We start from the raw sequence: 55672 nt of genomic DNA, 5'->3' as shown, positions 1-55672 counted from the left end.
CTCCGTCCTCGACGGCACCGTCTCCGCCGTCCTCACCAAGCAGGACGCCGACATCGACCAGCTCCTCAAGGACGCCAACGACAAGATCAACGGCATCCTGGCCCGGGGCTGACCGCGATGACCAAGACGGCCGCACTGCGCCCGGCCCCGGCGGCGGTCGGCGCCCGACAGGCCCCGGCGCCGCCCCCGGCAGGGGACCGGAGGCGGCGCCGGCTGCTCGACCAGGCCAGCGCCTACGGCTTCCTGCTCGGCGGACTGATCTGCTTCGCCCTGTTCTCCTGGTACCCGGCGATCCGCGCGGTCGTGATCTCCTTCCAGAAGTACACGCCCGGCTCGTCCGCCGAGTGGGTCGGCACCGCCAACTTCACCCGGGTCCTGCACGACCCGGAGTTCTCGGCGGCCTGGCGCAACACCCTCACCTTCACCCTGCTGGCCCTGCTGATCGGCTTCGCGATCCCCTTCGTCCTCGCCGTGGTCCTCAACGAACTGCGGCACGCCAGGGCGTTCTTCCGGGTCGTGGTCTACCTCCCGGTGATGATCCCGCCGGTGGTCAGCGCCCTGCTGTGGAAGTGGTTCTACGACCCCGGGGCCGGCCTCGCCAACGAGACCCTGCGCTTCCTGCACCTGCCCACCTCGAACTGGACCAACGGCACCGGCACCGCGCTCGTCTCCCTGGTGATCGTGGCGACCTGGGCCAACATGGGCGGCACCGTCCTGATCTACCTGGCCGCCCTCCAGTCCATCCCCGGCGAACTGTACGAGGCCGCCGAACTCGACGGCGCGAATCTCCTCCAGCGCATCCGTCATGTGACGGTCCCTCAGACCAGGTTCGTCATCCTGATGCTGATGCTCCTTCAGATCATCGCCACCATGCAGGTGTTCACCGAGCCGTTCGTCATCACCGGGGGCGGCCCGGAGAGCGCCACGGTCACCGTGCTCTACCTGATCTACAAGTACGCCTTCCTCTACAACGACTTCGGCGGCGCCTGCGCGCTCAGCGTGATGCTCCTGGTGCTGCTCGGCATCTTCTCGGCCGGCTACCTGCGGCTGACCCGCTCCGGGGAGGACGGATGAGCAGCGCCACCCGCACCCTGATCTCCCCGGCGACCCTGGCCCGGCCGCGCGGGAGGGCGGTCTACTGGAGCGTCTTCACCGGTGTCGTCGTGCTCTTCGCGCTCGCCTTCCTCTTCCCCGTCTACTGGATGGTGACCGGGGCGGCGAAGTCTCCGGACGAGGTCGCCCGGACCCCGCCCACCGTCGTCCCCGAGCACTGGCACCTGTCCGGCTACACCGACGCCTGGGACCTGATGCAGCTCCCGCAGCACCTGTGGAACACGGTGGTGCAGGCCGCCGGCGCCTGGGCGTTCCAGCTGGTGTTCTGCACGGCCGCCGCCTACGCCCTGTCGAAGCTGAGGCCGGCCTTCGGAAAGGTGATCCTCGGCGGCATCCTGGCCACCTTGATGGTCCCGGCCCAGGCCCTGGTCGTACCCAAGTACCTGACCGCCGCCGACCTGCCGTTCATCCACACCAGCCTGCTGAACAACCCGCTCGGCATCTGGCTGCCGGCCGTCGCCAACGCCTTCAACCTCTATCTCCTCAAGCGGTTCTTCGACCAGCTGCCCCGCGACGTGCTGGAGGCCGCCGAGATCGACGGCGCCGGAAGACTGCGCGTCCTCTGGTCCGTGGTCCTGCCCATGTCCCGCCCGGTCCTCGGGGTCGTGTCGATCTTCGCCCTGGTCGCGGTCTGGCAGGACTTCCTGTGGCCGCTGATGGTCTTCTCCGACACCGACAAGCAGCCCATCAGCGTGGCCCTGGTCCAGCTGTCGCAGAACATCCAGCTCACCGTGCTCATCGCCGCGATGGTGATCGCCAGCATCCCGATGGTCGCGCTGTTCCTCGTCTTCCAGCGGCACATCATCGCCGGGATCAGCGCGGGCAGCACCAAGGGCTGACGGCCCTTCCTCCGACAGAAAGGTTCGCCCCGTGGGACAGCCCAGCCATGCCCCGAAGGACCAGGACTGGTGGCGCTCGGCCGTCATCTACCAGGTGTACGTCCGCAGCTTCGCCGACAACGACGGCGACGGCACCGGCGACCTCGCGGGCGTCCGCGCCAGGCTGCCGTACCTTGCCGAACTGGGCGTGGACGCCCTGTGGTTCAGTCCCTGGTACCCGTCACCGATGAAGGACGGCGGCTACGACGTCGCCGACTACCGGGCCATCGACCCGGCCTTCGGCACCCTCGCCGAGGCCGAGAAACTCATCGCGGAGGCGGGGGAGCTGGGCATCCGGACGATCGTCGACATCGTCCCCAACCACGTGTCCGACCAGCACCCCTGGTTCCAGGCGGCGTTGGCCGCCGGGCCGGGCAGCCCGGAGCGCGAGCTGTTCCACTTCCGTCCGGGCCGCGGCCCGCACGGCGACCTGCCGCCCAACGACTGGCCGTCGCAGTTCGTCGGCTCCACCGAACCGGTGTGGACCCGGCTGCCCGACGGCGAGTGGTACCTGCACCTCTTCACCCCCGAACAGCCCGACCTCAACTGGGCCCACCCGGCCGTCCACCAGGAACACGAGGACATCCTGCGCTTCTGGTTCGAGCGGGGCGTCGCCGGCGTCCGCATCGACTCGGCCGCCCTGCTCGCCAAGGACCCGGACCTGCCCGACCTGGCCACCCACCCGCACCCGCACCCGTTCGTCGACCGCGACGAACTCCACGACATCTACCGCTCCTGGCGGGCCGTGGCCGACACCTACGGCGGCGTCTTCGTCGGCGAGGTCTGGCTCCCCGACGCCGAACGCTTCGCCCGCTACCTGCGCCCCGACGAACTCCACACCGCCTTCAACTTCTCCTTCCTGTCCTGCCCCTGGGACGCGGCCCGGCTGCGCACCTCGATCGACACCACCCTCGCCGAGCACGCCCCGGTCGGCGCCCCCGCCACCTGGGTGCTCTGCAACCACGACGTGACCCGCACGGTCACCCGGTACGGCCGCGAGGACACCGCCTTCGACTTCGCGGCCAAGGCCTTCGGGGTCCCGACGGACCTCGCCCTCGGGACCCGCCGGGCCCGCGCGGCCGCCCTGCTGTCGCTGGCCCTGCCCGGCGCGGTCTACCTCTACCAGGGCGAGGAGCTGGGGCTCCCCGAGGCGGAGATCCCGGCCGACCGCATCCAGGATCCGATGTACTTCCGGTCCGGCGGCACCGACCCCGGCCGGGACGGCTGCCGGGTGCCGCTGCCCTGGTCGGCCGCGGCGCCGTACGCCGGCTTCGGTTCGCGCGCGGAGCCCTGGCTGCCGCAGCCGGCCGGCTGGGAGTCGTACGCGGTCGACCGCCAGCGGGACGACGCCGACTCGATGCTCGCCCTCTACCGGCGCGCCCTCACCCTGCGTCCGCGCTTCGGCGACTCCCCGCTGACCTGGCTGCCCGCCCCCGAGGGCGTCCTCGCCTTCACCCGCGCGGGCCTGACCTGCGTGGTCAACCTCGCCGCCACCCCCGTCGAACTCCCCGACCACGCCCACCTCCTGCTCGGCAGCGGCCCCCTGGACGACGCGGGCTGGCTGCCGCGGGACACGGCGGCCTGGCTGACCGACTGAGCCGCGGGTCCCGCTCGCGCCATCCCGCTCTCCCCCCACACCGAAGGGATCAGACATGCAGCGCACCACAGCCAGATCTGTCAGGAGCATGCCATCATTGGCGGCCGCTGTCGCCCTCGCCGCCGGCATGCTCGTCGCCATCGCGCCCGCCGCCCACGCGGCCGTCGGCGCCAGCCTCCCCTTCACCTCCGTCGAGGCGGAGTCGGCGACCACCACCGGCACCAGGATCGGCCCCGACTACACCCAGGGCACCCTCGCCTCGGAGGCCTCCGGCCGCCAGGCCGTGCGCCTGGCCTCAGGGCAGCGGGTCGAGTTCACCGCACCCCGGGCGGCCAACGCCGTGAACCTCTCCTACAGCGTCCCCGACGGCCAGACCGGCACGCTGAACGTGTACGTCAACGGGGTCAGACTGGCGAAGACCCTGGCCGTCACCTCCAAGTACTCCTATGTCGACACCGGCTGGATCGCGGGCGCCAGGCAGCACCACTTCTTCGACAACGCCCGGCTGCTGCTCGGCCAGAACATCCAGGCGGGCGACAAGGTCGCCTTCGAGTCCACCGGCACCCAGGTCACCGTCGACGTCGCCGACTTCGAGCAGGTCGCCGCGGCCGCCTCGCAGCCCGCCGGATCGGTCTCCGTCGTCTCCAAGGGCGCCGACCCCAGCGGCAACGGCGACTCCACCCAGGCCTTCCGGGACGCCATCTCCGCGGCCCAGGGCGGAACGGTGTGGATCCCGCCGGGCGACTACAAGCTGACGTCCTCCCTGAGCGGCGTACAGAACGTGACCCTCCTGGGCGCCGGCAACTGGTACTCGGTCGTGCACACCTCCCGGTTCATCGACCAGTCCAGCTCCGCCGGAAACGTCCACATCAACAACTTCGCGGTCATCGGCGAGGTCACCGAACGCGTCGACTCCAACCCGGACAACTTCGTCAACGGCGCGCTCGGGCCGAACAGTTCGGTGTCCGGCATGTGGATCCAGCACCTCAAGTGCGGGTTCTGGCTGATGGGCGACAACGACAACCTCGTCGTCGAGAACAACCGCATCCTCGACACCACCGCCGACGGCCTCAACCTCAACGGCACCGCCCACGGCGTCCAGGTCCGCAACAACTTCCTGCGGAACCAGGGCGACGACTCTCTCGCCATGTGGTCGCTGTACTCGCCCGACACCGACTCCAGCTTCACCGGCAACACCATCTCCCAGCCGAACCTGGCCAACGGCATCGCCGTCTACGGCGGTACCGACATCACGGTGCGGAACAACCTGATCTCCGACACCAACGCCCTCGGCAGCGGAATCGCCATCTCCAACCAGAAGTTCGCCGACCCGTTCTCCCCGCTGTCCGGCACGATCACCGTCGACGGCAACACGCTGGTGCGCACCGGTGCGATGAACCCCAACTGGAACCACCCGATGGGCGCGCTGCGCGTCGACTCCTACGACAGCGCGATCAACGCCACTGTCGACATCACCAACACCACGATCATCAACAGCCCTTACAGCGCCTTCGAGTTCGTCTCCGGCGGCGGGCAGGGGTACCCGGTCCGGAACGTCAACGTGACCGGCGCGACCGTGCAGAACACCGGCACGGTGGTGGTCCAGGCCGAGGCGCAGGGCGCCGCCGCCTTCCGTGACGTCACCGCCACCGGCGTCGGCGCGGCAGGCATCTACAACTGCCCCTACCCGGCCAACTCCGGCTCCTTCGCGCTCACCGACGCCGGCGGCAACTCCGGGTGGTCCGGCACCTGGGCGGACTGCTCCACCTGGCCGGCGCCGGGACAGGGCAACCCCGACCCGGACCCGAACCGCAACCTCGCGGGGGGCCGCCCGGCGACCGCCACCGGCTCACAGGACGTCTACACGCCCGGCAAGGCCGTCGACGGCGACGCGAACAGCTACTGGGAGTCCACCAACAACGCCTTCCCGCAGTCCCTGACCATCGACCTCGGCTCCGCCTACGCGGCCCGCCGGCTGGTGCTGAAGCTGCCCCCGTCCTCGGCCTGGGCCGCCCGCACCCAGACCATCACCGTGCTGGGCAGCACCGACGGGTCGAACTACTCGACCGTGGTGGGCTCCACGGGGTACCGCTTCGACCCGGCCACCGGCAACACCGTCACCGTGCCCCTGCCCAGCTCCACCAGCCTGCGCTATCTGCGGCTGACCGTCACCGCCAACGACGGCTGGCCGGCAGGCCAGTTCAGCGAGGTGGAGGCGTATCTGACGCCGTGACCGTGTCCGCCCTGCGGGGCACCCCGCGCTTGGCCGCCTGGATCTGCTCGTACACATGGGTCCGCAGCTCGGCGAAGCGCGGGGCGACCCGCGTGTGCAACTGGTCGCGCTCGTCCGGCAGATCCACCGTCAGCTGATCCTGGACGACGGTCGGGGAGGCGGACAGGACGATCACCCGCCGGCCCAGGTAGACCGCCTCGTCGATGTCGTGCGTGACGAACAGGATGGTGATACCGCGCTCCCGCCACAGGCCCCGGACCAGATCCTCCAGATCGGCCCGGGTCTGGGCGTCGACGGCGGCGAACGGCTCGTCCATCAGCAGCACGTGCGGCTCGTAGGCGAGGGCGCGCGCGATCGCCACCCGCTGCTGCATACCGCCGGAGAGCTGCCACGGGTAGGCGCCGGCCGCGTCCGCGAGACCGACCGAGCCGAGCGCGTCGGCGACCAGCTCCCTGCGCCGCCCGCGCGGCAGGCGTTTCTGCTTCAGCGGGAGTTCGACGTTCTCGGCGACCCGCATCCAGGGGAACAGGCTGCGGCCGTACTCCTGGAAGACGAACGCCATCCCGGGCGGCGGCCCGGTCACCTTCCGGCCCTCCAGGAGGACTTCACCGCCGGTCGGGGCGAGCAGCCCGCCCATGCACTTCAGCAGGGTGGTCTTGCCACAGCCCGACGGGCCGACCAGGCAGACCAGATCGCCCGCCGCCACGGTGAAGGTGAGGTCCCGCACCGCCTCGATACGGCGTCCGGATCCGTCGTAGACCTTCTTCAGGCCGCGTACGTCGAGCATGGACCGCCCCTTCGCGAGGTTCATTCAGGACCGCCGGGTCGTCGCGCGCAGCCCGTGGTACCAGCCGAGCACCCGCCGCTCGACCACCTGGAAGACCACCGACAGCGCGAAGCCGAGCAGGCCCAGCAGCAGGATCCCGGTCCACATGTCGGGGATCGCGAACTCACGCTGGAACTGCACGATGGTGAAACCGAGCCCGTTGCTGGCCGCGAACATCTCGCTGATGACCATCAGGACGATCCCGATCGACAGCGCCTGCCGCAGGCCCGCGAAGATCTGCGGACTCGCCGAACGCAGTACCAGCGTACGCAGCCGGGCCGCGCCCGTGATGCCGTAGGAGCGGGCCGTCTCCGCCATCACCGGGTCGACCGCCCGGACGCCCTCGACCGTGTTGAGCAGGATCGGCCAGACGCAGCCGCTGGCGATCACCGCGATCTTCATGCCGTCGCCGATGCCCGCGAACAGCATGATGACCGGGACCAGGACGGGCGGCGGCACCGCCCGCAGGAACTCGAGCACCGGTTCGCACACCGCCCGCACCCGCCGGTGGGAGCCGATGACCGTGCCCAGGGCCACGCCCGCCACGGCCGCCGCCGCGTATCCGGCGAGCAGCCGCAGCACACTGCGCAGCAGGTCGTCGCGGAGTCGCCGGCCGGTCCACACGTCCGGGAAGGTCTTCAGGATGGTATGCAGCGGCGGCCAGTACACGTTGGTGCTGCCGTCGGAGGCCAGCCACCACAGTGCGACCAGGACGGCGGGCAGGACGAGGACGTACCCGGCTTTCAGCAGGACGTTCCTCACACCGCCACCTCCCCGCGCACCGACTGGTGCCAGGCCAGCGCCCGCCGCTCCACCGACCGGGCGCCCACGTTGACGACCAGCCCCAGCAGACCGGTCACCACGATCAGGGCGTACATGTCCGGCACCGCCTGCGAGGCCTGCGCCACCGCGATCCGCTGCCCCAGCCCCGGTGCCCCGATGACCAGTTCGGCGGTGACGGTGAGGATCAACGCGACCGCGGCGGCCAGCCGGACGCCGGTCATCACGTACGGCAGTGCGGTCGGCCAGAGCACATGGCGGACCCGGGCCCAGGTGCCGAGGCCGTACGACCGTGCCGTCTCCTCGGCGACCGGGTCGACGTCCTGGACGCCGTACACCACCTGGATCAGCACCTGCCAGAAGGAGGCGTAGACGACGAGGAGGAGGACCGAGCGGAGTCCGGTGCCGTAGAGGAGGACCGCGAGCGGGATCAGGGCGACCGAGGGGATCGGGCGGAGGAACTCGACCGTGGAGGCGGTGGCCTGGCGCAGGTGCGGGACGATCGAGACGGCGACCCCGGCCACGATGCCGGCGACGGCCGCGACGGCCAGGCCCACCGCCCAGCCGGTGAGGGTGTCGCCGAGTGCCGACCAGAAGGCGCCGTCGGCGAGTTCGGCGCCGAGGGCGCGGGCGATCCTGCTGGTCGGCGGGAAGTAGTCCGCCTTGACCAGGCCGAGCCGCGGCACCGCCTCGCCGAGGGCGAGGAAGGCCGTGAGTCCGGCCGCACCGAGTGCGGTGTCCAGTCCCTTCACGTCTTTCACGGCAGCAGCTTGTCCAGGTCGGGCGCCGTCTTGAAGAGGCCGTCCTGTTCGCTGAGCTTCTCCAGCGTCCCGATCGAGGAACGGTTCGGTTCGGCAGGCCACTTGGGGAGGGTCACCTGGGCCAGGACGTCCGCCGGGGTCTTGGTGTACGTGGTGACGATCTGCCGGACCTGGTCCGGATGCGCGTCGGCGTAGGACAGCGACTCCGCGACGGCCTCCTGGAACCTCTTCACGACGGCCGGGTTCTTCTGCGCGTACGACGTCGACGTGAAGTACATGGCCACGGTGAGGTTCCGCGCCACGTCGACCAGGGGTGCGGCGATCTCGGTGGCACCCTGGAGCTTCATCGTGGCAAGGGCCGGTTCGACGGCCATCGCCGCGTCGATCTGGCCCTTGTCGAGCGCGGCCGGCATCTGGTCGAAGGCCAGCTCGACGAAGCTCACCTTGTCCGGGTCGCCGCCCGCCTTGCGCACGGACTCGCGTACGGCGGTCTCGTTGATGTTCTTCAGCGTGTTGACGGCGACCTTCTTGCCCGCCAGCTGCCTCGCCGACGTGATGCCGCTGCCCTTCTTCACGACCAGCCCGCCGAAGTCCCTGCCCGCCACGCCCGTTGACGCCACGCCGTTGGCGATCGCCTTGACCGGTACGCCGTTGGACTGCGCGATCATCAGCGAGGTCACGTTGGAGAAGCCGAACTGGAACTGACCGCTCGTCACACCCGGCACGATGGCCGCGCCGCCCTGGGCGAGCGTCGTCGACAGCTTCAGGCCGCGCTTGCCGAAGAAGCCCTCCTTCTGGCCGAGATAGAGGGGGGCCACGTCGACGATGGGGATGATCCCCACCTTGACGGTGGTGGTGCCGCCCGACGAGGGGGAGGTGGACGACGAGCCCCCGGAGGAGCCGCAGGCCGCCGTGGCGAGCAGAAAGGTGCCGGTCGCGAGACCGGCGAGCAGACGACGCATGGCTCCTCCTGTGCAGACAACGGTGTTCCGACAGGCTGTGCGCAGTGCGCACGGTGGTGCTCGATCGGGGGTGCTCAGCGGGACGGTAGAACCGGCTGGAGGACCCGGTCAATGGGCTTGGCTGACAAAATTGTTGACAGTTATCGAACCGCGCTCTCACCGTGGTCCGGGTGTCGGCCATGCCGGACCGGGGAGGCGACGATGCCTGTGAACGCCCGCGCACCGCATTTCGTGAGGTCCTTCGAGCGCGGCCTGGTCGTCATCCGCGCCTTCGACGCCGAGCATCCGGCGCGCACGCTCAGCGAGGTGGCCCGCGCCTGCGACCTGACCCGCGCCGCCGCCCGCCGCCTGCTGCTCACCCTCGCCGACCTGGGATACGTGCGCGCGGACGGCCGCCTGTTCCGCCTCACCCCGCGCGTCCTGGAACTCGGCCACGCCTATCTCTCCGGGCTCGACCTGCCCCGCCTCGCCGTCCCGTATCTGGAGCAACTCGTGGCGCTGGCAGGGGAGTCGGCGGCGCTGTTCGTCCTGGACTCGGACGTGGCCGTGTGTGTCGCCCAGGTTCCGGCCCGGCGGGTCATGGCGGCGGCCGTCACGGTGGGGGCGCGCTTCCCGGCGCGCGGAACGGCGGTGGGCCGCGTGCTGCTGTCCCTCCGGACGGAAGCCGAACGCGCCGAGGCGTACGTGCTGCTCGACGGCGACCCGGAGGACGGCGTGACGACACTGGCCGCCCCGGTCCGGGACCGGAGCGGCCGAGCGGTGGCCGGGGTGAGCCTGGCGATGCACTCCGGCCGGACGTCCGCCGTGGCGGCCCGCCGCGATCTGCTGCCGCACCTGCTGACGGCGGTGGTGCGGATCGAGGCGGACCTGCGGATCACAGATCCAGTACCAGACGCGCCCCCCGGCAGCGCGACACACAGATGAGCATGGTCTCCCCGGCCGCCCGCTCCGCCTCGGTGAGCACCGAGTCCCGGTGGTCGGGGTCGCCTTCGAGGACATCCGTCTCGCACGTCCCACAGGTGCCCTCGGTGCAGGAGTAGAGCACCTCGACGCCCGCGGCCCGGACGGCGTCGAGCACGGAGACGCCGGGCACGACGGTGAGCGTACGACCGCTCCGCGCGAGCACGACCTCGAACTCCCGCTCCTCGCCGCCCTGCCGGGCCTTCGGCTGGAACCGCTCGACCCGCAGCACCCCGGCCGGGCAGCTCTCCTCCACCGCGTCCAGCAACGCCCCCGGACCACAGCAGTACACGAGCGTGCCGTCCGGGACGTCGTCGAGTACGGCGGCCAGGTCCAGCAGGCCGGTCTCGTCCTGCGGGGCGACGCTGACCCGGTCGTCCCCGTACCGCGCCAGCTCGCCCGTGAACGCCATGGACCGCCGGGTCCGGCCGCCGTACAGCAGCGTCCACTCGGCGCCCGCGGCCTCGGCGGCGGCGAGCATCGGCAGGATCGGGGTGATGCCGATGCCGCCCGCGACGAACCGGTAGCGCGGTGCGGATTCGAGCCGGAAGTGGTTGCGCGGTCCGCGCACCCGCACCTTGTCACCGACGCCCAACTGGTCGTGGACGTAGGCGGATCCGCCGCGCCCGTCCGGCTCCCTGAGCACCGCGATCCGCCAGCCGGAGCGGTCTCCGGGATCACCGCAGAGCGAGAACTGCCGCTCCAGTTCCGGTCCGAGCACGACGTCGACGTGCGCGCCGGGATCCCAGCCGGGCAGTTCCTCGCCCAGCGGATGCCGCAGGGTCAGGGCGACGACTCCCTCGGCCGCCGACACGCGCTCCGCGACGACGAGTTCGGCTTCGTACAGGCTCATGGGGTGCGCTCCGGGGGCTGGTGGCCTTCGGGGTGCCCGAGCATCCACTCCCACATCCCGACCGGGTCCTGGGCGGTGTGCTCGGCACCGCAGTGACAGGTGCCGTGCAGCACGTCGGTGCCCGGCAGCCAGTCGATGCGGTAGATCTCGCCGGTCTCGCGGGTCCTGCCGGTGTCGCCGGTCTCGCGGGTCCTGCCGGTCGACGTGGTCACAGGACCTTCTCCACGGGCTTGTCGCCCTCCTCGACCAGCCGGGCGAGGATACGGCGGGCGGCGAGCCCGCCGGTGTCGATGTTGATGCTCAGCTCCTGGTAACCGGCCCGCTCCGAACCCAGCGTCCGCTGGAGGAGGTTGAGGGCGTCCACGTCCTGCATCACCACCGTGTGGTTGTTGCCGCGCAGGAACTCGGTGACCTCGGCGTCGTCGGTCGCCCAGTCCCGGGAGACCATCCAGAAGTCGTACACCTTGCCGTCCGCGGACGGGGTGATCGCGTAGGTGATCTCGGTGTGGAAGCCGTTCGGGTCGCTGCCGTCGGCCTCGGGCAGCACACCGACCGGCGCGATCCGGCTGTGCAGCAGGTACAGGCACGGCGCGTGGTACTCGATGTCCTGCCAGCGCGTGATCCGGCCGTCGATCCCGGTCGAACGGGCGTAGAACGGCGGGCACTCGGCGTCGTCCATGTGCCGGCTGACCCGCACGATCCCGGCGCCCTCGTCGACCTCGGTGGTGATGGGCGTCTCGGCGACCTCGGGGGTGCCTATGTAGCCGCCGTGCAGGTAGGTCTCGTGGGAGAGGTCGAGGAGGTTGTCGACGAGGAGGCCGTAGTCGGCGTCGATGGGCTCCATGCCGCGCACGGTCACCCAGCCGGGGGAGTCGAGGTGGCGGGCGCGCGGGATGGTGTCCGGGTCGGCGAGCGCCGGGTCGCCGACCCACACCCACACCAGCGAGTCCTGCTCGGCCACCGGGTAGGAGGCGACCCGGGCGGTGCGCGGGATGCGCTTCTGCCCCGGCACGTACACGCAGGCGCCGGTCCGGTCGTAGGTGAACCCGTGGTACCCGCACACGATCCGGTCGCCGTCCAGTCCGCTCTCCGACAACGGGTAACGGCGGTGCACACAGCGGTCGCTGAGGGCCACGGGCGAGCCGTCCTCCTCCGCCCGGTAGAACACGAGCGGTTCCCCGAGGATCGTCCGCCCGAGCAACTCGCGCCCGACCTCGTGACTGTAGGCGGCGACGTACCACTGGTTCCTGGCAAAAGCGGTGATGTGCGGCATGAGAGGGGTCCCGTCATCCTCGACGTCGTGTCGGGAACACCATGACGATGTCGCCTCCACCCCGGCAATAGGACTTCCGTCGGACGGAAACTCCCTGGTCAGCCGTTTGCTGCCTGCCACGTGGTATTCAGTTCGCTTCACCTCTCCGGTCGGAACCGGGAGAGGTGCACTTTCTGGTCCTCCACTCGCGGGGTCGAATCGGGGTCGAATCGAGCACTTCGACCGTTCCAGGGTCGATGGTCGATACGCCCTGTTGCCGCGATGGTCAGCCTCGCTTCTTCGCTGAGCCTTTCACATCAAGGCCACCGCGAGGCGGCTCCTGGCCGAGCACGGAGTTCCCTCAGCGCTGTCCTACCTCGCTGAAGACCCCGACCAAGCCGTGAAGATCGCCGACCGGCTGGGCTACCCCGTCGTCATCAAGCCTCGGGGCCACGCGGGAAGTACAGGCGTCGTACATACCGGGCCCCGAAATCAGCGTCGAGGCCGTCGTCCTCGACAACCCCGAACACGTCCGGATCGCCGCCGTCACCCGCAAGTCCCTGGGCCCCGAACCACAGTTCCAGGAAACAGCACACAGCGTCGACGGAGCCGACCCCCTGCTCACCGACCCCGTCCTCGCCTTCGTCGTCACCGCCGCCGTACGCGCTCTGGGAGTCACCCGGGCCGTCCTGCACATCGAACTCCGGCTCAGCCCCGGCGGCCCTCGCATCATCGAGGTCAACGGACGCCCCGCCGGCGACCTCATCCCTCTCCTCGTCGAAGAGGCCACCGGCATCAACCTCCCCAAGGCCCTCGCCACCCTCGCCGCAGGCGGCACACCCGATCTGACCCCCAGCCGCGCTGACGCTGCCGCGATCGAGTTCCTCTGCCCCGAACACACCGGCCGCATCGAACACCTCGCCCTGCGCGGAACCCTGCGCCAACGGGTCTGGCTGGAACGGTTCGTGTGGACTCGCGCTACCGGCACCCACGTCTCCGCACCGCCCCGCGCCAGCATCGGTGATCGCATCGCGCATTGGATCGTCACCGGCCCCACCGCCGAAGCCTGCACCCGCCGCCGGGCCCTGGTCACCGATCACCTCTCGGTACACATCTCCTGCCCCGCCCACACCACGACCTGCACCACGTGACATCCTCTTCTGCCATCCCGGACAGCGGGCCTGCCATGACGGGGACCCCCGCTGCCGCCGTCATCGCCCCCCAGACCGGCTCCCGGCACGTCCACGCCCTCCACGAACGCGACCACACCGCCATCGCAGTCATCCCGGTCACCGCCACAACGCCGTCCTCCTACCGCGGCGTTGCGGCCGGCGACGGCTACGCCCACGTCATCACGTACGACGGCGCCCTGCGCCGCACACTCAAGAGACTCAGGGCGGCCGAAGTAGGGACAGTCCTGGCGGCCACAGCAGCGACCAGTTCGCCCAGGCCTGGCCACGGATCCAAGACGCCGCACACCTTCACACCGGCACGACAGTCCTCGTCATACACATCCTGGTATGAAAAACAAACCGAAGCGGGATTCCTTGGCAGTCGCGCTCGACGCGGGGTGACGGCCCAAAGCCCTGCCGCCCGCCGTGGGCCGGAAGCGCATCCGTGCGCTGTCCGGGGGATGTAACCGTGGGGCGTCCGCAGTTCATCGCAGCCTGGCCATACGCCTGACGAAGAGCGGTCATAAGCCCCGCCTTTGGGCGTTGCACACGTGCTGACCTGCGCACGGGCGGCGCTGCGCCCGCCGCGGGGGCCAGGAGTTCACGGGCGGGTCCCGCAGCTTATAGGGGGCCTCGGATCCTCCTATGGCCGAGACGGAATCACCGGAAAGGCCGGGCGCTTCCCACTCCCGTCACCTCACGGACGAGGAGACGGGACAACGGACGTGGCACACCCGTACGTCCGATTTGCCCTTAAAATCCGATGCGTAAGGATGGCCCTCATGGGTTCTCTTGATCTGGCCGGACGCGTGGCCCTCGTGACCGGAGCGACCAGCGGTATCGGCGCTGCCACCGCGGCGCTACTCGCCGAGCGAGGCGCTCACGTGCTGGTCGCGGGACGTGATGTGTCCCGCGGCGAGGGCATGGTCGCCGCCATCCGCGAGCGGGGCGGCAAGGTCGACTTCGTCGCGGCCGATCTGCGCGAGGCGGAGTCGGTACGGCGCCTGGCGCGGGAAGCCGCCCGCCTGGGCGGCGGCGGGGTGGACATCCTTGTCAACAACGCCGGTGTCTTCCCGTTCGGTCCGACGGAGCAGGCGTCGCCCAGCGACGTGGACGCCGTCTACGACCTGAACGTGAAGGCGCCGTTCTACCTGGTGGCGGAGCTTGCACCGGCGATGGCCGAGCGCGGCCGCGGCGCGATCGTGAACGTCAGCACCATGGTCGCCGAGTACGGCGTCGCGGGGATGGCGCTGTACGGCTCCAGCAAGGCGGCGCTGAACCTGCTGACCAAGGCCTGGGCAGCCGAGTTCGGCCCACGCGGCGTGCGGGTCAACGCCGTGGAGCCCGGCCCGACCCGCACGGAGGGTACTGCCGGCATGGGTGACGGTCTCGACACCCTCGCCGCCCAGGCGCCCGCAGGGCGGCCTGCCGCACCGGAGGAGATCGCCGAGGCGATCGCGTACCTGGCCAGCGACGCGGCGGGCTTCGTCCACGGAGCGGTCCTGCCCGTCGACGGCGGCCGTACGGCCGTCTGACGCGCACCGACCGCCCCACGGGGGTGCCGGCCTCTACTGGCCGGCGCCCCCGTGGCGCACATCGTGCTCAGCTCGGGACTCAGTCGCCCGCGGACCGGTCGAGCGCGGCGACGAACCGGCCGAGGTCACGGCGGCGCGAGTCGGCCGGCCACACCGCCCAGGTGCGCCGCACCAGAGGATGCCCGACCAGCGGCGACCAGGTCACGCGGTCGGGCAGCGGCTGCTGCCAACCGGGCGGAGCCAGCGCGAAGGCCCGTCCGGACGTAACCGCTGCCAGCTTCACGTCGGCGATCAGCGCCTGTCCTTCAGGGACGTCCGGGCCGAGGTCGAGGCCGTGGCCGCGCAGGATCGCGGTGAGCTCGTCGTACCAGACGGGGCTGCCGGAGCGCGGGAATCCGACCCACTGCAGTCCGACGAGCGCGTCGAGCGCGATGCCGTCGGGTCCGGCGAGTTCGTCGGCCCGCTCCGCGGCCAGCAATACCCCCAGCCTCTCCCGCACCGCGAGCAGCGCGTCGAATTCCGGACCCGAGGGCCGCTCCCGCAGAAGGCCGACATCGAGCTCACCGGATCGCAGTGCCGCCAGCTGCTCCGCCGTGGACAGATGCCGGGCCTGCACCCGCGTGTCCGGATGCGCCTCGGCCAGCTCGGCCAGGGCCGGATCGAGCAGCCCGGAGGGCAGCTCCAGCGGGATCCCGATCCGCAGCGCCCCGCCACCCGGGCCGGTGTACCGGGCCATCGCCTGCAGGGCCTGATCATGCCGGGCCAGCACCGCACGCGCCTCCCCCAGCAGGGCCGTCCCCGCCTCGGTGGCCCGCACCCCGGCGCTGCCGCGCACCAACAGCTTCACCCCCAGCTGCCGCTCAAGTCCGCCGACCGTCTGAGACAGGGCCGGCTGACTCACGTGCAGCCGCCGCGCCGCCGCCGACAACCCGCCCTCCTCCACCACCGCCACGAACGCGCGCAACTCCCGCAACTCCATTCCCCCATGCCGCCACGCCGTCTGCGGTATGTCACACCCCGCAAGCTCGGCGGGTTCATCGCCGGGCACCACAGTTGGCGTTCGATCCACCTTTGTGGATCTACGGCTTTTTCGCGTTCGTTTCTTCGCTCACGCCTTCGGCTGGACAGCCGTCCTCACGTTCCCTGCCTGTCGGGTCGCGGTGCGGCTACCCGCTCGATCAGCGGAGCCCGCAGAGACCCAGGTGGCAGAACCCGAACGCGAGCCGTAACACGCGATCCCCATACTGCCCCTCGTCCAGTTCACGCCGACGCCGGTCCTGCCGTCAGGAAGGAAGAGTCGTGAGGTCGCGCAGCAGCAGTCGCAGAGCCGTGTCCGGCGCACGCCGGACGAGCGCGCGTACGAGGGACCAGGTCACCCGCTCCCGGCCGGGTCCGAAGACCACCTGGGCGCCGAGGTAGGTCCGGCGGTCGGGCCAGGGCAGCGGTCCCACGGCGCACTGCAGGACGAGTCGTTCGACGGTCTCCGGATGGCGTGCGGCCATCGCGACCGCGGTGGCGCCTCCGCCGGAGACGCCGACCACCGCCGTGACCCGCGTGATACCGAGACGCCCGCACAGCGCCGCCGCGACGTCGGCGAAGCCGGCCGCCGACCGGCCGGTGGAGAGGGGGTGCGGCGGGAGTCCCCGCGCGACGGCTGGCCCGAGTGCCGTAGCCGCGTGACGCTTCCCCAACGGGGCACAGAACGAATGTCAGGAGCCGACCGTGCGGGCACGAGACCTGGCAGTGGAGTACGAGACCGTCGACACCGACGCCATGGCGGCGGCACGGCTGAGGGCCCAACACAGGTTGCCCGCTCTGCTGGTGCTCGACGAGAAGGGTGCGCCGAAGGCGATCCTGCCGGCATCTCAGATGATCAAGGTCGTCGTGCCGGCCTACGTGATCGACGATCCGACGCCGGCAGCGGTCGTCGACGAACGCCACGCCGACAAGTTGTGCAAGGCTCTGGTGGGCAGCACGGTCCGCGACTGCCTGTCCAAGAGCCTCCCCGCGCCTCCGGTGGCCGAGCCGGACGCGACCGCGCTGGAGGTCGCCGCGCTGATGGCGCAGGTCCGCAGCCCTCTGGTGGCGGTGGTGGACAAGGACACCTGTGGACCGTCGGCCGCCCAGTGTGGAAGCGGTCCACCTGACCACCTGACCCGGGCACGCCCGAGACGCGGCCGCGGGGGCGTCTGCCGGGACGGCTCCCGAAGTTGCCGCGCCACCCGGCGGGATGACGAGGGCCCCTGCGCGCCGACCTGGACGCCCTGCGCGCCGCCCCCGAGGGGCCGGCAGCGACCCGGCTCTTCCGCGAAGCCGGCGGCGGACCCGCTCTCGCGCTGTTCGACGTCAGGGCCCACCGCATCACACCGGCCGGACCGAGCCGGTCAGCGAGCCGCTGACGCACGGCGTACGAGGCCGACTGCCGGTCCGATCGCGAGCAGTACGGCGAGTGCCGCGTACCCGTGGGTGAGGGTGGTGAGTGTGGCGACCGCCGCGACGAGCAACGGGCCGCCCGCGTCGCCGAGTTCGCGGCCCAGCTCGGCGGCGCCCATCGTCTGGCCGAGCCGTCCGGCGGGGGTGGAGGCGGCGAGCGCGGCGAAGCCGAGCGGGGTGATCAGGCCGGTGCCGACGCCGATCAGGGCCGCGCCGGACAGCACGCCGGGCAGGCCCGGCAGCATCGCACAGCCCAGGCCGGCGGCGGTGAGCAGCAGGCCCGCGGTGATGCATCCGTGCGTGGTAAGGCGCCCGGCGTCCAGGGCACGCCCGGCGCGTGGCTGTACGACGGCGGCGCAGGCCGCCAGCACCGACACCGCGGCGCCGGTGGCGACCGTGCCCAGCCCCGGCCGCCCGGCCCGAGACGGGCAGAAAGCCCACGCCGACCGAGAGAGCTGCGGTCGCCGCGGCCAGCGCCGCGGTCGGACGAAGGAAGGCGGGGTGGGCCAGCCGCCGGGCCAGGTCGAGGACCGTCTGCCGGACCTTGGGCAGCGGCGGTACGACGGGTACGGCGAGGACGGCCCAGCCGGCAACCGCCACGCCGAGCACCGCCAGCACGGTGAACAGCAGCCGCAGGCCCCCGGCCCACACCACCACTCCGCCGAGGAGCGGGCCGAGGGTGTAACCGATGGATTTGTAGAAGCCGTAGGACCCGAAGGCCCGGCCGTGTTTGGCGGCCGGGTTGAGGCGGGCGACCAGCGCGGAGGCGGACGGGGAGAAGGCGGAGGCCGCGGCGCCCTGGCCGAGGCGGGCGGCCCACAGCCAGCCGGGGCTGTCCGCCAGCGCGTACACGGCGGAGGCGGCGGCGAAGGCGACGAGCCCGCCCAGCAGCACCGGGCGGGCGCCGATGCGGTCGGCGAGCGTGCCGAAGACCGGCTTGAGCAGCACCTCGGCGCCGTCGTACAGGGCGAGGAGACCACCGAGCACCATCAGTGACGTGACCGCGTCGTCGGAGAAACCGCCGAGGTTGGCGGCGATGCCGTGGGCGCCGAAGGCTGTGGTGAACCCGGCGGCCTACAGCGGCCACATCTGCCGGGCGGGCGCGACCTGGACCGGTATGACCCGGCTCATCCGCTCTGCCCCGGTGTCTCGTGGAGCGCGGCGAAGACACGCTCGGCGTAGTCCTCGCAGGCGACCGTGCACTGCCTCAGTCGTTCGCCTGCCTCGGCCGCCTCCGGGGTGCCGAACACGTCCCGAGCGGTCAGGTCGCGATGCCAGCGCCGCAGCCGCTCCAGTGACTGTTCCTCTTCTTCCAGTTCGGCCAGGGTGAACTTGGCGATGCGGATCTCCTTGGCCAGCTCGTCCTCGAACTTGCCGCAGTCGGCCAGGAACTCCGCCCAGTCCTCCTTGCGGGCTGCGGTGAACAACGCCTGGAGGTGCGCGGAGTCGGCGGGCGTACGGCCCGCCGCGTCGAGCGTCACGACCTCCCCGTCAGCCCGTCCGGCCAGTTCCGCCGCACGTGCCAGGCCGTCGGCGAACACCGGCACATCGGGGACGGCCCAGACGCCCTGGCCCAGGGAGAGCGCGCCGATCCGGCGCAACTCGCGCCAGACGGCGACCCGGTGACGGGAAGGACCGGCGGGCAACCGCACCAGCAGTACCACCCACCGCGCAGCACCATTCGTAGTCACATTTTGGAATGTATCACTCGTTACATCGATGCAGGTGCGGTCAGGCGTTGAGTGCCCCCGTGGCCAGGAGGCCCAGCAGCCCCAACCCGATGACGATCCGGTAGATCACGAAGGCGTTGAAGGAGTGCTTGGCCACGAACTTCAGCAGCCAGGCGATGGAGGCGTACGCGACCACGAAGGAGACGGCCGTGCCGACGGCCAGCGGTGCGGCGCCCACCCCCGCGCCGACGGCGTCCTTCAGCTCGTAGATGCCGGCGCCGGTCAGGGCGGGGATGCCGAGGAAGAAGGAGAGACGGGTGGCGGCGACGCGGTCGAGGTCGAGGATGAGCGCGGTGGACATGGTGGCGCCGGAGCGGGAGAAACCCGGGAAGAGCAGGGCGAGAATCTGCGAGCAGCCGACCAGCATCGCGTCCTTGAGCGTCACGTCGTCCTCGCCGCGCTTGTGCCGGCCCATCTGGTCCGCCGCCCACATCACGCCGGAGCCGACGATCAGCGAACCGGCCACCACCCACAGGGAGCCGAGCGGGCCCTCGACAAGCTTCTTCGCGGCCAGGCCGACTATCACGATCGGGATGGTGGCGTAGATGACCCACCAGGCGAACTTGTAGTCGTGGTGGTAGCGCTCCTCGCGGTTGCGGATGCCGCGCCCCCAGGCGGAGACGATGCGGGTGATGTCCTTGAAGAAGTAGACGAGCACGGCGGCGATGGCGCCGACCTGGATGACGGCGGTGAAACCGACCACCGAGGTGTCGTCGACGGGGATGTTCATCAGCCCCTCGGTGATCTTCAGGTGGCCGGTGGAGGAGACGGGCAGGAACTCGGTCACCCCCTCGACGACTCCGAGGACGGCGGCCTGGCCGATGCTGATGGCGCTCATGTGGGACCCATCTGTGTGGCACACTCGGGACACGGATACTTTTACACGGGAGTAAAACCCCTACACGGGTGTAGAAGATAGAGGGCGATGCGGGAGAACGACAAACCCATGGCAGCGGACACACAGGGGCGGGGCCCGAAACGAGCGAACGGCGCCCGGGAGACCCAGCTCCTCGACCTCCTCCAGCGGGCCGGCACGGCGCTGACCCCGGGCGAGGTGACCGAACGCCTCGGCAACGAGCTGACGTACAGCAGCGTGGTGACGATCCTGACCCGCATGCACACCAAGGGGCTGCTCACCCGCACCCAGCGCGGGCGGGCCTTCGCCTACGCCCCCGTCACCGACGACGCAGGCTTCGCCGCCCGCCGTATGCGCACCGTCCTGGAGGAACGCCCCGACCGCGAGGCCGTGCTCGCCCGCTTCGCCGACGGCCTGTCCGACACGGACGCCGACCTGCTACGCCAACTGCTCGACCCCGAGCAGGAATCCGACCGGTAGGAGGCGACACACGGATGCGGATCGCCGTCTATCTGCCGCTGCTGCTCTCGCTCATCGCCCCGCTCGGCGCCCGACCGCTGTCCGAGCGGTGCGAACCCCGCCTGGCCACCTGGCTGCTCACCGCCACGGCGCTCGTCCTGGGCACGGCGAGCACGGTTTCCCTGGGCCTGCTGGCCATCACCGGTCTGATCCGCATCCCGCAGCTGGCCGGCCTCGGCCACTGGTCGGCGCACACCGCGCAGCACGACGACCCCGCCCAGCTCTCCGTCGCCCTGATCGCCGGCCTGCTCCTGGGCGGCGCTGTGCTCACCGCTGCGCGCATGCTCTGGCGCCGAGCCCGAACGCTGGCCGCCGCCGCACTGGACGCCGCGTGCATGCCCGCCCGCGACGGCACGGTCATCGTCGACGACGAAGCGCCCGACGCCTACGCGCTGCCCGGACTGCCCGGCCGCGTCGTCGTCTCCACCGGCATGATCCACACCCTGGACGAGGCCGAGCACGGCATCCTGCTCGCCCACGAACGCGCTCACCTCGCCGCCCACCACTACGCGTTCGTAGCCGTGGCCCAGCTCGGCGCCTCCGCCAACCCGCTGCTGCGACCGTTCGCCACCGCCGTCACCTACACCATCGAACGCTGGGCCGACGAGAACGCCGCCACCACGACCGGCGACCGCCGCCGCGTGGCCCACACCGTCGGCAAGGCCGCCCTCGCCACCCGCCGCGCCCCGGCCCGCGCCGCAGACGCCGCCCTCGGCATCCTCGGCATCCGCAGCCGCCGCAGTCCGCTTGCCGGCGCGGGCCCGGTACCCCGCCGCGTCGCCGCGCTCCTCGCCCCGCCCCTGGGACACCACCCCGCCCTCACGGCCGCGACCGCAACCGTCCTCACGGCCACGCTGCTCGCGACCGCCGAAGCCGCCCACGACCTCCACCTCCTCCTGCAGAAGGTCGGCGCCTGGTAGCAGCTGGAGAGAGGCTGGCGTGAGCGTCAGCCCACCGGCCGGCCGGCCATCGCCGCGGCCACCCCCAGCACGCCAGCTCCCAGCAGTGCGCTGACCACTCCCCGGCGCACGGCCAACAGCCAGACGGCTGCCGCGGCGAGTACCGCGAACTGCCAGACATGCACCAAGGCCAGGGCCAGCGGGATCGCGGATCCGGCAATCGCACCGGTCACCGCAGGCCCGGCGCCGGTCAAGAACGCCTGCACCCGCGCATTGGCCCGCAACCGGTCGAACCGCGCTCCCCCGAAGATCACGAACAGGAACGAAGGGGCGAACGCGACCGCGGCGGCGAGCAGCCCGCCACCCACCCCGGCGGCGGCATAACCGACCACCGCGACCGTCTGCACCACCGGACCGGGCGTGATCTGGCCCAAAGCGACGGCGTTGAGGAAGTGCCCGTCGCTCATCCAGTGATAGTGGCCGACCGCGTCGGCCTGCATGAGCTGGATGATCACGAACCCGCCTCCATAGGACAGCGCGCCGACCTTGAGCGCCACCCACGCCAGCGCCAGCAGACCCCCGCCCGCCACGGGCGCGGCAGCCGGCAGCGGCCAAGACGCGGTCCGCCTGACCGGGCGGTCCGAGGCGCCCGCCCGCGCCGCGACCTCCACCGGACCGGCGGCGATCAGGACTGTGCGACCGTCTGCCGACGTACTCATCCCTTCTGCTCCCGCTTGCCCATCACCGTCGCGATGCAGGAGTAGGCCAGTCCGAGCAGCAGGCCGAAGACGAGATGCCCGCCGAGGCTGGAACGGGTGACGGGGTTCCAGTCGAAGACGGGCATGTGCAAATTGGCCGGCATGATCCACATGGCACCGAGGACCCACCAGACCACGCCGTAGACCAGGCCGAGTACGGCACCCGGCACCATTTTCTGCGCCAGGTGGCCGAAGAGTACGCCGAAGGCGAGTCCGGCGGTGAGCGAGATGGCGAGGTGGATGAACCAGCCCGCGACTGCGTTGTCGGAGCCGAGCAGACCGGCCACCATCTTGATCATCGGAGTGTTCATCATCGGCTTGGACACCGACATCCAGATGCCGAAGCCGATGCCGCCCACCAGACCGGCCGCACCGCCCCAGACCGCGTGCGCCGGTATGACCGCCGTCCTGGGGGAAACCTGCATCGTCGTCGCCATGGTGCCTCTCCTTACGTCCGTTCAACGGATGCCGCTGCGGTTACGACGCTATGAGCGGCACCCCTACGGGAATGTGACCGCGATTACATTTCCCGCTTCTAGCCGGTGGGCGTGCGTCGGCTCCCGCTCTGTAAGCGCGATCACAGAAGGCGGCCCCAGGCCGGGGCTAGCGTCCAGGTCACGACCTGCGCAGGCACGCTTCAACGGCTCCAGGAGGAAGAGACCCGCCATGACGCCACAGACGTTCCCCTCCCACCTCCGTACCCGTTCCGTCACCCACCGCTCCTCCTCATGACCTGCGACGAGTACGACCTGCGGGCCTCAGCCGCGGAAGCATCCACTGCCGACGCGCCGCCGGACGACACCTGCGCGGATGACAGTGGAGCCCGTTACTGTCTGACCGAGAGCGCCGGCGCGCTGGCCCAGCCCCCATGGGGCGCGGCACCGCCGCCCTGGGCTCCCGGACGGCGTGAGGAGACTGCCAGGATGATCTCCACCGGCACGAGCGACGACAGGACCTGGTGCCTGTCCGAGGTGGACATCTTCCGCGACCTGAGCGAGCGGGAGATGGACGCCATCGCCGCCGCAGCCCCCATGAAGTCCTACTCCGCCGGGGAGATGCTCTACACCCCCCAGCAGCCGTGCGAGGTGCTGTTCATCCTCAAACGCGGCAGGGTGCGGATCTTCCGTGTCTCCGCCGACGGCCGCGCGCTGACCTGCGCGATCCTCAGCCCCGGCACGATCTTCGGGGAGATGCTGCTGCTCGGACAGCGGATGTACGGCAACTACGCCGAGGCCCTCGACGACGTCACCGTGTGCGTCATGCACCGGGCCGAGGTCAACCGGTTCCTGCTCTCGGACGCCCGCATCGCCACCCGGATCACCGAGATCCTCGGCCAACGCCTTGTCGACCTCGAACAGCGACTGTCCGACAGCGTCTTCAAGTCCGTCCCCCAGCGCGTCGCCACGACGTTGCTCACCCTGAAGTCCGAGCAGGAAGGTTCAGCCCTCCCGCTGCGGCCGGGCGCCAAGCACCCCCACGTGGCCCTCACCCACGAGCAGCTCGCCGCCCTGGTCGGCACGTCCCGGGAGACCGTCACCAAGGTGCTGCACCAGTTCGCCGACCAGGGGCTGATCCGCCTCGCCCGGGGCCGTATCACGGTGGCGAAGACGGAACAGCTGCGCGACGAAGCCGGCTGAGGGCCACAGCGCCTTGCGCCTCCTGCAGAAGGGCCGTACCTACACGGTGGATGAACAGCACTGGCGCCGTTACCTCGGCGCATTCCACGACGCCCGCCCCGGGATCACCGAACGGCTCTTCCGACTCGCTGATGCCTCCCCCTACGAGTGGCTCGCTACGGCGCTGCCCGCGCCGCAGCGCACGGTGGTGGACCTGGCCTGCGGTTCGGCTCCGATGCGGTCCCTGCTCCCGGACGCACGCTGGATCGGCATCGACGCCTCCGCCGGCGAACTCGCCGAGGCGGTTCGGCTCGGGCGTCGCCCGGTGGTGCGGGCGGACGCGACGGCTCTGCCCGTGCGCTCGGCCTGCGCCGATGCCGTGTGTGCCTCAATGTGCCTGCCCGTGCTCACCCCCCTGCCCCAGGTTCTGGACGAGATCCGGCGCGTGCTGCGCCCGGGCGGCACGCTCGTCGCGATGGTGCCCGCGCAGTCCGGGCTCTCGCTGCGGGGAGCCCTCGCCTGGGCCCGGGTGATGTACACGCTGCGGACACTGCGCCAGCCCTGGCCCAACCCCCGGGCCCGTGACGGCCTCGCGGCACTGCTGCGAGATGCCGGTTTCCACATCCGCTCCGATGAACGCCGCGTATTCACCCTTCACCTCGACACACCGGAGGCCGGAGCCCTACTCGTCGACGGCCTCTACCTCCCCCACCTCACTGAGCGTCGTGCCCGCACAGCCAGGAGGGATCTGGGCGACTGGGCACGATCCGGGCGGCGCCTGGAACTGCCGCTGCGCCGCATTGTCACCGCACCCGCACCAGGACTCGAAGGATGACCACAGCGGCGTCCACTTGAACACAGCGGACCGGGACGAGACTCGTCAGCCCAAGGTCGTCGCGGGCATGGGCGGCGAGCGCAGCAACATCAGCGCAGCACGGGCCAGCGCCATACCGGTCGCGAACTGGATCAGACCGGCTCCCTCCGCCACCTCAAGCCGCCACAGACGTCGCAGGTGGCCGAGAGCCGAGACGAGGGAAAGCGCCGCGAGGAGAACGCAGCCGTATCAGGACGTTCTTGGTGACCTCCTGAAGTGGTATCCGCTGAAGCAGGAACCACCTGTTCGACGGGTGCGCTCCGCCCATGCCGTCGCGATCTCTGCGGCAATGGAATGCCGACTCGGGAGCAGAGGGTTTCCGTCTTCGTGGAGGAACGGTTGCCGCACGCCCGGGCAGGGCGGGAGAAGGAGTTCGCTCGGTGCATGCTGCCCGAGACGGAGATGCTGCTCCGGGCGGCGATGACCCTGACCACACGGACGGGCCACGCCGAGGAACTGGTGCGGGACACCCTGCAGAACGCGTACCGGGCATTTGACCGATTCGACGGGCACGAGCCGCGGCCCTGGCTGCTGGTTCTCATGCACCATGCGCACGCCGACAACCGTCACGGCCGCGGCCAGGGGCCGGTGATTGGGACGGATCCCGGTCCCGGGCCGTCACCGACACTGGTTTCAGCACGTCCGGCGGAATCACTCGCGGTCGGGAAGACGTTTCACGACGAGGTGGACGTTGCCCTGGCGGCCCTGCCGGACAAGTACCGGCAGGTGGTCCATCTGGTGGATGTCGACGGCCTGTCCTATGTGGAGGCGGGCGAGTTGCTGGGGTTGAGCGAGGCGACGGTGACGACCCGGCTGCGCCGGGCGCGCAGGCGCATCCGCGTCCGGCTGGCGGCGGCCGGGCTGGTTCCGGGACGAGGTGAACGATGAGCATGTGGTCGAAGCGGAAGCAGCCGGCCGAGCGCAGGATGAACTGCATGCAGGTGGCCCGGGTCCTCCAGGCGTATCTGGACGGGGAGACCGACGAGGTCACTGCCCGCCGGGTGGCTGCGCATCTGGAGGACTGCCGACGCTGCGGACTACAGGCCGAGACCTACCAGGCGATCAAGAGCGCGCTCTCCCGCCGGGCAGAACCGGAGGCCGAGGCCATCGAGCGGCTGCGCGGATTCGCCGAGGGGCTACTGCGGCACGACATGGGCGGCGAGGAGAAGGAGCAGACGCCCGGGGCCTGACCGGAAGCGCACCTGGACGTCGGCAGGCTGCGTTGCCGGAACGCCCGCTGCTCGGGTCCTGTGGGTATACGGAGGATCCGACCCCACGGTGTCTTCAGACCCGTGTCACAGCGACTCGCCGCGGCGCTGCCCGCCCGAGTCGGTCACCTAGGTGTCACCTAGGTGCTGAGTGGTTTCCGCGGAACTGGAGCAGGTATCGCGCGGCCACGTCGCCATCACTGGCCCCGGCGGCCTTCGGGCGGCAGCCGGAGGCGCCGTACGCCGAGGGCAGACCCAGCGGGTGCGTCCTGGACTCCGGCGCGTGCGCGGCGGGACAGTGGCCCACAGCCGAGCTGCGGCAGGGCAGAGACGGATGGCGTCTGCGGCACGAAGCCGCTCACGGCAGGTACATCACCATGATCGGCGAGCCCGCATCTCGCAGCCCCCGCGCGCATCACCGGCCCAGCACAGGTCACCCTGCGTAAGGCCCGTCTGGTGTTCGGCCTCGAACTTCTCGATCCGCTCCAGGGTCTGCTGCTCGGCAGCGATGCTCCCCCAGAGGGGGACCCTCAGACGCAGTCCGTCTCGCGGGCGGCCAAGCAGCTCGGCAAGGTGCGAGCCCACCTCCGGCCCTGCGCCGTCAGCCCGGGCGGTGGTCAGCTCGCGGATCTCGGCCACGGTCAGACCGACGCCGCGCAGTTCGCCGATGAAGAACACGCGCCACAGGGCGTTGCCGCCGTAGAGCCGGTAGTTGGCCGGGCTGCGGCCCAGGCGTAGATGAGTCCGAGGTTGGTGTACTCGCGCAGCGTCTTGACCGGCACGCCGGTCAAGCGGGACAGCTCCCTGACGGTCATCCTCGTGTGGACGAGGTCCGCATGCATGAACGTCATAGCGTCTCTCGCCGTCTCTTCAGCCGGCGCAGCAGGACAGCTTGGCCACGTCGGCGGTGTAGGTCTGGGCGGCGAGTTTCAGGGCCTCGGTCATGGTCAGGTACGGCGCCCAGGTGTGGGCGAGCTGCTCGACGGTGAACCCGGCTGTGAGAGCGTAGGTGGCGGCGGTGATCAGGTCGCCGGCGCCGTCGGCGACGGCGTGCACGCCGAGCAGACGGCCGGTGCCCGCCTCGGCCACGATCTTGACCAAGCCGCGGGTGTCCCGACTGACCAGTGCGCGCGGCACGTACGCCAGATCCAGGGTGCGGCAGTCGCAGCGCAGCCCGGCCTCGATGGCCTGGGAGTCGGTCAGGCCGACCGCCGCGATGGCGGGGCTGGTGAAGGTGACCCGGGGCAGGGCGGTGTAGTCCAGGATGCGCCCCGTGTCCGCGAGGGCGTTGGCGGCGGCCAGGGTGCCCTGGGCTGCGGCCACGTACACGAACTGCGGGCCTCCGGTGACGTCACCCGCCGCCCAGATCCGCTCGTTGCTGGTGCGCTGATGGTCGTCGACGACCACCTCGCCACGTTGGCCGGTCTTGACCCCCACTGCGTCGAGGTTCAGTCCCGTCGTGACGGGGCGGCGGCCGGTGGCGATCAGCAGTTGCTCGGCGCGCAGCTCGGTGGGGGCACCGCCGCGGTCGGCGGTGAGGGTGTACCCGTGCCTGCCGCGCTGGACGGCGCTCAGGGCAGTGCCGGTGAGTACGGCGATGCCCTCACTGTCGAAGATGTCCTCGACAGCGGCGGAGACCTCGGGATCTTCGAACGGGGCGAGCCGGTCGAGGGCCTCGATCACGGTCACATGGGTGCCGAGGCGGGCGAAGAGCTGGGCCTGCTCCAGGCCGACGGCGTTGCCGCCCACGACCACCATCGACTGGGGCAGCGCGTCGAGTTCCATCGCGGTGGTGGAGGTCAGGTAGCCGGCCTGTTCCAGGCCGTCGGCGGGAGGGGCCGAGGGGGCGGAGCCGGTCGCGATCAGGTAGTGGGCCGCCTCGGTCCTGCGCGTGCCGCCGCCGTGCAGGGCGATGTCCAGCATGGGGTTCTCGGCGGTTCCGGCGAAGGCGGCGCTGCCGTGGACGATCTCCCAGCCGTAGTCGGCGGCGAGGCCGGCGTACTTCTCCGCCCGCAGCTGTCCGACCAGGGCGTCCTTGCCGCCGATCAGATCACCGAAGCCGACCGGGACGTCGGCCGGGGCCAGTCCGGGGAAGCGGCCGGCCGCTGCGGCGCCGTGTCGGGTCCCGGCGGCGGCCAGCAGAGCCTTGGAGGGCACGCAGCCGACGTTGACGCACGTGCCGCCGATGGTGCCGCGCTCGACCATCACCACGCGCTTGCCGCGGTTGGTGGCGGCGATGGCGGCGGAGAACGCCGCCGAGCCGGAACCGATGACCGCCAGGTCGAAACGGGATGCTGTCGTGGCCACAACTGCCTCCTTGTGCGGAGCCGGGAATCCGGACCGGCTGTTACGCGGCTTGCAGGTCTGTCGTGCGGACCGGATACGGCGTACGCGGTCATTGCGGCGGCCGCGCCAGTTGGCTCAAGCCCAGTCGGGGCCGACCGTTTCGTCGCAAGCCTCAGCCGGTCCTGCGGTGAGCAGGGTGGCGCCGAAAGCGCGCAGACGGGCCATGGCGGTCTCGTTCGGCAGCTCCTGGCGGGCCAGCGAGTTCTTGATCTCCTGGTAGACGGCCGTCTCCAGGCCGCAGCGGCGGCAGTCCTCCACATGGGCGGCCACCCGCTGCGCGGTGACCTCGCCGGCCTCACCGTCCAGGTAGGTCTGGAGCACCCGTGCCACCTGCATGCAGGTCATCCTGCGGTGTCCCGCCCCACCCCGTTGCCCGATCACATCCAGCTCCTCTTCGGCGCGAGTCCGGCCGCCGCCAGCTGGGTCCTTATCCGCTTGCGGGCGCGGTGCAGCCGGCTCATCACGGTGCCCTCGGGTACGTCCAGCACTTCTGCGGCCTCCGCGTAGCTGAGCCCGCCGATGTCCACGAGGCGTACGACCTGCTGGTGCTTGTCCGGCAGAGCGGCCAGCGCGGCGCCGACCACGTCGTCGAAGTGCTCGCCGACCACAACCTCCTCCGGTGAGGCCACCGTGTCGGCCGCGGACAGCCGGTCCAGGTCGGCGTCGGGGTCGTCGAGCAGGTGGGGCCTGCGGCGGCGGTGCCGGTTGATCTCGGCACGGCGCATGATGGTCAGCAGCCAGGCACGCGGATGCTCCCCGTCGAACCGGTCGATCGCCTTGTAGGCGCGCAGCAGGGTGTCCTGCACCAGGTCCTCGGCGTCGGCGGGCTGCGCGGTCAGCGTCATGGCCACCCGCAGCAGTACCCCGACCTCAGGCAGTACGAACTCCGCGAACGCCTTGTCCCGCACCTCCGGCGGCTTGGCCACTGTGTCTCCCACGGACTGGAAACCCTCCGGACCAACTGGAGCATTCCATGGAATGCCCCGCCTGTTCACGAGGGTTCCCGGGGTATGACGAATCTGGGTGCCGCCAGGGCGTGCCGGTGGTGGGCGGAGTGCCGCGAGAAGCTGCGCCACCTGCGGCTGCGCGGCGCGGTCGGGGCACACGCGGACGGGCAGCTCACCGGGGCGCGGCACACGCGGGTGGAGGCCCATGTGGCTCGCTGCTGGGCGTGCAGCGGCGAACTGCTCGTCCTGCGGCTCATGAAAGCATCGATACGCGGCTACCCGAACCGGGCACCCACCTCACTGGCCGAGTTCCGGATACGCCGCCTCGCCGAGCGCATCCCCGGCACGTCCACCCGTCCCGGGCGCTGAGCCGGCTGGGCGAGCCCCCAGGACGCAGGCTCCTACGGTGACCGCAGCGGCCGGCCAGTGATCCCGCTTCGCCATCAGGGCCGTCAACTCCGGAACATCGCGGCGATCCGGCCCAGCAGCGAGGACTTCGGCGAGGCGCCGCCGATGCCCTTGCGCACCCGGTGCACGCGTACGCCGTGGCAGAACGCGATGTGCCCGCGGATCCGCTCGGTATCGGGCAGCGGTTCGGCGCAGCACCAGGCCGCGTCCCGGTTCTCCCGGTCGTCCACGCGGAGAGTGAAGTAGCTCGCCTGCCCCTTCCACGGGCAGGTGCTCCTGGTGCTGCTGGGCACGAGGTGTTCCCAGCGCACGGAGTCGGGCGGGAAGCAGTGGTAGCCGTCGACGCTGAAGATGTCGCCGCTCTCGGCGATCACCTGGCCGTTCCACGTGGCCCGATAGAGCATGGTGAGCTTCCTTGCCGACTCGTGCGGGCACCAGGGGCCCTGACTCACACAGGGGAACCCTGCATCCGGCCCCGGCCTTCCACCGCTGCCGGGTTCAGCAGCAGGCGCCGCCTGCGCCGTCCGCTGCTGCCGAGGACTGCTCGGCCGGAGCACAGGGGAACAGCCCGAAGTGGGTGGTCTTGTCGCCGGTGATGGTGAAGTGCGGTGCGTAGCGGGTGGCGGAGAGCATGTCGGCGGTATTGCCGCACACCAGCATCGGTTTGCCGGTGTGGAAGCGGTGGTGGTCGTCGAGGTCGAAGGCGTGCGGGTGCTCGGGGATGGAGCCCTGGTAGACGGCGATCTGGCCGTAGTCCTCCAGCGGTCCTCCAGCGGCAGCTTGAAGGCGCGCACGGTGCGCGAGGTGAAGGTGGCGAACCCGATCTTCCCCTGGATCTCCAGGTCGTCCAGGGACACCGGCGAGGTGGCCACCGTACGGGCATCGAGGCAGCCGCCGCGCTCCAGCAGGCGGCGGAAGTCCTCGGTGTACAGGGCGCCGGCGAGGCACTCGCCGACCAGGACCGGGTCGGTAAGGAGCGCGGCGGGCAGGCGGCGGTCGGCGAAGATGTCGGAGAAGTACAGCTCGCCACCGGGTTTCAGAACCCGGAAGATCTCGGCGAGGACACGCTCCTTGTCCGGGGAGAGGTTCACCACGCAGTTGGAGACGACCACGTCCACAGAGGCGTCCGCGATCCCGGCAGCGGCCAGGTCCTCGATGCAGCCGTGGTGGAACTCCACGTTCCCATAGCCGAACCGCTCCGCATGCCAGTGCTGGTGGCGGCGGGCGACGGCCAGCTGTTCCTCGGTCATGTCGACGCCGATGACCCGGCCGGACGGGCCGGCCAGCTGCGCCAGCACGTAGGCGTCGCGTCCGCTACCGCAGCCCAGGTCCAGCACGGTGGCCCCCTCCAGGGCGGGCGGGATCGGGGAACCGCAGCCGTAGAAGCGGTCCAGGACCTCCTCGTGCACCCGGCCCAGCGCGGCGGCGATGTGCGGCGGCGGGGCGGCCGCGGTGCAGCAGGTGGAGGTCTTCAGATCGGCGGAGGATGTGAGCACCCTGCCGTAGTACTCCTTGACCGATTCCTTGACCGACTCCGTGACCGGGGAGTCACCGACGGGTGCGGCGGTGTCGAGTGCCATCTCTCTCCAAAGATGTGTCGGGCGGGTTCGTGAGGGCCGGCCGGCGGCCTGGCCGGAAACCCGCTGGGCCACAGCCCTCATTCCCCTTGGCCCCGGACTGCGGTCCTCGGGGTCCTCAGGGGACGCGCCGCACCGGTGCCGTTCGCGGCCGTCCACGGCTCTCGCGCGAATAGTCGTACCCGAAGGGAAGGGATCGCCCACCTGACCGGGTTCCCTGCCCGTACCAGTGGTGAGACAGCAGTTCGGGTCCCCGTGCGGGAAGGGCGAGTGAGGCAGTTCGATGAGCACGTACGACGCGCAGGACGCGTACGACCTGGTGGTCATCGGCGGCGGCAGTGCCGGGCTGACCGCCGCGCGGACGGCGGGCCGGTTCGGTGCCAGGGTTCTGCTGGTGGAGCGGGACCGGCTGGGCGGGGACTGCCTGTGGACCGGGTGCGTGCCCAGCAAGGCACTGCTGCATGTGGCCTCCAAGGTCCGGTCCGCACGCGAGAGCGGACGGTACGGCCTGGACGCACCCACCGGACGGGCGGACCTGGCGGCGGCGATGGGCCACGTGAAGGAGGCGATCGCCGCGATCGAACCCCATGACTCGCCGGAGGGACTACGCAGGCTCGGCGTGGAGGTGGCGTACGGCCCGGCCGTCTTCACCGGGCCCCGGACGCTCACGGCCGGGAAGCGGGAGATCTCCTTCCGGTACGCGGTCATCGCAACCGGCTCGGCCCCCGCCCTGGTACCGATCCCGGGACTGGCCGAGGAAGGCCCCCTGACCAGTGACACCGTCTGGCAGCTGACCGAACTGCCCGGACGACTGGTGGTATTGGGCGGGGGCGCGATCGGCTGCGAGCTGGGCCAGGCTTTCGCCCGCCTCGGCTCACAGGTGACGGTGGTGGAGGCGCTGGAGCGGCTGCTGCCCCGCGAGGAGCCACGGGCCTCGCAGGTGGTGCGGGAGCGTCTGGAGGCGGAAGGGATCACCGTACTGACCGGGTACCGGGCGGAGCGCGTGGCCGGCGGCGCGCTGCACGGCCCCGGTGATCCGCTGCCGTACGACGCGCTGCTGGCGGTCACCGGCCGCCGCGCCAACACCGCCGGGCTCGGTCTGGAGGCGGCAGGCGTGGAGCGGGACGAGCGGGGCAATGTCCGGGTGGACGACCGGCTGCGTACCGGCAACCCGCGCATCTACGCCGCCGGGGACGTGACCGGCCGGTCGGCCTTCACCCACCTGGGCGGAGTGCAGGGCGGGGCCGCCGCGACCGACGCGTTGCTCGGCGTGCGGCGGCGCATCGACTACGACGCGGTTCCATGGGTGACGTTCACCGACCCCGAAGTCGCCCGGGTCGGGCTCACCGCCGAGGAAGCACAGGCCCGGCACGCCGGCAAGGCACGTGTACTGACCCTCGACCACGACCGGGTGGACCGGGCAGTCGCCGACGGCCGCACCGAAGGCTTCACCACCCTGGTGCTGGACCCGCGCGGCCGGATCGCCGGCGCCACCGTGGTCGCTCCGCGCGCCGGGGAGACGATCGCGCATCTGGCCACGGCGGTGCGGCTGGGCTGGAAGCCGTCGCAGTACGCCAGAACGGTGCACCCGTATCCGACGTACGCGGACGGGCCCTGGCATGCCGCCCTGCTCGACGTCTACGGCCGGCTGGCCCGCACCAAGAGTGTGATCGGCGGACTCATGGCCCTGCGAAGGAGGGTGCGGCGATGATCCTCCGTCTCGTCCTGGGGGCTCTGTTCGCGGTCATGGCCGTCGGCCAGCTCGCCTCCTTCGATGCCATGCCGGGCATTCTCGACGCCTACCGGCTGACGAGCGGCGCCGGCTCGACCGGCCTCGCCGCAGCACTGATCGCCGGTGAGGCGAGTGCCGGGGCGTGGTTCCTGGCCCGGCCCCGCTCCTCGGCCCGCACCCCGGTATGGATCTTCACCGGAGTGAACCTGCTCTGGGCGGCGCTGGCCGTGCAGGCGTACGCACGCGGACTCGCCGTGGACAACTGCGGCTGCTTCGGCCGGTACGCGGGCCAGCCGCTGCGCTGGTGGGTGCTGCCCGAGGACGCGCTGATGCTGCTGTACGCCTGGCTGCTCCTTCGCAGGAACAGCAGCAGTCAGGTTCCCTCACCGACCACCGCCGTGCCCCGCACACCCTCGACGGCCGTCCCGGTCGGCCGTGCCGCACAAGGAAAGCAGGAACAGAACTGATGGGACTCGTAGCGAGACTGCGTGCCCTGGAACGGGCCACTCGCCCGTACGATCCGGAGTTCGCCGAGGCGATGGAACGCCGCTGGGCCGAACTGCCCGACGGCGTGAAAACTCCGGCTCAGATCATCGGGCAGCACGGCGTGGGCTGCGAAGGCACCCACGGCGTCTTCCCCAAGTGCAACCTCAAGTGCACCCCCTGCTACCACTCCCGGGACGCCAACGCCGTCCGCGTCGACGGCGCCCACACCCGCGAGCAGGTCGCCGCCCAGATGGGACTGCTGCGCCGGCTGCGTGGTCCGCGCGCCCACACCCAGCTGATCGGCGGTGAGGCGAGCCTGCTGCCGCCCGAGGACCACGCCGCCACGCTGCATATCATGCGCGAGCAGGGCCGGGAGCCGATGAGCTTCACCCACGGCGACTTCGACTTCGACTACCTCCAGCAGCTCGCGCTCGGCCCGGACGGGCAGAAGCGCTTCGACCGGCTGTCCTTCGCCGCCCACTTCGACAAGTTCATGTACGGGCGGCGCGGCATGGAACGCCCGCCCAGCGAAAGGGCGTTGAACCCCTACCGTCGGCGGTTCGCCGCGATGTTCCGCAAACTAAGGCGCGAGCACGGGGTCCGCTACTTCCTCGCCCACAACATGACCGTCACCCCCGGCAACCTGGACGAGGTGGCCGATGTGATCCGTGACAACCACGCGGCCGGATACGGCATGTTCTCCTTCCAGCCCGCCGCGTTCGTCGGTGACCAACGCCGGTGGAAGGAGCAGTACCGGGCGGCTGCACCGGACGCGGTGTGGGCGGAGATCGAGCGTGGGGCCGGTACTCGCCTGGACTACAACGTCTTCCACAACGGCGACGTGCGATGCAATCGCACCGCCTACGGCTTCTACGTGGGCCGCCGCTGGTTCCCTTTCCTCGACGGCGACGACCCGCGCGACCTCGCGGTCCGCGACGCCTTCTTCCGTCACCTCGGCAAGGTCAATTTCACCGGCACGCCGCCTGCGCTGCTGGCAGCCAAGCTGTTGCGCGTCGTCGCCCGCCACCCGCACACCATCGCCGTGGCGTTGTCCTGGCTGGCCCGGACGGTGCGCCGGGCCGGTGCCGGCAGGCTGCTGCGGCACGGCTTCCGCGTCCGGCCGGTGACGTTCGTGATGCACATGTTCATGGACGCCAAGGACGTCGCCCCGGCCTGGGAGCTGATGCAGCGGGGCGAGACCAGTGACGACCCGAAGGTGCGCGAGAGTCAGGAACGGCTGGCGGCCTGCCAATACTCGATGGCCCATCCGGAGAACGGCACTCTGGTCCCCGCCTGCGTTCAGCACTCCGTGCTCGACCCGGTGGAGAACGCCGAACTGCGCAAACTGCTCCCGATCGTCGAAGTCCGCACGTCAGCAAGCAAGTAGTCAGGGGAGGAACGCAAGGATGCGCATCGGTGTCATCACCGGCTCGGGAAGCTACGACTGGCCCCACCTCGAGGGGGCGGCCACCCGCATCGTCACCACCGAGCATGGGCAGGCCACCGTCACCGAGGGCCGCCTCAAGGGCACGGACATCGTCCAGCTGTCCCGGCACGGCGCGGGCCACAGCCGCCTGTCCCACCAGGTCGACCACAAGGCCAACCTCGCCGCGCTGCGCGCGCTGAACGTCGACGCGGTGATCTCGCTGACCGTATGCGGCTCGTCCGACCTGGTCGCCGCACCCGGCTCGTTGGTCGTCTTCGACGACCTGTACTTCCCCGCCAACCGGCTGCCCGACGGCTCCCCGTGCACCTGGTACGACACCCCGGGACAGCCCGGCCGGGGCCACTGGATCTTCGAGGGGCCCTTCAGCGAGCTGCTCCGCCAGGCGCTCATCGGCGCTGCCGGACAAGTGGACGTGCCGGTCGTGCCGCACGGCGTGTACGGGCATGTGGACGGGCCCCGCTTCAACTCCCGCGCGGAGATCGCCGCCCTGCGCGCCGCCGGAGTCACCGCCGTCAGCCAGACCGCCGGCCCGGAGATCGTGCTGGCGGGAGAGGCCGAACTGCCCCTGGCACTGGTCGGTTTCGTCACTGACTACGCCAACGGTGTGGCCCCTGAACCGGAGCCGGTGCAGGCCCTGGTGGAGCGGATGACGGCCAGCAAGGACGTCTTCGCCCAGCTGGTCGGCCATACGGTCGCTGGGCTGGAGGCGGTGACGCCCGCCGGGTTCGTCTACCGGTTCGGCGCATGAGCGCCGCCTCCACCCCGGCGGTGCTCGTCATGGCGAAGGCGCCCCGGCCGGGCAGTGTGAAGACACGGCTGCACCCGCTGCTGGGCCCGCACGGGTGCGCGGCCCTGCAGGCGGAACTGATCCGCCACACGGTGGACACGGTGACCGCCACCGGGCTGCGCGCCTATGTCGCCTACACGCACGGCCCCGGGGACGGTGGGGCCGGCATCCCGGATGTCCGTGTCGCAGCACCCCCGGGGGTTCGTACGCTCGTGCAGCGCGGCCAGGATCTCGGCCAGCGGCTGACCGCCGCCGTCTCCGACGCCTTCTCCGACGGCGGCGGTCCAGTCCTGGTGATCGGCACCGATGCGCCCACCCTGACCAGGATGCATCTGGCCGCCGCCCTCACCGCCCTTCAGAACCACGACGTGGTCCTGGGACCGGCGCTGGACGGCGGCTACTACCTGATCGGCACGCGCCGCCCGCACACCGACCTGTTCGCTCTCGACCCCATGTGGTGGAGTACGGACAAGGTGCTGGCCGCCACCCTCGCACTCGCCGCCGAGGCCGGACTGAGCGCCGAACTCCTCGCTCCTCTGCGGGACCTGGACACCCCCGAGGACGCCGCCGCGCTCCTGGCCGACCCGGGCCTGCCTCCGGCGATCACGGCTGTACTGGCATCGTCGCAGTCGCGGGAGGACGGATGAGACTCACCGGCGGAGGGCGGAGGAAACTCACGGCACCGCCCGAAACATCCGTGTCGATCATCGTGCCCGTGCTGAACGAGGAGCGCACGATCCAGGCGGCGCTCGGCCGGCTGTGCCGGGACTTCCCCGACTGCGAACTCGTCGTCGTCGACGGCGGCTCCACCGACGCCACCGTCGAGATCGCCACCCTGCACGCCACGGTGGTGCACAGCGAGCGGGGCCGGGCGAAGCAGATGAACGCCGGCGCCCGGCACACGAGCGGCGAGGTGCTGTGGTTCATCCACGCCGACACCGAGATCCATCACGCCGCCCTCGCCCAGATCCGCGCCGCCCTGTCCGACCCCGCCGTGGTCGGTGGCGGGCTGACCCTGCGCTTCGACCGCCGCACTCCGGGCCTGAACTACCTCGCCCACACCTCCAACGCCCGCGCCCGGCACCTGCGGCACATCTTCGGCGACCAGGCCATGTTCATCCGCCGCAGCGTCTTCGAGGAGCTCGGCGGCTTCCCGGACCTGCCCATCATGGAGGACCTGGAGATGTCCCGCCGCCTCGCCCGCCGCGGGGCTCTGACCATCCTCCCGGCCACCTCCACGGCCTCCTCCCGCCGGCTGGTCGAGCACGGAGTGTGGCGGATGATCGTGTTCATGCAGTACCTGAAGCTGCTGTACTTCGCCGGCGTCGACCCCGAGCGCATCCGCCGCCGCTACGCGAAGGGCCCGGCCCGCCTTCTGCGCCGCGAACGGAAGGCGACCGGCCCTCAGCGGGTTTCCAGCGCATGACCACGAACGACGCGTCCGCGCACGCCTGTATACCCGCCGACCTGGCGGCCCGGCTGGACCAGCTGCCCTGGAGCGGCCTGCACACCATGATCCTGGTCGCGCTCGGCGCCGGCTGGCTCTTCGACTCCCTCGAAGTGCAGCTGTTCGGCAGCGCGGTCGGCCCCCTGGGCACCCACTTCCACGCCACCGTCTTCGAACAGGACGCCATCCTGGCCACCTGGCTCACCGGCATTCTGCTGGGCGCGCTCGCCGGCGGCCATCTCGCCGACCGGTTCGGACGCCGCCGCCTGTTCGTCCTCACCCTCCTGTGGTACGCGGCCTTCACCGTGCTGACCGGGCTCAGCCCCGCGCTCGGCCTCGTCTACGCCTTCCGCTTCCTGGCCGCCCTCGGCGTCGGCGCCGAGTACGCCATCGTCAACGCGGCCATCGCGGAGCTGATGCCCGCCCGGGTACGCGGCAGGGTGGGCGCCGTGGTGATGAACTTCTGGGCGGCCGGGGCCGTGCTCGCCGGACTGCTGGCCTACCTTCTGCTCAACACCCTCGCGCTGGACGATACCGTCTCCTGGCGGTACCTGTTCGTGATCGGCGGCCTGCTCGCGTTGGTGGTGCTGTACTTCCGGCGCCGCATCCCCGAGTCGCCGCGCTGGCTGGTCTCCCAGGGCCGGTACGCGGAGGCGGAGGCCGTCGTCGTAGGCATGGAGGAGCGCTCGGGCCTGACCCCCGGGACCGGGCACGGCACCCGGCACGCCCAGCAGGTTCCGGCACCGGCGCCCCACCGGGCGCTCGGCGAGCTGCTGCGCCGGCATCCTGGACGCCTTGCGCTCGGCTCGGTCCTCGATCTGGCCGAAGCCTTCGGCTACTACGGCATCTTCGCGCTGTTGTCGGTGGTGGTGTTGAAGCAGGTGCACATCGGGAACGCGCAGGTGCCGTTCTTCTTCATCGTCGGCAACGTCGGCGCGCTCGCGGGCGGCCTTGCCATGTCACTGGTCTTCGACCGGCTCGGCCGCCACCGCACGGTGGCCGCCTCCTACACACTCGCCGCAGCCGGAGTCGGACTGCTCGCCTGGGCCACCGCGAGTGGCAGCGCAATGTGGGTGACGCTTGCCTTCATCACCGCCAACGCCTTCGCCACCGCCGCCTGGACCTCCGCCTACCCGACCTTCACCGAGCTGTTCCCCACTCACCTGCGTGGCGCCGGAGTCGGCTTCTCGGTCGCCGTGGGCCGCATCGGCGCCATCGTCGGCACCCTGGCCCTTCCGGACCTGGCCACCCGCATGGGTGCCACCACCTCCTACCTGCTGGTGGTGGCCTGCTGGCTGGCCGGAGTTGCCGCGATCGGGATTTTCCGGCTGGGTGGCGGCGTCGACGCCGCCACCCGTTCCCTGGAGTCGTTGAACCCCACGCCCGCCTGAACCACCCCGCACGACCTGGAGACCTGTGACATGCGCATCGCGGTATGCGGCGGCCCCTACGGCAACCCCTACGCCCTCCAAGCCTTCGTCGACGATGCCCGCGGCCAAGGCGCCGAACGGCTGTACTGCCTCGGTGATTTGGGCGGCTTCGGCGCCGAGGTCGACGCCCTGTGGCCGATCCTGACCGGCAACGACATCACCTGCGTCGCCGGCAACTACGACGTGGCGATCGCCCGGGAAGACACCGACTGCGGCTGTGGCTACCGCGACCCGAAGGACAACGAGTTCGCCCAGCTCATCTACGACCACACCCTCGCCACCACCAGCCGCGACTTCGCCGCCTGGATGAGCGAACTGCCCACCGAGCGCAGAGAGACGATCGACGGGATCGACGTGCACATGGTGCACGGCTCCACCCTCGCCCTGAACGACTTCTGGTGGGAGTCCCTGCCCGAGGACCAGCACCGGCAGCGGGTCGCGGCCTCCGGTGCGGACGTGATCCTGTGCACACACAGCGGTCTGCCCTGGCAGCGGCGGACAGGTGACACGCTGGTGGTGAACGTCGGTGTGCTGGGCAAACCCGCCAACGACGGCCGCCGCGAGGTCTGGTACGCACTCCTGGACCTCGACGCCGGGCAGGCGTCGGCCGAGCTGGTGCCGCTCGCGTACGACTGGCAGGCGCAGGCCGCCTCCATGCGCGCCGCCGGACTGCCGGAGGTCTTCGTGGAGACCATCGAGACCGGCTGGTGGACCACCTGCCTGGAGATCCTGCCCCCGCGCGAGCGCGCCCGCGGCCGCCACCACCTCTACCGCTCCACCCTGCCGACCGCCTTCCAGCCCGCCGACGACGGGTGGGGACCCGCGTCGGCGCCCGCACTGGAGGGCGACCGCCCGGTGGTGCCGCTGTTCGGCAGCCCCTACTTCCCCTCCCGTCTGTGGATCTACACCAACTTCCACTGCAACCTGGCCTGCGACTACTGCGCCGTCGCCTCCTCCCCCAAGGCCGCCGCGCGTACCCTTCGGGCCGAGGACTTCCGGGCACTGGTGGACGAGGCGGTGGCGTCCGGATTCACCGAGCTGTACGTCACCGGCGGCGAGCCCTTCCTGCACCCGGACATCGTCGGCCTGCTCGACTACGCCTCCGCCCAATTGCCCACCGTGGCGATGACCAACGCGATGCTGCTGCGCGGCCGGCGCGCCGAGGGTCTGGGCACTCTCGCCGACCGCAAACTCACCGTCCAGACCTCCCTGGACGGCGCCACACCCCACACCCACGACCTGCACCGCGGCCCCGGCTCCTGGCAGCGCTCCATGGACGGCATCCGCCACCTGATCGACCTCGGCCTGCCCCCACGCGTCGCCCTCACCGAAACCCCCGAGAACACCAGCGAGATTCCGGCCGTCGCCGCCCTCCTGGCCGAACTCGGCCTGCCCGGCGACCACTTCGCCGTACGACCCCTGCTGCGGCGCGGCTTCGCCGAACAGGGCGTCGAGATCGGCGAGGACTCCTCCGTCCCCGAGCTCACCGTGACGGCCAACGGCCTGCACTGGCACCCCGCCGGAGCCGATGTGACCACGAGCCCCGACATGCACCTCGCACCTGCAAGCACCCCGCTGGAACAGGGCAAACGACTGGTGACCGAGCGCTTCTTCGCCGCCCGCCTCGCCGACGGCAGCCTGCCCCGCCCCGTCCACTGCGCCATCTGACCACCGCCCGGGAGGTACCCGCAGCATGCCCGCCGTCCCGCACGTCGCGATCCTCGGCGCCGGCCCCGTCGGCCTGGACGCCGCCCTGGCCTGCGCCGACGCCGGCTGGCCGTTCACCGTCTACGAGAGCGCCGACGCCGTCGGTGCACACGTCCGCGCCTGGGGCCACGTCCGCCTGTTCACTCCCTGGGAGCTGAACGCGTCCCACCGGATGCGCGCCCACCTCTCCGACGCACCGTCGGACGGCGCCTGCCCCACTGGAGGCGAATTCGTCACCCGCCTCCTGCAACCCATCGCGGAACTCACAGAGTTGAAGAGCCGGATCCGCTACCGCACCCGCGTCGCCGCCATCGCCCGCACCGGCCTGCTCAAGCACGAGCAGATCGGCACGAAGGCCCGGGCCGCCGCCCCCTTCACCCTCCTCCTGGACACCCCGGACGGCGAGGACACCGCGAAGGCGACCCTGGTCCTGGACTGCACCGGCACCTACGCCCACCCCAACACCCTGGGCGACGGCGGCATCCCCGCCCCCGGCGAACGCGCCCTTGGCCACCGCATCACCCGCACCATCCCGGACACCACCGACCCAGCCCGCTGGCAGGGCACTGTCCTCCTCGTCGGTGCCGGGAAATCCGCCCAGACCGCCGCCCGCGACCTCGCGGCCCTGCCCGAGACCCGGCCCGTCTGGGCAATCCGCAGCCCTGCCCCCGACTGGGGCGTGGTCCCCGACGACACCCTGCCCGCCCGCCAGGAACTCGTCGACGCCTCCCAGGCGCTGGCCGACGGCACCGACGAACGGGTCAGCGTCCACACCGGCGTCCACGTGCAGTGCCTCATCCCTGACGGAGACCGCATCCGCGTGCGCCTCGCCGGCGCCGCAGGCACACCGGACGTACTCGCCGACCACGTCGTCTCCCTCACCGGCTACACCGGCGACCACACTCTCTACCGCCAACTCCAGGTCCATGAGTGCTACGCCACCGGCGCCCCCATGAACCTCTCCGCCGCGCTACTGGCCGCCTCCGGCACCACCGCGGACTGCCTGGCCCAGCCCGCACCCGGCATCGGCCAGCTCCGCAACCCCGAACCCGACTTCTACATCCTCGGCGCCAAGTCCTACGGCCGCCTCAGCACCTTCCTGCTGCGCACCGGCTACCAGCAGGTCGACGAGATCGTCGCCGCAAACGCCGACTGACGGTGCGCCCGCGGCCGAAGTGGGCGCCACTCACTGAATCCCAGGCCCGACCGGACGCCGTACCGGAATGGAATGCAACCGCCGCCCTGCCGGGTTCCCCTCCCGCACAACCGACGACAGCCCGGAGGCATTCACCATGAGCGACCCCGGGGCGGCGCCCACCGTGTCGGCCGTCCACGTGTACTGGCGCCCGGGCAGGACCCCCGCTGATCCCGCGCGTGCAGGCGGTCCTCAGGGACCGAGAGCGACGGCGGCTCCCCGGACGTCCGGACGGGACCGGGAGGACGACGCACTGTCGACGCGGCCGCGGAGCGTCACAGCGGTCGGTGCGTTCAGCGGACGCGCGCGGAAGGATCCTCGGCGGTGACAGCGCGGGATGCGAGCGGCCGACCGGTCACCAGCAGCGCGTCGACGGCGAGGGGATCCTCCTGGCCGTCACGGCGCCGGCCTGTCAGGCTGCCCGCCCAGCCCAGCAGGAAGGCCGCGGGCACGGAGATGACGGCGGGGTTGTTCTGGCCGAACCACGCGAAGTCGGCCGTCGGGATCAGTGCCGTCGGGCTGGCCGACACGGCAGAGGAGAACAGGTACAGGCCGATCGTCAGCGTTGTCCCGCCGTAGACCGTCCACAGCAGTCCCGTGCGGTTGAACCGGCTCCAGTAGAAGGTGTACAGCAGGGCCGGTGCCGCGGTCGACGCCGCCGCTGTCGTCGCGAGTTGGGTCAGGAAGCCGGCGGAGTGGCCCTGGGTGAGCACTGCGAGCGCGATGCCCAGGACGCCGAAGAGCGCCACGGCGACGCGGGCGGTGATCAGTTCGTCCGGTGGAGCCGACCGCCTGTGCCGCGCGACGTAGTGGTAGGAGTCGCGGGCGAGAGCGCCGGCAGCCGCCAGTGTGGTGCCGCCGACCACCGACAGAATGCACAGGAACAGAGCGCAGGCCACTGTGGTGAACATCAGTTCACCGAGACCGTTCCCCGTGCCCCCTGTCAGGCTCCGTGCCAGGAGCATCAGCGCGCCGTCGGAGCGCGTCTCCCCGCCGAAGATCTCACGAGTGCCGACCTCGGCCGCGGCCGTGAATCCCAGCAGTACCAAGGCGGTGCACAGGAGGGCGACGATTCCGGCTGCGTATCGGACGGAACGCCGCGCGGTGGCCGGATCCTTCATCGCGTAGACCCGGCTGAGGACGTGCGGCATGCAGGCGCTGCCCAGGACCAGCGCGAGCTGACCTCCGGCGAAGTCGAGGTGTGAGCTGCTCCCGAGGCCGATCGTGCCGCCGGGGGACAGATACCGGCTCCGCCGGGTGCTGCCCCGGGCGGCGGCGCCGATCAGGGCGTCGATGTCGCCGTGGAACGCCCGGACGGCGTAGGCGCAGATCACGAACATCGCCGTGCCGATCACCGTCACCGCCAGCACCTGCACCGATGTGAGTCCCTTGGCGCCGCTGAGCACACCGCAGGTGACGACCAGACAGCCGATCATCACCGTGCAGATCTTCTGGACGCCGATTCCAGTGAAGCCGAGCAGGGATGCGGTGATGCTGCCCGCGGACATCAGCTGCACGACCAGGAACGGCCCCGCCACGGCGAGCGTGGCCACCGCGGCGGCGATCCGCGGGGCCGTTCCGGGTACCCGTAGCGACAGGAGCTCGCCCAGCGTGCAAGCGCCGCTCAGCTGGATCGGCCGGGCGAGGAGGAGGAGCACCCCGAGGGACAGGAACATGCTGGTGGCCGTGGTGATGCCGTCGAAGCCCGCGGTCGCCACCACGCCGGTGACAGTGAGCAACAGGGAGGGCGACGTGAAGCTTCCGGCCAGTGCCAGCCCGCTCTTCCACGCAGGCAACGTTCGATCGCCCACGTAGAACTCCCGCGCGGAGTGCTCGCCCAGGCTGGAGAAGACCGTCAGGAAGAGGGTGAGCATCATGAACAGCATGAAGCCGATCAAGACATGACTCGTACTGCCGGAAGCGGCCAGGTCCAACGTCCCACCGGTCATCTCGCGTCCCCCATGCCGCCGTCGGCCGCTCTCGCACCGGACCGCGCGTACGCCTGCTGCCACGGGTCCAGCAGACGAGCGCAACGACGGTCGAAGCGCAGGGCCGTCACCAGCAGCAAGGCCGTCTGGGCGAAGCAGAGCAGCAGTCCCACGGTCACCTGGGTGCCGGGCAGCCTACGGGCCAGCAGATCGCCGGTCGTCGCGCCGAGAGCCAACGTGACGGCGAGGCCGATCGCGTTGGGCATCAGAAAGGCGCGGTCCAGCCGCAGGGCCTGCTGCCCTGCGTTGCGCAGGGCCGACGGGCCGCTCTGCGTGTCGAGGCCGTCCTGGTGTGCGGACGGGTGGGGTCTGTGACGCATCGGGTTTCTCCTGGTGGGTGAGTGAACCGCAGGGCCGAGTGTGGTCAGCTGCCGACGGCGGGTCCTTCCGTCCGGTCCGCCACCGGTCGGTCCGGGCCCGCCTCCGAAGGCGCGGCGAGTCTCTCGTCCTCGGACACGGCTGCGGCCCGGTCACTGCTCGGCCGTGCGCTCCGTTCACATCCGTACGGATGCGCGCGGCGCGGGGCACGACGATGTTGAACTGTACGGTTCAGTGCGCCTTATGCGTCAAGACCTGTACGTGACGGCTTTCGTGGGTCCGGCCGTCCGGGGCGTACCTGAGGCGTCTCCCCGCGCCCGGGGCCGGGGGTTGTCAAGCGAGGAGAGTCACGCCGAATGCCGTCCGATCGCGCCTGCGGCACGGACTGTCTCGTTATGCAGGACTGCTGTACTGTTTATCGGCTAGACCGCTCTTGGCGCCCTCCGGCGCGACGCCGCTGGTGCTCGTCGTCGGCGCGGGACCGGTCGGGTTGACCGCGGCCAACCTCCTGGGCGCGCTCGGTGTGCGCGTTCTGGCCGTCGAGCGTCCCGCCCCGGCATGTCGGCGTGTTCTCAACCTCCGACGGCGATCAGGCGGTCAGTGATCTTCTGTGCCGTCATCACCACCTTCTGAGCCAGTTCCGCCTCCGCTTCGGGAAACACCCTGGAGCCGAGCGCGGCGACGCTCACGGCGGCGACCACCTTCTGCTCGTCGTCGCGGATCGGTGCGGCCACGCCCGTCACATCGGGGTCGAGTTCGCCGCGGGTGACGGAGTATCCGGCGCGACGGATGTGCGCGAGCCGGTCCATGAGCGTGTCCACGTCGGTGAGCGTGGCCGGCGTGAAACGCCTCAGCTCGGCTGATTCCAGCAGTCGGCGAGCCTTGTCCTGCGGGATCCAGGCCAGCAGGACGAGCGCCGAGGCCCCGGCGTTGAGCGGGAGGGTACTGCCACGCTCGTAGGAGATCCGCACCGCCCGCGCGCGGGCCTCCGCACGGTCGACGCAGACGACCAGTTCCCCGGCACGACGGGTCAGGAGCACCGTCTCGCCCACGTCCTCCGACAGTTCGGTCATCGCCGGAACCGCGATCTCGGACAGTCCGTAGCTGCGCCGTGCCAGTCGGCCGATCTCCAGGACGCGCAGCCCGAGCCGGAAGCCACCGCCCGGTGCCTCCTCCAGGAACCGGCTGCTCACCAGGGACTGTAGATATCGGTAGGCGGTCGAACGGGCGACCCCCAGACGCTCGGCGACCGCGCTACCGGAAATGACGAGTTGGTCTTCGTCGAACATCATCAGGATGTCCAGGGCCCGGTCGGCCGTGGAATTGCGCTCGCGATAGCTGGGGGACGCTGATCCTGACATGGGAGACACCCTACCGGTCAGATGCCTTCCATCGATCGGAGGTCACAACCGGTCCTTGACGACGGTGTTGCGCAGCTCGCCGACTCCCTCGACGAACGTGACCAGCTGCTGCCCGGGGCGCAGGAAGACCTTGGGGTCACGTCCTGCCCCCACTCCGCCCGGTGTGCCGGTGGCGATCAGATCACCCGGCAGGAGCGTGATGATGGTGCTGATGTAGGCGATGGTCGTGGCGACGTCGAAGAGCAGGTCGGATGTGTTGGACTTCTGCACGGTGTGGCCGTCCACGCTGCAGCCGACGGTCAACCCCGAGGCTCCCGGGGGGAGTTCGTCCGGAGTGACGAGAGACGGCCCGACCGGCGTGGTCGCCTCGAACGTCTTCCCGGAGAGGAACTCCCGGGTGCGATGCTGCCAATCCCGTACGGTCACGTCGTTGACGACGGTGTAGCCGCCCACGCAGGCGAGCGCTCCGTCCCGGGCGACGTGCCTGGCTCGCCGTCCGATCACGACACCGAGCTCGGCCTCCCAGTCGAGGTCGTCGCTGACCGGCGGCATATGGATGTCGTCGTGGGCCCCGACCAGGGATCCGTCGTACTTCGCGAAGAGCGTCGGGTGGGTCGGGGTGGGCCGGCCCATCTCCTTGATGTGCGTGGCGTAGTTCAGGCCGAGGCAGACGATTTTGTTGGGGTGCGGGACGACGGGGGCGAGGGACACCGCGTCCAGCGGCATCCGCTTGCCGTCGGCCGCTGCCGCGCGGTGGTGCCAGTCCTCTCCGCTCGCCAGCAGGGCCCCGACGTCCGAGTGCGGCAGCAGGACCAGTTCGTCGCCCTCATGGCGGGCGGCGGCTGTGAGTTGCGCGCCGGAATCGGGGGCGGGCAGACGGACGGTACTCAGCCTCATGGTGGTTCTCCGGAGAAAGGGGATGAAACGGCGGCAAGGGTCGGCACTGCGGCCGAAGTCCTGGTGACGTTGGAGAGGGTTCGGGGCGCGAGGCGTTCGAGCCGCAGCGCCACGCGTTGGGCGTTCTGGGCGACCGGTGTCCGCGTTCCGCCCGACGAACGGAACGCGGGCGCCGTCGTTACTGGACCGGCTGGTAGGCGGGGCCGCCCTCGGTCAGCAGTCGCTCGGCCTCGGCGAAGATCTCCTCCGGGGGCAGGTCGAGGTCGAGCGACTTGCGGAAGGGCTGGCGCACGTCCCGCTCGACCCGGAGGTAGACCTCGTTGCGGTTACCCTCGGGATCGAAGAAGTAGATCCCGATGGCGTTGCCGTGGGTGACTTCCTGCTGGACCTTGATGCCCTCGGCGCGGAACCGGTGGTGGAACTCGATGATCGTCTCCAGCGAGTCGACCCTCCACGACACCTGGTGGGTCAGCTTGGCACCGGGAGGAGCGGTTCGGCCGCGCTGGAGCACGAACTCGTGGTGCTCCTCCGCGGGACGCGAGGAGAAGAACACGATGCCCCGCTCCTCGTCCTCGTCGGTCACGGTCAGTCCCATGACCCGGGTGTAGAAGTCACGCATCGTCTCCAGGTCGTCCACCCAGAAGCCGGTGTGTCCCAGGCCGGTGATAGCCATGGACTTCTCCTTTCGAAGCGTAGTGCGGCAGGCGCGTCAGTTCGCGTCGCCGCGGGCGGCCAGGGCTTGGTCGAACGTGGTCTGGTCGGCCCAGTTGCCGTGGAAGCCGAAGGGCACGCGGCTGGGCAGCTTCACCCGGGCCAGAGGGGTGCGTCGCAGGTCGGCGGCATCGTGGATGAGGAGTTCGCTCAGGCCGGTCTCGCGGTTCCACCACAGGGTGAGCAGGTAGCCGTCGTCCTCGGCGACGGCGTTCTCCCGGGCGACGAAGACCGGCTCGCCGGGGTTGGTGAGGTGGTCCGGTCCCTCGACGACCGTGGTGGAGTCGCGCAGGTGGTCGTGCTTGGCGAGACCGTCGCTGATGGTGTCGTCGGCCAGGTACCGGGTGGTGACGAAATATCCGTAGCGGTGCGGCCGGCCGGTGTAGGCGTCGTTGATCCTCGGGAACTCTCCGGCGACGCCGCCGACCATCTCCTCCGTCGCCCGGCCGGTCGCCAGGTCCACGCGCCAGCGGTGGGGCAGCGACGGCGGGAACCAGGAGTGGGAGGTCACCGGAGTCTCCAGCCGGTCAGCCGGAGTGCCCAGGCGGGTGATGCGATGCCCGTCGATGACGACCTGGCCGTCCTCCTCGTAGGCGTTGTAGAAGTGGGTGTTGGCCCAGTGGCCGCCCACCTCGTGCCAAGTGACGGCGTGTGTGTGCCGGTTCATGAGCACGATCTGCACGCCGTGCGGCAGCGATGCCTCGTCCCAGACCACGCCTGGCTCACCCCGCATGATGTGGTCGAGGCGGAACTGCGCCGGGGTGACGAAGAAGATCGCGTAGTTGTCGCTGACGGCGAAGTCGTGCATCAGCACCGGCACCTTGATGTCGAAGCTGTGGCTGTCGACGACGTGCCCGCTCTTCACGTCGGCCCGGTACCAGGTGATGGTCGGCCCGGTGGCGGCGAAGAAGAGCATGTCGCCGGTGTCGGGGTCGATCTTGTAGTGTGCGGTGCACAGGATGTCGATGCCACCGTGGAAGTCGTAAGTGCCGTACGTCTCCAGCGTTTCGGGGTGCATCGAGTACGGCAGGCCGCCCTCGAAGTAGACCAGCAGGTGGTCGTCGAAGATGCCCACGTTGGTGTTGGCGACGTTCTTCGCGGGTGGCGCGCCGTGCGGGAGCGGCGTCGCGCTGCCGCCGTTGGCGAAGCCGCTGTAGACCGCCTCGCCCTGCTCGACCTCGAACTTCATGGAGTCGGTCATCACCCAGCGGGTGCGGTAGGCGGCGCGCCCGTCGCGCAGGTAGATCCCGCAGACCATGCCGTCGCCCTCCCACCAGTGGTAGCGGTCGGGGTCGCGCGGTGCGAAGCGGGGGTTGGAGGAGATACGGAACAGTGCCCCGGCGAGGTCGCCCGGGATCTGCCCGTCCACCTCCAGGTCGTATGCGCTGTCCTCCTCCGTCCAGGGAGTGAACGGGCCTTCCAGGAACTTGTTGCCGGGTGCCCAGCCGGCGGCGTCCTGTGCGAGCCGTGGGGTCGGCGGGTGAGCGGTGGCCCGCGGCGCGATCGTCATGGGATCGGGCAGGTACGGGCCTTGCCCGGAAGAAGGTGTCATCTGGATACTCCAAGTGCGGGTGAGACGGGGGTGAGAGGCCGGGACGGGGGAGCGGAGCGGGGTCAGAAGGGGTAGTCGGGGATCTCGCCGCGGACGGTGACCCACTGCTGTTCGGTGAAGGCCTCGAGGTTGGCGAGGCTCCCTCCGTGACGGGAGCCGTTGCCGGACTCGCCGACGCCGCCGAACGGGATGGTCGCCTCGTCGTTCACGGTCTGGTCGTTGATGTGGACCAGTCCGGTGGGGATGCGGTCGGCCAGTGCCAGGCCCTTGGCCACGTCCCGGGTCAGGATGCCCAGCGACAGTCCGTACTCGGTGTCGGTGGCCAGCCGGACGGCCTCGTCGAGGTCGTGGAAGGGCACGACCGGGGCGACCGGACCGAAGATCTCCTCCGTGTAGGCGCGGGCGTCGAGCGGAACGTCGGCCAGCACCGTGGGCCGGTAGAACAGGCCCTCGTAGGTGCCGCCGGCGGCCAGACGCGCGCCCGCCGCCACGCTGTCGGTGACGATGGCGTGGGCGGCCCGCAGCTGCCGTTCGTCGATCATCGGGCCCAGCGCGACCTGCCCGGTGGCCGGGTCGCCGACCGGGGCGGCGTTCGCGTGCTGGGCCAGCAGCTCGGCGTACTCCTCGGCGACCGAGGCGTGCACCAGGTGGCGGCTGGAGGCCATGCACACCTGTCCGGCGTGGTGGAACGAGCCGAATGCGCCGGCAGAGACGGCCTTCTCCAGGTCCGCGTCGTCGAGGACGATCAGCGCCGAGTTGCCGCCGAGCTCCAGGTGGACGCGCTTCAACCGCTGCGCCGCCGCGGTGGCGATCGCCTTTCCGGCGCGGGTGGAGCCGGTGAAGGCGATGACGGGCACGCGCGGGTCGTCCACCAGCGCGGCGCCGACATCGGCGCCGCCGGGAAGCATGTGCAGCACGCCCGCGGGCAGGCCCGCTTCCTCGAAGACGCGGGCGATGGTGACGCCGCCGCACATGGCGGTGCGCGGGTCCGGCTTGAGTACGACGGCGTTGCCCAGCGCCAGGGCGGGGGCGACGGCGCGCATGGCCAGCACCATCGGCGCGTTGAACGGGGAGATCACCCCGACCACGCCCACCGGGCGCCGCCGCGCGAACGACAGCCGGTCCTCGATGGACCGAAGGACCTCTCCGTACGGAGCCGCCGCCAGCGCCGCGGCCTCGTAGCATTCCTCGGCAGCCCCGTTCGAGGTCTGGAAGTCGGCGAACGGGCGCACGGCACCTGACTCCCGCACGATCCATTCCGCGATCTCGGCATGGTGCTCCTCGAACAGGCGCGCCGCCCGCCGCAGCACCTGGGCCCGCTCGACGTACGGCCGCGCCGCCCAGTCGCGCTGAGCCTGCACCGCACGCTCCACGGCCCGCTCCAGGTCGGCGGGCGTGGCGGAGCCGACGCGGCCCAGCGTCTTGCCGGTGGCCGGCTCGGTGGAGTCGTACGTCTCCCCAGCCGCCTTGATCCACCCTCCCGAGAAGATCCGCTCCTGCCAGTCGCCGGCATCCAGGAAAGTCATGATGTCCCCTTCTCTGCAGGACGAGGTATTAGTGTCCTGCTATTCCGAACAGGCGTTTCGCTGACCAGGACACTCCCCTTTTGCTCGGGGAGATGTCAAGGGTCATGTTGACGTGCACTGTACGGTACAGTTTAGTTAGCCGCATGGCTACATCACTCGAGCAGCAGCCACGCCCCAGCAAACTTGTGGTCGGCCGGTTCCTGGCCGACGTCTTCGGCGCGAGAAACGCCGACGCGGTCGCCGACTACGTCGCCCCGGACCTGGTCCAGCACGGTGCAGACGCCCCGGACGGCGCGCAGGCGTTCGCCGATCTCCTGCGCCGCGAGTTCGCGAAACCGGCGGCGGACCAGGGCACGGCCGATGCCCCCGGGCTGCGGGACCCGGTGTTCGTCATCGGGGAGAACGACCTGGTCTGTGTCTGCCACTACATGCCGCAACCGGACCCGGACACCCCCGGCTCCACCTTCGACTACTACGCGTTCACCACCTACCGGGTCCGAGACGGACGTATCGCCGAGCGGTGGCCGTCGCTCAACAAGATCGCCCCACCGCTGCCTCCCGCATCGGGTACGCCGACACGAGCGACCACCGTGTCGTCATCCCCTTCGATCGACATCGAGGCGAACAAGCGCCTGGTGGTGGACTTCTACCGCTGCGTCTTCGATGCGCGGAACCCGGATGCGGTCAAGGACTTCGTCGCCGAGGACTACCTCCAGCACGTCTCCCACTACCCGCCCGGCAGGGCGGGGCTGGAGGAGTTCGTGCGCAGCCGATTCCCGGACGGTCCCGTTCCCACGCCCGCCGAGCCCCTCATCCCGCCGGCGCTGATCGTCGCCGAGGGCGACATCGTCGTTGTCGCCGGACTGCTCCCTCAGGCCGAACCCGGCGGAAACGGCGCGCTCTACCCGTACTACATGTACGACGCCTACCGCGTGCGCGGGCAACGGCTCGTCGAGCACTGGAGCGGCATCGACAAGTCCGCCCCGCCCAAGCCCCCCGGCCCTCCGCCCGCCGCCGGGACCTGATCGGTCGTCCACTCCTTCGGCCGATCCGCACTCGAATCACCCGCGTACCCAGAAAGGCTCACCCATGCCGAAATTGCACGTTGTCATCGGAAGCACCCGTCCCGGCCGACTGGGACTGCCCATCGGCCAGTGGGCGGCCCGGGCCGCGAAGGAGCACGGCGGCTTCGATGTCGAACTGGTCGACCTCGCCGAGTTCGACCTCCCGCTCCTCGACGAACCCGGTCATCCGCGGGCCGGTCAGTACACCCACGAGCACACGCTCAGGTGGAGCACCAAGGTGGACGAGGCCGACGCCTTCGTCTTCGTCACGCCCGAATACAACTCCGGTCCTCCTGCCGCGCTGCTCAACGCCGTTTCCTACCTGTACCGGGAGTGGCTCTACAAGCCCGTCGGATTCGTCAGCTACGGCGGCGTCGCGGCCGGCCTGCGTTCCGTGCAGGTGTTCAAGGAGGTCGCGACGGCTCTCAAGATGATGCCGATTCCCGAGACCGTGGCCATCCCGTTCGTCTTCAAGTTCATGGGGGAGGGCGGTTTCCGCGCCGACGAGCCGCTGGAGGCCGCCTCCACGATGATGCTCGACGAACTGCTGCGCTGGACCGAGGCCCTGCAGCCCCTGCGCCTGAACCCGCCGGCGCCGCCCGCGCTGCCGCTGCCGGGGGCACCCGTGTCGCGGGGCTAGGCCGTGTCTTCAAAAGATCTTGAGTGGTGGATCATGCTCGGGTGATACGTCGCCGCCATGAACTGTCCGATGCCGAGCGGGAGTTCGTCGGACCGCTGCGGCCGGTGTCCCTGCGGGGCCGGAAGCGGCTGGACGACCGCAAGGTGCTCGTCGGGATCGTGTGGAAGGTCCGTACCGGGACGGCCTGGCGGGACGTGCCGGACCGGTACGGCACGTGGGCCGCGCTGCACACCCGCTTTCGCCGGTGGGCGCTGGACGGCACCTTCGAGCGCATGCTCCGGGCCGCCCGGGCGCACGAAGACGAGGCCGGGGACGTCGCGTGGCTGGTGCCGGTCGGCCGCAGTCCCGGCCTCGGACGCTCCGAGGCGGCCTGACCAGCAGAATCCACCTCGCCTGCGAGATCTGCAAGTGTCGTAACGTGGTGAACGGTGCTTCAACCGCCTGAAGCAGTGGCGCGGTATTGCTACCCGCTACGGCAAGACGGCCGAGTCGTACCAGGCAGCCGTCACCCTCGCATCGCTCCTGATACGGGCGTGACATTCGCAGACAACTCCTGGCGCCGGCCGGGACCCGACAACGCCCGGGAGGGCACGCGCGGCGCGTGCCCTCCCGGGATCTTTTGCGGCAGCCGCCGTTACAGGTTGGCTGTGCGGTCCGCTACGCGGCCGGCTTCCGGCTTGCCGGCGTTCGGACTTACGGCGGGGCTCGGATAGCGCGGCAGGAAGAGCGACAGGGCGAGGACGATCAGGCCTGCGGCGGTGAGCGCGACGAGCGTCGCGGTGTATCCGCCGGTGCTCTCCGCGGCTCCCTGCGCGAGCACCGGGAAGAGTCCGATGCCGACGAGGCTGACGATGCCCAGGGTGATGCCCTGGATCTGGGCGAAGGCCCGCATACCGAAGTAGCACCCCACGAAGTACGGTCCGGTGGTGGACTCCGCTCCGGTCACGACACCGAGCAGGGCCATGGTGAGGAACAGGGCCCACATACCTCCCGTGGCGGCGAAGACCGTGACCGTGCCCAGCACCAGGCACACCATGAACGGCACGAAGGCGCGAGGTGTGCGCGACCGGTCGAGAACCATGCCCGCGAGGATCTGCCCGGCGACGGAGGTCACCAGCATGACCGACACCGACAGTGACACCTCGGTCGCGGAATAGCCGCGCTCGCCGAAGAGCGACACGGCGTTCAGACGCACACTCATCGCCACAGCTGCCGCCACGGTCAGCACCAGCACCATGTACCACCAGGCCCGGGTCCTGAGCGCCCGGCTCAGCGGGAGGCCGGGCAGGTCCGTGTGCGCCGGGCGGCCCTTTGCCTCAGGCAGGACGGCCTTCTCATGGGTGAGCGGTGCCGAGGCGGGCTCGTACATCAGGAAATACTGGGCGGGGAAGACGATCAGCAGGATGCATCCGCCGATCAGCAGGTAGGTCGTCCGCCAGCCGAAGTGGTCGATGGACAGCTGGCTCAGGGGTGCGAGGGCGGCACCGGCAAGGCTGGAGGTCGCGCCGATGAGCATGGAGTAGCCCAGCCCGCGGTGGTGGGGGAACCACTCCGAAACGACCTTGTAGACCACGCCGAGAATGGAGGTGTATCCCAGCGCCGTGCTCACCAGCAGGATCGCCGTCAGTACGAGGCCGTTCGCGCCGACGAGCGCCACCGCGGCCGTCGCGAGCGCATAGAGGGCGGTGCCCGGAACGGCGACCGCCCGGGCTCCCCAGCGGTCGACGAGACGGCCGGCCAGGGGCAGCACGAAGGGGGCGGCCACGGTGGGAATGTTGAAGATGCTCAGCGTTTCCGAGTGGGACCAGCCGAAGTCCTTGGCGACCGGGTCGATGAGGAACGTGACGGTGGTGACGAGAGCCGGGGGACTCAGGACCATGGCGAGCACACAGGCGATGGCTGCTTTCCACGCCGGTGTGGGATAGCCGCGCAATGCGGACAAGGACTCCCGCAGGGAGGCGGGGACAGGGACACCCGGCCGGCCGGGTGGAGCGACTTCCAGGGGGGATTGGGGCGCGGACATCGTCGTCCTTCCTCACGCAAGGAGATGGCGGCCGCCGGCTGAGCGGGCGGGGCGGTCTCGTGCTGCCAGTGGCTCGCTGAGGGCGTCGAGCGCCGAGCGACACTCCGATCGATGAACTGTACGGTCCAGTGCATTCAATCGGTCAAGAGGCCTGCGTGAAACGAATTGCCGTCGCCGCCCCCATGGGGGCCAGGGAGAGGCCGGAGCGTGCGGTGTTCGGGCCTCCCGCGGGAGTGCTCGGGAAGGCCGTGGCGCGGAAGGTCCCGCCTTCCGCGCTCGGCACCTGTCAGGGCGACAGCCAGGGGAAGACCTGGATGATCGCGGAGTCGGGCACATCCGGCCGGTCGTCGGCGCTCAGGCCCCGCAGGAAGATGGCCGTCGCCCATCTGGCGTACGCCTCCAGGTGGGCCGGGTCGCGGTGGGCCTCCAGATCCAGCAGCGCGTCCATCTGGGGTCCTGCCGCCGTCATGCGCACGAACAGTCCGGCGTAGGCCTCCGCGTCGGAAAGGACATAGCCGCGCTGCCGCGCATCTTCGCGCAGCGCCACGGCAACCAGATCGACGACATGGGGTACGCCGAGGGACCGAAGCGTCTCGGTCAGCTCGGGGCGCCGGGCCGCCTCGACCGTCAGGACTCGAATGAAGGCCAGATAGTTGGGGGCGGTCGTGGCCAGGAGGACCTTCAGGGCGATGCGCGCCAGCCTCTCCTGGGGGTCGTCGACGGAGGCAAGCATCGTCTGGTCCAGATCGAAGTCAAGGGAGGACCCTCCGCGGGCGATCACCGCGCGGAACAGCTCCAGCTTGTCGCCGAAGTGGGCGTAGACAGTCGTCTTCGAGACGCCGGCCTGCGCCGCCACGGCATCCATCGAGGTTTGGTCGAAGCCGAGTTCGAGGAACAGCTCGACGGCCGCGTCGAGAATGGACTCCCGCTTGCTCTGCCGTCCCCTCGCGCCCGCGCGCTGGGGACGCTCCCGTTCAGCCATCTCACTCCTCGCCGAATCCCGGCCCTGGTGGGAGCCGGTGCACATCTCATCTCTTGACCATTCAGTGAACCCTACCGTACGGTTCAACTGGACTGAACAGTGCAGTACAGTTAGTCGTGAAGGAGCCTGATGAGCAAGCCACCCCCGCCGACCCCGTCCGAAGCCGAGCCGGTCGTCACCGCGGTCGAACGGCGCCCCTCGCCGCACCTCAGCGACCGCGGCCGGCAGATCCGGGATGAGGCACGCGCCCTCGTCCCCCTGCTGCGTGAGGAAGCACGGGACGGAGAAGAACTCGGCGCCCTGCCGCCTGAGACGCTGAGGGCGATCCACGAAGCGGGTGTCTTCAAGACCGCGCTGCCCGTCGAGCTGGGTGGCTATGCTCTCGGGGCGCGAGACACCGTGGAGGTCATCACGGCGCTCGGCGAAGGCGACGGATCCGCCGCCTGGACGGTCTTCGTGGCCGGCGGCATCCGCAATGTCCTCGGCTTCCCCCAGCAGACCGTCGACGAGGTCTTCAAGGAGATCGACACCTGGATCGGTCCGCTGGTCGTCGGTGCCTCGGTGTTCTCCACCAGCGTGGGATCGGCCCGCCGGGCCGACGGCGGGTGGCTGGTCTCCGGCAAGTGGGCGTTCGGCAGCGGCTGCAAGCACGCGGCCTGGGCGGCCGTAGGAGTGACCTACGAGGACTCGGCAGGGCGGCCGGGCCGGGGGATGGCACTGCTGAGCCGCGAGCAGTACACGATCCTGGACGACTGGAAGGTCATGGGCCTGAAGGCCACCTCCAGCAACAGCATCACCGCCGAAGGGGAGGCGTTCGTCCCCGACCACCGCTTCGTCGACCTGGCCGACTTCCCCGCGGTCATGGACAGCGTGCGAAACCGCTACGCCGGCATCGGCTTCCGCAACGACACGCGCGCGCTCATGCTGATCACCTGTCTCAGCAACGTGGCCGTCGCACTCGGCATGGCCCGCGGCACCCTGGACTGCTTCGTGGAGCAGGCGACGGTCCGCAAGCCGTTCAACCTGCCCTACCCCACCGTGGCGGACATGCCGTCGACGCAGGTGGCCGCCGGTACGGCCCGCGCGATGATCAACGCCGCGGAGGCGACCGTCTTCGGTCACGCCGACGAGGTGGACCGCCGCGCCCTGGCCGGGATCGGGTTCACGGGCGCCGAGGAGTCCGAGATCACGATGGACCTCGTCTACGCGGTGCGGCTGTGCGCGGACGCTATCGACAAACTCCAACTCAGCCTCGGTTCCTCCACGGTGAGCCTCAAGAACCCGAT

Annotated in this window: 57 protein-coding genes and 4 pseudogenes (2 of these 61 only partly in view); 32 read left to right on the top strand and 29 right to left on the bottom strand. The window is 70.6% G+C overall.

Going from position 1 to position 55672, the window contains the following annotated elements; genetic code table 11:
• The 5 genes from AB0P24_RS24210 to AB0P24_RS24190 all read left to right on the top strand — a co-directional run.
• On the top strand, positions 1-112 hold the 3' portion of the coding sequence (locus AB0P24_RS24210; RefSeq protein ID WP_365797274.1) for an extracellular solute-binding protein. It extends 1241 nt beyond the left edge of the window; the window shows 112 of its 1353 coding nt (coding positions 1242-1353); the start codon falls outside the window, past its left edge; the stop codon is at positions 110-112.
• A 5-nt stretch (positions 113-117) separates the two neighbouring features.
• Positions 118-1074, top strand: a complete 957-nt coding sequence (locus AB0P24_RS24205; protein WP_365797273.1) for a sugar ABC transporter permease — start codon at positions 118-120, stop codon at positions 1072-1074.
• Positions 1071-1952 carry a carbohydrate ABC transporter permease gene (locus AB0P24_RS24200; RefSeq protein ID WP_365797271.1) on the top strand — a complete coding sequence of 294 codons (882 nt, stop codon included), beginning with the start codon at positions 1071-1073 and terminating at the stop codon, positions 1950-1952. Before AB0P24_RS24205 ends, AB0P24_RS24200 begins: the two co-directional genes overlap by 4 nt.
• 31 nt (positions 1953-1983) lie before the next feature.
• Positions 1984-3588: an alpha-amylase family glycosyl hydrolase gene (locus AB0P24_RS24195; RefSeq protein WP_365797269.1), complete on the top strand. Its 1605-nt coding sequence runs from the start codon at positions 1984-1986 to the stop codon at positions 3586-3588.
• An 88-nt stretch (positions 3589-3676) separates the two neighbouring features.
• Positions 3677-5821, top strand: coding sequence for a discoidin domain-containing protein (locus AB0P24_RS24190; RefSeq protein WP_365797267.1), 2145 nt, complete (start codon positions 3677-3679; stop codon positions 5819-5821).
• Here the strand turns inward: AB0P24_RS24190 and AB0P24_RS24185 are convergent.
• From AB0P24_RS24185 to AB0P24_RS24170, 4 genes are read right to left on the bottom strand one after another with little or no spacing between them, the layout of a single operon-like run.
• Complete coding sequence (locus AB0P24_RS24185; protein ID WP_365797265.1) at positions 5790-6608, bottom strand: ABC transporter ATP-binding protein; 819 nt, start codon at positions 6606-6608, stop codon at positions 5790-5792. The genes AB0P24_RS24190 and AB0P24_RS24185 overlap by 32 nt on opposite strands.
• A gap of 24 nt (positions 6609-6632) precedes the next feature.
• Positions 6633-7409: an ABC transporter permease subunit gene (locus AB0P24_RS24180; RefSeq protein ID WP_365797263.1), complete on the bottom strand. Its 777-nt coding sequence runs from the start codon at positions 7407-7409 to the stop codon at positions 6633-6635.
• Positions 7406-8179 (bottom strand): ABC transporter permease, encoded by a 774-nt coding sequence (locus AB0P24_RS24175; protein WP_365797323.1) that lies wholly within the window; start codon positions 8177-8179, stop codon positions 7406-7408. The genes AB0P24_RS24180 and AB0P24_RS24175 overlap by 4 nt, the downstream gene beginning before the upstream one ends.
• A gap of 5 nt (positions 8180-8184) precedes the next feature.
• Positions 8185-9150, bottom strand: coding sequence for an ABC transporter substrate-binding protein (locus AB0P24_RS24170; RefSeq protein WP_365797261.1), 966 nt, complete (start codon positions 9148-9150; stop codon positions 8185-8187).
• 201 nt (positions 9151-9351) lie between these two features.
• Here AB0P24_RS24170 and AB0P24_RS24165 point away from each other — a divergent pair, with 201 nt between their 5' ends.
• Complete coding sequence (locus AB0P24_RS24165; RefSeq protein WP_365797259.1) at positions 9352-10074, top strand: helix-turn-helix domain-containing protein; 723 nt, start codon at positions 9352-9354, stop codon at positions 10072-10074.
• Here AB0P24_RS24165 and AB0P24_RS24160 read toward each other — a convergent pair.
• Genes AB0P24_RS24160 through AB0P24_RS24150 form a run of 3 tightly spaced genes read right to left on the bottom strand, consistent with a single transcriptional unit; the run spans position 10025 to position 12236 of the window.
• Positions 10025-10963 carry a PDR/VanB family oxidoreductase gene (locus AB0P24_RS24160; RefSeq protein WP_365797257.1) on the bottom strand — a complete coding sequence of 313 codons (939 nt, stop codon included), beginning with the start codon at positions 10961-10963 and terminating at the stop codon, positions 10025-10027. The two genes, AB0P24_RS24165 and AB0P24_RS24160, sit on opposite strands and share 50 nt — an antisense overlap.
• Positions 10960-11175 (bottom strand): hypothetical protein, encoded by a 216-nt coding sequence (locus AB0P24_RS24155; protein WP_365797255.1) that lies wholly within the window; start codon positions 11173-11175, stop codon positions 10960-10962. The genes AB0P24_RS24160 and AB0P24_RS24155 overlap by 4 nt, the downstream gene beginning before the upstream one ends.
• A complete protein-coding gene (locus AB0P24_RS24150) occupies positions 11172-12236 on the bottom strand; it encodes an aromatic ring-hydroxylating dioxygenase subunit alpha (protein WP_365797253.1) in 1065 nt (354 codons plus the stop codon). Before AB0P24_RS24150 ends, AB0P24_RS24155 begins: the two co-directional genes overlap by 4 nt.
• A 295-nt stretch (positions 12237-12531) precedes the next feature.
• Between AB0P24_RS24150 and AB0P24_RS24145 the strand changes: the two are divergent.
• The 3 genes and pseudogenes from AB0P24_RS24145 to AB0P24_RS24135 form a co-directional block, all read left to right on the top strand.
• Positions 12532-12624 (top strand): annotated as a pseudogene (locus tag AB0P24_RS24145) (hypothetical protein); the annotation flags it as partial.
• Between the two features lie 67 nt (positions 12625-12691).
• Entirely contained in the window at positions 12692-13366 is a 675-nt protein-coding gene (locus AB0P24_RS24140) for a hypothetical protein (RefSeq protein WP_365797321.1), read from the top strand.
• A gap of 803 nt (positions 13367-14169) precedes the next feature.
• Positions 14170-14922: an SDR family NAD(P)-dependent oxidoreductase gene (locus AB0P24_RS24135; RefSeq protein ID WP_365797251.1), complete on the top strand. Its 753-nt coding sequence runs from the start codon at positions 14170-14172 to the stop codon at positions 14920-14922.
• Positions 14923-15001: 79 nt separating this feature from the next.
• On the opposite strand, the gene AB0P24_RS24130 is transcribed toward AB0P24_RS24135, so the two are convergent.
• Both AB0P24_RS24130 and AB0P24_RS24125 read right to left on the bottom strand, forming a co-directional pair.
• Positions 15002-15901 (bottom strand): LysR substrate-binding domain-containing protein, encoded by a 900-nt coding sequence (locus AB0P24_RS24130; protein WP_365797250.1) that lies wholly within the window; start codon positions 15899-15901, stop codon positions 15002-15004.
• Positions 15902-16205: 304 nt separating this feature from the next.
• On the bottom strand, positions 16206-16613 hold the full coding sequence (locus AB0P24_RS24125; RefSeq protein ID WP_365797248.1) for an alpha/beta fold hydrolase: 408 nt from the start codon (positions 16611-16613) through the stop codon (positions 16206-16208).
• Between the two features lie 31 nt (positions 16614-16644).
• On the opposite strand from AB0P24_RS24125, the pseudogene AB0P24_RS24120 reads away from it, so the two are divergent.
• Positions 16645-17025, top strand: a pseudogene (locus AB0P24_RS24120) (hypothetical protein); the annotation flags it as partial.
• 281 nt (positions 17026-17306) lie between these two features.
• On the opposite strand, the pseudogene AB0P24_RS24115 reads toward AB0P24_RS24120, so the two are convergent.
• From AB0P24_RS24115 to AB0P24_RS24105, 3 genes and pseudogenes are all read right to left on the bottom strand, one after another.
• A pseudogene (locus AB0P24_RS24115) lies at positions 17307-18393 on the bottom strand (MFS transporter).
• Between the two features lie 89 nt (positions 18394-18482).
• Positions 18483-19046, bottom strand: a complete 564-nt coding sequence (locus tag AB0P24_RS24110) for a Chromate resistance protein ChrB (RefSeq protein ID WP_365797246.1) — start codon at positions 19044-19046, stop codon at positions 18483-18485.
• 40 nt (positions 19047-19086) lie between these two features.
• Positions 19087-19923: an undecaprenyl-diphosphate phosphatase gene (locus AB0P24_RS24105; RefSeq protein ID WP_365797244.1), complete on the bottom strand. Its 837-nt coding sequence runs from the start codon at positions 19921-19923 to the stop codon at positions 19087-19089.
• A 108-nt stretch (positions 19924-20031) separates the two neighbouring features.
• Between AB0P24_RS24105 and AB0P24_RS24100 the strand changes: the two genes are divergently transcribed.
• Positions 20032-20421 carry a BlaI/MecI/CopY family transcriptional regulator gene (locus tag AB0P24_RS24100; protein WP_365797242.1) on the top strand — a complete coding sequence of 130 codons (390 nt, stop codon included), beginning with the start codon at positions 20032-20034 and terminating at the stop codon, positions 20419-20421.
• Between the two features lie 14 nt (positions 20422-20435).
• Positions 20436-21380 (top strand): M56 family metallopeptidase, encoded by a 945-nt coding sequence (locus AB0P24_RS24095; protein WP_365797240.1) that lies wholly within the window; start codon positions 20436-20438, stop codon positions 21378-21380.
• Positions 21381-21406: 26 nt separating this feature from the next.
• Here AB0P24_RS24095 and AB0P24_RS24090 read toward each other — a convergent pair whose 3' ends face one another.
• Both AB0P24_RS24090 and AB0P24_RS24085 read right to left on the bottom strand, forming a co-directional pair.
• Entirely contained in the window at positions 21407-22078 is a 672-nt protein-coding gene (locus AB0P24_RS24090) for a chromate transporter (RefSeq protein ID WP_365797238.1), read from the bottom strand.
• On the bottom strand, positions 22075-22554 hold the full coding sequence (locus AB0P24_RS24085; protein WP_365797236.1) for a hypothetical protein: 480 nt from the start codon (positions 22552-22554) through the stop codon (positions 22075-22077). The genes AB0P24_RS24090 and AB0P24_RS24085 overlap by 4 nt, the downstream gene beginning before the upstream one ends.
• A 486-nt stretch (positions 22555-23040) precedes the next feature.
• Here AB0P24_RS24085 and AB0P24_RS24080 point away from each other — a divergent pair, with 486 nt between their 5' ends.
• From AB0P24_RS24080 to AB0P24_RS24065, 4 genes are all read left to right on the top strand, one after another.
• The gene (locus AB0P24_RS24080) at positions 23041-23754 is read left to right on the top strand and encodes a Crp/Fnr family transcriptional regulator (protein WP_365797234.1); all 714 of its coding nucleotides are present in this window, start codon (positions 23041-23043) and stop codon (positions 23752-23754) included.
• A 13-nt stretch (positions 23755-23767) separates the two neighbouring features.
• Positions 23768-24568, top strand: coding sequence for a methyltransferase domain-containing protein (locus AB0P24_RS24075; protein WP_365797232.1), 801 nt, complete (start codon positions 23768-23770; stop codon positions 24566-24568).
• A gap of 423 nt (positions 24569-24991) precedes the next feature.
• The gene (locus AB0P24_RS24070; RefSeq protein WP_365797230.1) at positions 24992-25495 is read left to right on the top strand and encodes a sigma-70 family RNA polymerase sigma factor; all 504 of its coding nucleotides are present in this window, start codon (positions 24992-24994) and stop codon (positions 25493-25495) included.
• A complete protein-coding gene (locus AB0P24_RS24065; RefSeq protein ID WP_365797228.1) occupies positions 25492-25797 on the top strand; it encodes a zf-HC2 domain-containing protein in 306 nt (101 codons plus the stop codon). The genes AB0P24_RS24070 and AB0P24_RS24065 overlap by 4 nt, the downstream gene beginning before the upstream one ends.
• A 390-nt stretch (positions 25798-26187) precedes the next feature.
• On the opposite strand, the gene AB0P24_RS24060 is transcribed toward AB0P24_RS24065, so the two are convergent.
• From AB0P24_RS24060 to AB0P24_RS24040, 5 genes are all read right to left on the bottom strand, one after another.
• Positions 26188-26493 carry a hypothetical protein gene (locus AB0P24_RS24060; protein ID WP_365797226.1) on the bottom strand — a complete coding sequence of 102 codons (306 nt, stop codon included), beginning with the start codon at positions 26491-26493 and terminating at the stop codon, positions 26188-26190.
• The gene (locus AB0P24_RS24055) at positions 26457-26630 is read right to left on the bottom strand and encodes a MerR family transcriptional regulator (protein ID WP_365797319.1); all 174 of its coding nucleotides are present in this window, start codon (positions 26628-26630) and stop codon (positions 26457-26459) included. Before AB0P24_RS24055 ends, AB0P24_RS24060 begins: the two co-directional genes overlap by 37 nt.
• 55 nt (positions 26631-26685) lie before the next feature.
• Positions 26686-28122, bottom strand: a complete 1437-nt coding sequence (merA, locus tag AB0P24_RS24050) for a mercury(II) reductase (protein WP_365797224.1) — start codon at positions 28120-28122, stop codon at positions 26686-26688.
• Positions 28123-28236: 114 nt separating this feature from the next.
• Positions 28237-28497 (bottom strand): zf-HC2 domain-containing protein, encoded by a 261-nt coding sequence (locus AB0P24_RS24045; RefSeq protein WP_365797222.1) that lies wholly within the window; start codon positions 28495-28497, stop codon positions 28237-28239.
• A 41-nt stretch (positions 28498-28538) separates the two neighbouring features.
• A complete protein-coding gene (locus AB0P24_RS24040) occupies positions 28539-29099 on the bottom strand; it encodes a sigma-70 family RNA polymerase sigma factor (RefSeq protein WP_365797220.1) in 561 nt (186 codons plus the stop codon).
• Positions 29100-29171: 72 nt separating this feature from the next.
• Here AB0P24_RS24040 and AB0P24_RS24035 point away from each other — a divergent pair, with 72 nt between their 5' ends.
• Positions 29172-29477 carry a zf-HC2 domain-containing protein gene (locus AB0P24_RS24035; protein ID WP_365797218.1) on the top strand — a complete coding sequence of 102 codons (306 nt, stop codon included), beginning with the start codon at positions 29172-29174 and terminating at the stop codon, positions 29475-29477.
• Between the two features lie 83 nt (positions 29478-29560).
• Here the strand turns inward: AB0P24_RS24035 and AB0P24_RS24030 are convergent, their stop codons facing one another.
• Entirely contained in the window at positions 29561-31096 is a 1536-nt protein-coding gene (locus AB0P24_RS24030) for a methyltransferase domain-containing protein (protein ID WP_365797216.1), read from the bottom strand.
• A 280-nt stretch (positions 31097-31376) separates the two neighbouring features.
• Here AB0P24_RS24030 and AB0P24_RS24025 point away from each other — a divergent pair, with 280 nt between their 5' ends.
• From AB0P24_RS24025 to AB0P24_RS23985, 9 genes are read left to right on the top strand one after another with little or no spacing between them, the layout of a single operon-like run.
• Positions 31377-32804, top strand: coding sequence for an FAD-dependent oxidoreductase (locus tag AB0P24_RS24025; protein ID WP_365797214.1), 1428 nt, complete (start codon positions 31377-31379; stop codon positions 32802-32804).
• Positions 32801-33292 (top strand): MauE/DoxX family redox-associated membrane protein, encoded by a 492-nt coding sequence (locus tag AB0P24_RS24020; protein ID WP_365797212.1) that lies wholly within the window; start codon positions 32801-32803, stop codon positions 33290-33292. The genes AB0P24_RS24025 and AB0P24_RS24020 overlap by 4 nt, the downstream gene beginning before the upstream one ends.
• Entirely contained in the window at positions 33292-34698 is a 1407-nt protein-coding gene (locus AB0P24_RS24015; protein ID WP_365797210.1) for a radical SAM domain-containing protein, read from the top strand. The genes AB0P24_RS24020 and AB0P24_RS24015 overlap by 1 nt, the downstream gene beginning before the upstream one ends.
• Positions 34699-34717: 19 nt before the next feature.
• Positions 34718-35506, top strand: coding sequence for an MTAP family purine nucleoside phosphorylase (locus AB0P24_RS24010; RefSeq protein ID WP_365797208.1), 789 nt, complete (start codon positions 34718-34720; stop codon positions 35504-35506).
• Positions 35503-36192 carry a TIGR04282 family arsenosugar biosynthesis glycosyltransferase gene (locus tag AB0P24_RS24005; RefSeq protein WP_365797206.1) on the top strand — a complete coding sequence of 230 codons (690 nt, stop codon included), beginning with the start codon at positions 35503-35505 and terminating at the stop codon, positions 36190-36192. The genes AB0P24_RS24010 and AB0P24_RS24005 overlap by 4 nt, the downstream gene beginning before the upstream one ends.
• Positions 36193-36242: 50 nt before the next feature.
• On the top strand, positions 36243-36971 hold the full coding sequence (locus AB0P24_RS24000) for a TIGR04283 family arsenosugar biosynthesis glycosyltransferase (protein WP_365797204.1): 729 nt from the start codon (positions 36243-36245) through the stop codon (positions 36969-36971).
• On the top strand, positions 36968-38383 hold the full coding sequence (locus AB0P24_RS23995; RefSeq protein ID WP_365797202.1) for an MFS transporter: 1416 nt from the start codon (positions 36968-36970) through the stop codon (positions 38381-38383). Before AB0P24_RS24000 ends, AB0P24_RS23995 begins: the two co-directional genes overlap by 4 nt.
• Positions 38384-38413: 30 nt before the next feature.
• Positions 38414-40090, top strand: a complete 1677-nt coding sequence (locus AB0P24_RS23990) for a radical SAM protein (protein WP_365797200.1) — start codon at positions 38414-38416, stop codon at positions 40088-40090.
• Positions 40091-40115: 25 nt separating this feature from the next.
• Positions 40116-41285 carry an NAD(P)-binding domain-containing protein gene (locus AB0P24_RS23985; RefSeq protein ID WP_365797198.1) on the top strand — a complete coding sequence of 390 codons (1170 nt, stop codon included), beginning with the start codon at positions 40116-40118 and terminating at the stop codon, positions 41283-41285.
• Between the two features lie 332 nt (positions 41286-41617).
• Here the strand turns inward: AB0P24_RS23985 and AB0P24_RS23980 are convergent, their stop codons facing one another.
• A complete protein-coding gene (locus AB0P24_RS23980) occupies positions 41618-43222 on the bottom strand; it encodes a hypothetical protein (protein WP_365797196.1) in 1605 nt (534 codons plus the stop codon).
• Between the two features lie 47 nt (positions 43223-43269).
• Complete coding sequence (locus tag AB0P24_RS23975; protein WP_365797194.1) at positions 43270-43632, bottom strand: hypothetical protein; 363 nt, start codon at positions 43630-43632, stop codon at positions 43270-43272.
• Positions 43633-44090: 458 nt separating this feature from the next.
• On the opposite strand from AB0P24_RS23975, the gene AB0P24_RS23970 reads away from it, so the two are divergent.
• Positions 44091-44234 carry an FAD-dependent monooxygenase gene (locus tag AB0P24_RS23970; protein WP_365797317.1) on the top strand — a complete coding sequence of 48 codons (144 nt, stop codon included), beginning with the start codon at positions 44091-44093 and terminating at the stop codon, positions 44232-44234.
• Here AB0P24_RS23970 and AB0P24_RS23965 read toward each other — a convergent pair.
• The 5 genes from AB0P24_RS23965 to AB0P24_RS23945 all read right to left on the bottom strand — a co-directional run bounded on the left by AB0P24_RS23965 (position 44203) and on the right by AB0P24_RS23945 (position 49677).
• Entirely contained in the window at positions 44203-44991 is a 789-nt protein-coding gene (locus AB0P24_RS23965) for an IclR family transcriptional regulator (RefSeq protein ID WP_365797192.1), read from the bottom strand. The two genes, AB0P24_RS23970 and AB0P24_RS23965, sit on opposite strands and share 32 nt — an antisense overlap.
• 42 nt (positions 44992-45033) lie before the next feature.
• Positions 45034-45888 carry a fumarylacetoacetate hydrolase family protein gene (locus tag AB0P24_RS23960; RefSeq protein ID WP_365797190.1) on the bottom strand — a complete coding sequence of 285 codons (855 nt, stop codon included), beginning with the start codon at positions 45886-45888 and terminating at the stop codon, positions 45034-45036.
• A gap of 178 nt (positions 45889-46066) precedes the next feature.
• The gene (locus tag AB0P24_RS23955) at positions 46067-46561 is read right to left on the bottom strand and encodes a VOC family protein (RefSeq protein ID WP_365797188.1); all 495 of its coding nucleotides are present in this window, start codon (positions 46559-46561) and stop codon (positions 46067-46069) included.
• A gap of 36 nt (positions 46562-46597) precedes the next feature.
• Positions 46598-48151, bottom strand: a complete 1554-nt coding sequence (locus AB0P24_RS23950; RefSeq protein WP_365797186.1) for a carotenoid oxygenase family protein — start codon at positions 48149-48151, stop codon at positions 46598-46600.
• A gap of 62 nt (positions 48152-48213) precedes the next feature.
• A complete protein-coding gene (locus AB0P24_RS23945) occupies positions 48214-49677 on the bottom strand; it encodes a benzaldehyde dehydrogenase (protein ID WP_365797184.1) in 1464 nt (487 codons plus the stop codon).
• Between the two features lie 143 nt (positions 49678-49820).
• Here AB0P24_RS23945 and AB0P24_RS23940 point away from each other — a divergent pair, with 143 nt between their 5' ends.
• From AB0P24_RS23940 to AB0P24_RS23925, 4 genes and pseudogenes are all read left to right on the top strand, one after another.
• Complete coding sequence (locus tag AB0P24_RS23940; protein ID WP_365797182.1) at positions 49821-50702, top strand: nuclear transport factor 2 family protein; 882 nt, start codon at positions 49821-49823, stop codon at positions 50700-50702.
• Between the two features lie 64 nt (positions 50703-50766).
• Positions 50767-51381, top strand: coding sequence for an NAD(P)H-dependent oxidoreductase (locus AB0P24_RS23935; protein ID WP_365797180.1), 615 nt, complete (start codon positions 50767-50769; stop codon positions 51379-51381).
• A gap of 41 nt (positions 51382-51422) precedes the next feature.
• Positions 51423-51755, top strand: coding sequence for a transposase (locus AB0P24_RS23930; protein ID WP_365797178.1), 333 nt, complete (start codon positions 51423-51425; stop codon positions 51753-51755).
• Positions 51756-51804: 49 nt separating this feature from the next.
• Positions 51805-51918 (top strand): annotated as a pseudogene (locus AB0P24_RS23925) (IS5/IS1182 family transposase); the annotation flags it as partial.
• A gap of 97 nt (positions 51919-52015) precedes the next feature.
• On the opposite strand, the gene AB0P24_RS23920 reads toward AB0P24_RS23925, so the two are convergent.
• Positions 52016-53323 (bottom strand): MFS transporter, encoded by a 1308-nt coding sequence (locus AB0P24_RS23920; protein WP_365797176.1) that lies wholly within the window; start codon positions 53321-53323, stop codon positions 52016-52018.
• A gap of 367 nt (positions 53324-53690) precedes the next feature.
• A complete protein-coding gene (locus AB0P24_RS23915; protein ID WP_365797174.1) occupies positions 53691-54386 on the bottom strand; it encodes a TetR/AcrR family transcriptional regulator in 696 nt (231 codons plus the stop codon).
• Positions 54387-54515: 129 nt separating this feature from the next.
• Between AB0P24_RS23915 and AB0P24_RS23910 the strand changes: the two genes are divergently transcribed.
• Positions 54516-55672, top strand: the 5' portion of a protein-coding gene (locus AB0P24_RS23910; RefSeq protein WP_365797172.1) for an acyl-CoA dehydrogenase family protein. The gene runs 142 nt beyond the window's last position; 1157 of the gene's 1299 nt are visible here — the first part of the coding sequence; it begins with the start codon at positions 54516-54518; its stop codon lies off the right edge, out of view.

This window comes from Streptomyces sp. NPDC086519 (assembly GCF_040686075.1).
Lineage (GTDB): Bacteria > Actinomycetota > Actinomycetes > Streptomycetales > Streptomycetaceae > Streptomyces > Streptomyces shenzhenensis.
This window is presented reverse-complemented; position numbering and strand designations above follow the sequence as displayed.

Coding starts and splice junctions, on each gene's coding strand:
- AB0P24_RS24160 (WP_365797257.1), bottom strand. CDS start 10,963: ATGAGCCTGTACGAAGCCGAACTCGTCGTCGCGGAGCGCGTGTCGGCG.
- AB0P24_RS24030 (WP_365797216.1), bottom strand. CDS start 31,096: ATGGCACTCGACACCGCCGCACCCGTCGGTGACTCCCCGGTCACGGAG.
- AB0P24_RS23945 (WP_365797184.1), bottom strand. CDS start 49,677: ATGACTTTCCTGGATGCCGGCGACTGGCAGGAGCGGATCTTCTCGGGA.
- AB0P24_RS23975 (WP_365797194.1), bottom strand. CDS start 43,632: ATGCGTCACAGACCCCACCCGTCCGCACACCAGGACGGCCTCGACACG.
- AB0P24_RS24090 (WP_365797238.1), bottom strand. CDS start 22,078: ATGAGTACGTCGGCAGACGGTCGCACAGTCCTGATCGCCGCCGGTCCG.
- AB0P24_RS24025 (WP_365797214.1), top strand. CDS start 31,377: ATGAGCACGTACGACGCGCAGGACGCGTACGACCTGGTGGTCATCGGC.
- AB0P24_RS24170 (WP_365797261.1), bottom strand. CDS start 9,150: ATGCGTCGTCTGCTCGCCGGTCTCGCGACCGGCACCTTTCTGCTCGCC.
- AB0P24_RS23940 (WP_365797182.1), top strand. CDS start 49,821: ATGGCTACATCACTCGAGCAGCAGCCACGCCCCAGCAAACTTGTGGTC.
- AB0P24_RS24015 (WP_365797210.1), top strand. CDS start 33,292: ATGGGACTCGTAGCGAGACTGCGTGCCCTGGAACGGGCCACTCGCCCG.
- AB0P24_RS24135 (WP_365797251.1), top strand. CDS start 14,170: ATGGGTTCTCTTGATCTGGCCGGACGCGTGGCCCTCGTGACCGGAGCG.
- AB0P24_RS23950 (WP_365797186.1), bottom strand. CDS start 48,151: ATGACACCTTCTTCCGGGCAAGGCCCGTACCTGCCCGATCCCATGACG.
- AB0P24_RS24070 (WP_365797230.1), top strand. CDS start 24,992: ATGCTGCCCGAGACGGAGATGCTGCTCCGGGCGGCGATGACCCTGACC.
- AB0P24_RS24130 (WP_365797250.1), bottom strand. CDS start 15,901: ATGGAGTTGCGGGAGTTGCGCGCGTTCGTGGCGGTGGTGGAGGAGGGC.
- AB0P24_RS23995 (WP_365797202.1), top strand. CDS start 36,968: ATGACCACGAACGACGCGTCCGCGCACGCCTGTATACCCGCCGACCTG.
- AB0P24_RS24095 (WP_365797240.1), top strand. CDS start 20,436: ATGCGGATCGCCGTCTATCTGCCGCTGCTGCTCTCGCTCATCGCCCCG.
- AB0P24_RS24190 (WP_365797267.1), top strand. CDS start 3,677: ATGCCATCATTGGCGGCCGCTGTCGCCCTCGCCGCCGGCATGCTCGTC.
- AB0P24_RS24085 (WP_365797236.1), bottom strand. CDS start 22,554: ATGGCGACGACGATGCAGGTTTCCCCCAGGACGGCGGTCATACCGGCG.
- AB0P24_RS24150 (WP_365797253.1), bottom strand. CDS start 12,236: ATGCCGCACATCACCGCTTTTGCCAGGAACCAGTGGTACGTCGCCGCC.
- AB0P24_RS24055 (WP_365797319.1), bottom strand. CDS start 26,630: ATGACCGTCAGGGAGCTGTCCCGCTTGACCGGCGTGCCGGTCAAGACG.
- AB0P24_RS24100 (WP_365797242.1), top strand. CDS start 20,032: ATGGCAGCGGACACACAGGGGCGGGGCCCGAAACGAGCGAACGGCGCC.
- AB0P24_RS23915 (WP_365797174.1), bottom strand. CDS start 54,386: ATGGCTGAACGGGAGCGTCCCCAGCGCGCGGGCGCGAGGGGACGGCAG.
- AB0P24_RS23935 (WP_365797180.1), top strand. CDS start 50,767: ATGCCGAAATTGCACGTTGTCATCGGAAGCACCCGTCCCGGCCGACTG.
- AB0P24_RS24080 (WP_365797234.1), top strand. CDS start 23,041: ATGATCTCCACCGGCACGAGCGACGACAGGACCTGGTGCCTGTCCGAG.
- AB0P24_RS23990 (WP_365797200.1), top strand. CDS start 38,414: ATGCGCATCGCGGTATGCGGCGGCCCCTACGGCAACCCCTACGCCCTC.
- AB0P24_RS24065 (WP_365797228.1), top strand. CDS start 25,492: ATGAGCATGTGGTCGAAGCGGAAGCAGCCGGCCGAGCGCAGGATGAAC.
- AB0P24_RS24165 (WP_365797259.1), top strand. CDS start 9,352: ATGCCTGTGAACGCCCGCGCACCGCATTTCGTGAGGTCCTTCGAGCGC.
- AB0P24_RS24010 (WP_365797208.1), top strand. CDS start 34,718: ATGCGCATCGGTGTCATCACCGGCTCGGGAAGCTACGACTGGCCCCAC.
- AB0P24_RS24105 (WP_365797244.1), bottom strand. CDS start 19,923: ATGAGCGCCATCAGCATCGGCCAGGCCGCCGTCCTCGGAGTCGTCGAG.
- AB0P24_RS24205 (WP_365797273.1), top strand. CDS start 118: ATGACCAAGACGGCCGCACTGCGCCCGGCCCCGGCGGCGGTCGGCGCC.
- AB0P24_RS24200 (WP_365797271.1), top strand. CDS start 1,071: ATGAGCAGCGCCACCCGCACCCTGATCTCCCCGGCGACCCTGGCCCGG.
- AB0P24_RS23960 (WP_365797190.1), bottom strand. CDS start 45,888: ATGAGGCTGAGTACCGTCCGTCTGCCCGCCCCCGATTCCGGCGCGCAA.
- AB0P24_RS23965 (WP_365797192.1), bottom strand. CDS start 44,991: ATGTCAGGATCAGCGTCCCCCAGCTATCGCGAGCGCAATTCCACGGCC.
- AB0P24_RS23955 (WP_365797188.1), bottom strand. CDS start 46,561: ATGGCTATCACCGGCCTGGGACACACCGGCTTCTGGGTGGACGACCTG.
- AB0P24_RS24035 (WP_365797218.1), top strand. CDS start 29,172: ATGACGAATCTGGGTGCCGCCAGGGCGTGCCGGTGGTGGGCGGAGTGC.
- AB0P24_RS24185 (WP_365797265.1), bottom strand. CDS start 6,608: ATGCTCGACGTACGCGGCCTGAAGAAGGTCTACGACGGATCCGGACGC.
- AB0P24_RS23985 (WP_365797198.1), top strand. CDS start 40,116: ATGCCCGCCGTCCCGCACGTCGCGATCCTCGGCGCCGGCCCCGTCGGC.
- AB0P24_RS24020 (WP_365797212.1), top strand. CDS start 32,801: ATGATCCTCCGTCTCGTCCTGGGGGCTCTGTTCGCGGTCATGGCCGTC.
- AB0P24_RS24005 (WP_365797206.1), top strand. CDS start 35,503: ATGAGCGCCGCCTCCACCCCGGCGGTGCTCGTCATGGCGAAGGCGCCC.
- AB0P24_RS24045 (WP_365797222.1), bottom strand. CDS start 28,497: ATGCAGGTGGCACGGGTGCTCCAGACCTACCTGGACGGTGAGGCCGGC.